Raw genomic sequence first — 50,475 nt, 5'->3', positions numbered from 1 at the left:
CCCGGTCGACCCGCGGCGCGCTGCCGCCGACCGGGACTGGCCGGGCGGCGCGCGCCAGCCGGCGCGGACCCCCGAGCGCGGCTACGGCGACCCGGGTCGCCGCGCGGAAGGCCGCGAAGGCCGGTACGGCGGCGAGCGCCCGGAATTCCGCGGCCAGCACCGGATGGGCTGGTACGGCGGCGAGCGCGACCCCGGTGATCCGCGCCATGGCGGCAGCGCGCCTGACCTGTCGCGCTTCGGCCGGGACACCGAACGCGAAGCGCTGCGTCATCGCCGCGGGCCGAAGGGCTATACGCGCTCGGACGAACGGATTCGCGAGGACGTCTGCGAGCGGCTCGCGCATGCGCTCGAGATCGACGTGAGCGACGTGACCGTGCAGGTACGCGACGGTCGCGTCGAACTGGACGGCACGGTGCCGGCCCGCTGGATGAAGCACGACATCGAGGATCTGGCCGACGGCTGCATGGGCGTGCAGGACGTCGAGAATCGCGTGCGCGTGCGCCGCGAAGGCGAACACGATACGGGCATGGTGCTGCATCCGGACCAGCGGACGGTGACGCCGACCCAGCCCGCCGCGCGCGACCCCGAGCCCGGCACCGTGGTACGCGGCCGCGAGCGTGAACCGCGCCACTGAGCGCCGATGCGTGACACGGCGCGCCCCCGACCGCGAGCACTGCGTGCATGACGACCGGACTCGACGAAACGCCAACCAAGGACCGTGACGTAGCGGCAGGCCGCGCGCGCCAGGGCCGCCGCCGCGACGAACGCGGCCTGCGGGTGCGGATCGCGGTCGAACTCTGGCGCGCGATCTGGCATTACCGTGCGCGCGTGCTGGCGGCGATCGTGCTGCTGGTGCTCGCGAAAGCGGCGGCCGTGTCGGTGCCGCTGCTGCTCAAGGACATCGTCGACGGCTTCGGCCGCGCGGCCGGCCAGCCCGTCGCGTGGCCGGTACTGCTGCTGTTCGCGTACGCGGTGGTGCGCTTCGCGTCGAACGCGCTGAACGAAGTGCGCGACATGACGTTCGTGCAGGTCACGCAGCACACGGTCGCGTCGTTTACCGTGCGCACGTTCGGCCACCTGCATCGGCTCGGCGCGCGCTTTCATGCGCAGCGCGAGACGGGCGCCGTCGTGCGCGACCTCGAGAAAGGCACGGCCGGCATCGGCTATCTGCTCGGCGTCGCGGTGTTCACGGTCGTGCCGACGGCCATCGAGATCGGCTCGGTGCTCGTGATCGTCGTCGGCAAGTACGGCGGCGGCTTCACGGCGATCATTTTCGTCACGTTCGCCGTCTACGCGGCGTATACGGGGGTGTTCACGCGTCGGCGCATGCGTTACCAGCGGCGCGTGAACGCGCTCGAGGCCGAGTCGAATGCGCGCGTGGTCGACAGCCTGCTGAACGTCGACACGGTCAAGTACTTCGCGCGCGAGGACGTCGAGCGCGACCGGCTCGACCGCGTGCTGGACGAATGGCGCGAAGCCGGCGTGGACAACCAGTACGCGCTGTCGACGCTGCATATCGGGCAGAGCGCGTGCATCGGCGCGGGGATCGCGGCCGTGATGCTGCTGGCTGGGCAACATGTCGCGCGCGGCACGATGACGGTGGGCGATCTCGTGCTGATCAACGCGTACATCATCCAGATCAGCCTGCCGCTGAATGCGCTCGGCTTCGTGTTCCGCGAAGCGAACGACGCGATGACGAACATCGAGCGCCTGTTCGGGCTGCTCGATGCGCGCGGCAAGCCGGGCGAGGACGGCGACGCGCCCGGCGCGCAGCCGCTCGTCGTACGTGGCGGCACGATCGAGTTCGAGCATGTCGACTTCGGCTACGAGCCGAGCCGGCAGATTCTGTTCGACGTGTCGTTCCGTATCGAGGCCGGGCAGACGGTCGCGGTGGTCGGCGGCAGCGGCTCGGGCAAGTCGACGCTCGCGCGCCTGCTGTTCCGGCTGTACCAGCCCGACGCGGGCACGATCCGGATCGACGGCCAGGACTTGCGGCTCGTCACCGAGCGCAGCCTGCGCGATGCGCTCGGCATCGTCCCGCAGGACACCATCCTGTTCAACGACACGCTCGCGTACAACATCGCGTACGGCAAGCGCGACGCGACGCGTGGCGAGGTGATCGCGGCCGCGCGCGGCGCGCAGCTCGACGCGTTCATCGAGCGGCTGCCCGACGCGTACGACACGCGCGTCGGCGAGCGCGGCGTACGGCTGTCGGGCGGCGAACGGCAGCGGGTCGCGATCGCGCGCGCGTTGCTGAAGGCGCCGCCGATCGTCGTGTTCGACGAGGCGACATCGGCGCTCGACACGCGCTCGGAGCGCGCGATCCAGCAGGAACTGATGCGCGTCGCGCAGCATCGCACCAGCCTCATCATCGCGCACCGGCTGTCGACGATCGTCGATGCCGATCGCATCCTGGTGATGGAGCACGGCCGGCTCGTCGAGCACGGTACCCACGACGAGCTGCTCGAAAGCGGCGGCGTGTATGCGCAGATGTGGGCGCTGCAGGCGAAGCAGCGCGAACTGGAACGCACGGAGGCGAAGTTCGCGCGGCAGCCGGTGCGCATCAACCCGCTCGTGTCGCAGGTGCTCGATTCGCTGGCGGAGGCGGCCGCGCAGCGCGGCGTGCCGGTGTTTCGCCATCTGTCGGACGAGGATCTGGTCGTCAAGGCCGATCCGGCCGCGCTGCGGCGCTTCGTGTGGGAACTGTGCCGCGGCGCGGTCGACGCGAGCAGCGGCGGGCAGCTGGAGGTGCGCACCGCGCGCCACGACCCGGAAGCGCGGATCACGATCGCATGCGCGGGCGTCGACGCCACCGAACTGTCGTTGATCGATCTCGAACGCTTGCAGGACGCGATCGAGGAGGCCGGCGGCTATGTCGTGCGCGAACGCGACGATACCGGCGTGACGCTGCACCTGTCGCTGCCGATGTGTGCGGTGGCGCCCGCGTCGATGCAACCCGACGGCGCCGTGGCGAATCCGGATGCCGGCGCGGCGCCCGCGGCGAAGCCGCTCGACGGCCTGCGCATCGCGTGCGTGGACGATCACGACGAGGCGCGCGAGGCGCTCACCGCGCTGCTGAAGGTCGCCGGCGCCGACGTGCACGCGTATGCGTCGGGCCAGGCATTGCTGGACGACCTGTGGCGCGCGCGCCGGGCCGACTGGCCGGCGCTGCTCGTCTGCGACATCGACCTCGGCGACGACGAGGAGGACGGCTACGCGGTGATGTCGCGGGTGCGCCAGCTCGACGCCGCGCGCGATCGCGATCGTGACGGCCGCGCGCCGCTCGAGGCGCTGGCCTTGTCCGGCCATGCGCGCGACCGCGATCGCACGCGGGCGGTCGAAGCCGGTTTCCATGCGTACCTGACCAAGCCCGCGGTAGCGGCCGACCTGATCGCGGCGTTGCGTGCGCTCGCGTTTTCCTCCGGAGAAATCCATGCCGAACCTTCTGAATCCGACGCCACCCGAAACCCTGAACGCGCGTCGCGGCGGTAGTGCGTTCGCCGACCGCCAGGCCGCGGTGGCGGCCGTCGAGCTGCTGTTGCCGAGCCTGTCCGCCGCGCTGCAGAGCGACTTCGTCGGCGACAGCGGCTGCCTGCACATCGTGATCATGGACCCGGCGCTCGGGCCGCACGACGCGGCGTTCGAGGACGCGATCCTGTATGAGTTTTCGCTGCCCGACCCGAAGGACTGGGACGCCGACTATCGCGCTTACGCGCGGGCCAAGGCGCGGCTGTCGTGGGAAACGGGCCGCGACGGCCACGTCGTGCAGGCGCTGGAGCCGTACCGGCTGCGCGCCGGCGACACGAACCTGTGGGGCGGCGTCGCGCTCGGCGGCATCGTGGTCGGCGTGTCGGGTGCGCAGCCGTGGTTCGACGAGGCGTTCGCGGGCTGCATCGCGCACTGCCTGCGCGCGCTCGCGAAGCACCGCGCGCAAGCCACGCCCGACGGGCTCGCGATCTGAGGGGCCGCCCAGCCGCGGCGGCCCGGACCCGTTTTTACAGCCGGTTATAAAAAAGCCAGCGGGCGCGCGGCACAGCCCGATACGGCACGGGTACACGCAGGCCGGCACGGTTTTCGCTGTACCTCATGCACGGACGGTTGTCGCGACAAGTGTCGCCGTCAGCCGGATGGTTTTCCGACATCGACAGGAGGTGCAGGTGAACGCGACTCACGATCCAGCCAAACCGCCGCTCGCCGGCCGGACCGCACTCGTGACCGGGGGCGGCCGCGGTCTTGGCGAAGCCATTTGCGAAGAGCTTGCGCAGCACGGCGCGCACGTCGTCGTCGCCGATCTCGACGGCGACCGCGCGGCGGCCGTCGCGCAGCGCCTCGAGCGGCACGGCGGACAGGCGGTGGGCCGCCCGCTCGACGTGCGCGACGAGGCATCGGTGCTGCAGGTCGTGCACGACGCGCGCGAATCGCTCGGCGAGCTCGACGTGATCGTCAACAACGCGGCGATCGACGTGACCGCGCCGATCGACGACGTGAGCGTCGACGCGTGGCAGCAGGTGCTGATGACGAACCTGTTCGGCCCGTACCTGATGTGTCACGCGGCCGTGCCGATGATGAAGGCGCGCGGCAACGGGCATATCGTCAACATCGCGTCGACCGCGTCCAAGCGCGCGTGGCCGAATGCGTCCGCGTATCACGCGACGAAGTGGGGGCTGCTCGGGCTGTCGCACGCGCTGCACGCCGAACTGCGGCCGAGCGGCGTGCGCGTGTCGGCGATCGTCGCGGGCGGGATGCGCACGCCATTCCTGCTCGACCGTTTCCCGGACATCGACGAGGACACGCTGCAGCCGCCCGAGCACGTCGCGGCCGCCGTGCGCTTCGTGCTGACCCAGCCGCCGGGCACCGTGGTGCCGGAGCTGATGGTGCTGCCGATGAAGGAGACGTCATGGCCCTGAAGCGCGAACGGCGGCTGCCCGGCGCGGTGCTGCTCGACAAGGACGGCACGCTGCTCGACGACGTGCCGTACAACGTCGACCCCGCGCGCATGCGCCTCGCGCCGGGCGCCGCGCGCGCGCTGCGCACGCTCGGCGCGACCGGCATGCCGCTGGCGGTCGTGTCGAACCAGCCGGGCGTCGCGCTCGGCCGCTTTACCGAAAACGAGCTTGGCGCGGTCCGCCAGCGTCTCGCCGAACTGTTCGAAGCAAATGGCGCGACGCTGGCGGATTTTTTTTACTGCCCGCATCACCCGCGGGGCAGCGTGCCGCGCTACACCTGTGACTGCATCTGCCGCAAGCCGCGCCCCGGCATGCTGCGCCGCGCGCTGAGCGCGCTCGGTGCCGTGCCCGAATGGAGCTGGATGATCGGCGACATCCTCGACGACGTCGAGGCCGGCCGCACCGCGCGCTGCGGCACGATCCTGGTCGACTGCGGCAACGAGACCGAGTGGCAGCTCAACGCCGCGCGCACGCCGCACCACGTCGTCGATCGCGTCGACCTGGCCGCCGACATCGTGGTGCGCGAAGCCGTGCGCCGGCACGGCTCGTGGGTGCGGCGATGAGCACGGCCTGGAGCCGCGCCCGCCGCATCCTGTGCGTGCGGCTCGACAGCATCGGCGACGTGCTGATGACCACGCCCGCGCTGCGCGCGCTGAAGGAGAGCGGCGCCGATCGCCGGCTGACGCTGCTGACGTCGCGCACGGGCGCCGCGCTCGCGAAGCATCTGCCGATGGTCGACGACGTGTGGAGCTACGACGCGCCGTGGGTCAAGCATCCCGACGTGCGCGGCGATCCGGTGGCCGATCTCGACATGATCGACCGGCTGCTGGCCGGCCGCTTCGACGCGGCCGTGATCTTCACCGTCTACAGCCAGAATCCGTTGCCCGCCGCGACGATGTGCTGGCTCGCCGGCATTCCGCTGCGGCTCGCGCATTGCCGCGAGAACCCGTACGAACTGCTGACCGACCGCGTGCCGGAAACCGAGCCGGAATCGCACGTGCGCCACGAGGTCGCGCGGCAGCTCGCGCTGGTGCGTGCGATCGGCGCGAAGACGTCCGACTGGCGGATGGCGTTCGAGCCGGGCGACGCGGCGCGGCGTGCGGTGCACGCGCGCCTGCAGGCCGCGTTGCAGCGCGTCGGCGGTGCGCGTGAGCCGGGAGCGACGCGCGCGCGCTGGCTGGTCGTCCATCCGGGCGCGACCGCCGCGTCGCGGCGCTGGCCGGCCGAGCGTTTCGGCGAAGCGGCCGCCGCGGTCGCGCCGCTGTTCGACGGCATCGCGGTGACGGGCAGCGCGGACGAACGCGCGCTGGTCGACGCGGTGTGCGAACGGGCGGGGCCGCGCGCGGTGCCGCTCGCTGGTGTGTTGCCGCTCGGCGAACTCGGCGCGCTGATCGAGACGGCCGACCTGCTGCTGTCGAACAACAGCGGCCCCGTGCATCTCGCGGCCGCGCTCGGCACGCCGGTGGTCGACCTGTACGCGCTGACCAATCCGCAGCACACGCCGTGGCGGGTGCCGCACCGTGTGCTGAACGTCGACGTGCCGTGCCGCAACTGCTATCGCAGCGTGTGCAATCAGCCCGGCCATCCGTGCCTGCGCGGCGTGAGCGTCGACGACGTCGCCGCCGCCGTGCACGCATTGCTGCGCGGCCGCGCGCGCCATGCGCAACGCGCGGCCGAGCGGGCTGCCGCCCACGACGAAGGCGAGCCGATCGCGGCGCACGCATCGAACGTGATTCCGTTCGCGCACGTCATCACGAGGAACTGACGCATGCCTGAATCGACCTATACGCTCGGCATCAACGCCGCCTTCCACGACAGCGCCGCGTGCATCGTGCGCGACGGCGTCGTGATCGCGGCGGCCGAGGACGAACGCTTCACGCACGTGAAGCACGCGAAGCGCCCGGTGCCGTTCTCGACCTGGGAGCTGCCTTTCCACGCGATCGACTATTGCCTCGCGGAAGCCGGCATCACGCTCGCGGATGTCGACCACGTCGCGTATTCGTACGACCCGTGGTTCGAACTCGACCGCGAAGGCACGGCGCCGGCACTGACCTTGCCGCTGTCGCCGTCCGCGCATGCGCCGCGCGAGGATGGCGCGTCGCCGTGGCATCCGCTGTTCCTGTCGTCGATCGTCAACGCGCCGCGCCAGCTCGCGGGCGGCGTGCCGCATCATCTGCAGCGGCGCTTTCGCGGCGTCACGCACGACGGGCCGTTCCGCTGGCATTTCATCGAGCACCATCTCGCGCACGAGGCGAGCGCATTTCTCGCGGCGCCGTTCGAGCGCTGCGCGGTGATGACGATGGACGGGCGCGGCGAGCGCGCGACGACGAGCTACGGCGTGTTCGACGGCCGCGCGTACCGGCGGCTCGGGCAGGTCAACCTGCCGCATTCGCTCGGGCTGCTGTACGAGCGTGTGACCCGCTATCTCGGCTTCCTGCACTCGTCCGACGAATACAAGGTGATGGCGCTCGCGTCGTACGGCAAGCCGGTGTTCGCCGACGAGATGCGCAAGCTGGTGCGGTATCGCGGCGAAGGGCGCTACGACGTGGTCGACGACGATCTGGCCGCGCGATTCGGCCCGCCGCGCGAACGCGGCGGCCCGATCGAGCCGCATCACTGCGACATCGCGCATGCGCTGCAACTGGTGCTCGAGGAGACGACGCTGCAGGCGGTCGACTGGCTGGCCGCCGAGACCGGCGAGCGGCAGCTCGCGATGGCGGGCGGCGTCGCGCTGAACTGCGTGATGAACGCGAAGATCCGCGATCGCGGCCCGTTCGACGACGTGTGGGTGCAACCGGCCGCCGGCGACGCGGGCACGGCGCTCGGCGCCGCGCTATGGACCGACTTCCGGATGCGCGGCGAGCGCGGCGGCTGGCGCATGGACCATGCGTATCTCGGCCCGGCCTACGACGACGATGCGATCGAGGCGTTCCTGAAGGAAGCGCAACTGCCGTACCGGCGGCTCGCCGACGTCGCCGCGCAGACGGCCGCGCTGCTCGCCGCGAACCGCGTGATCGGCTGGTTCCAGGGGCGCATGGAATTCGGGCCGCGCGCGCTCGGTGCGCGGTCGATCCTCGCGTCGCCGATCGATCCGGACATGCAGCGCAAGCTGAACCGGATCAAGGATCGCGAGGATTTCCGGCCGGTCGCGCCGGTCGTGCTCGAGGATCGTGCGCATCACTGGTTCAGCGGCGGCCGCGGCACGCCGCTGCGCGCGCCGTTCATGCTGTTCGTGTACGACGTCGTGCCCGAGCGCGCCGACAGGATTCCGGCCGTGCGCCACATCGACGGCACCGCGCGCGTGCAGACCGTCGACGAAAGCCAGCATCCGCTGCTGCATGCGCTGTTGACCGAGTTCGACGCGCTCACCGGCGTGCCGGTGCTTGTCAACACGTCGTTCAACACGCGCGGCGAACCGATCGTATGCTCGCCGCGCGACGCGATCGAATGCTTCTGGACGTCGCCGCTCGACGCGCTCGTGATCGGCCCGTTCCTGCTGGAGAAGCCGAGATGAACATGCGCGACACGCACCTGCCGCCGGTCGTGTCGGTCGTCGTGCCGACCTACCGGCGGCCCGATCTGCTCGAACGCTGCCTCGACGCGCTGTGCGTGCAGGTGTTCGATCCGACCACCTACGAGATCGTCGTCGTGGACGACGATCCGACCGGCAGTGCGCGCGCCGTCGTCGATGCGTGCCGCGCGCGCGTGACCGACGTGCCGGTGATCCGCTACATGACCGCGCCCGACACGCAGGGGCCGGCCGGTGCGCGCAACGTCGGCTGGCGCAGCGCGGGCGGCGCGCTGATCGCATTCACCGACGACGACACGATTCCCGATCCGACCTGGCTGCGCCACGGTGCCGCCGCGCTGCTGGCCGAGCCGTCGGCGGCGGCCGCGGCCGGCCGGATCGACGTGCCGTTGCGGCCGCGCCCGACCGACTACGAACGCGACGCGGCGGGGCTCGCGCACGCGGAATTCGCGACCGCGAACTGCTTCGTGCGGCGCGCGGCGCTCGAACGCGTCGGCGGCTTCGACGAGCGCTTCACGCGCGCGTGGCGCGAGGACGCCGACCTGATGTTCGCGCTGCGCGAGCATGCGGGGCCGATCGTCGACGCCGACGCCGCGCGCATCGTGCATCCGGTGCGTCCCGCACGCTGGGGATCGAGCATCGGCGCGCAGTCGAAGGTGTATTTCGATGCGCTGTTGTACAAGAAGCATCGCACGACCTATCGGCGCCATATCCGGCCGACGCCGCCGTGGCATTACTACGCGGCCGTGCTCGCCGCGCTCGGCGCGCTCGGCTGTTTCGCGGCCGGCTGGCCGGCGCCGGCCATCGTGTGTGCGGCGGTGTGGGCCGCGATTACGGCGGGGTTCTGCGCGAAACGGCTGCGCGGCACGCAGCTCACGCCGTCGCATGTGGCCGAGATGATCGTCACGTCCATCGCGATTCCGCCCGTGTCGCTGTACTGGCGCATGCGCGGTGCGCTTCACTTCAGAGTGCTCTTCCTTTGACGCCCTCATCTCCTTAAGGGGGAGGATTCCCACACCTGGCGATGCACGTCCGCATCGGAGAATGTTCAACGCAGCGTTGGTATCTCGATCATGTTCGACACCACAGTCACTACAGGCCCACTCTCTTATTCGCAGTCCCGCGATACCTTTCGGCCGCGCCGTGCTGTCTCTCGATCCGCACGACGAACAGGACTGGGTCGAACCGCTTTCGTCGACTTCCTCGAACATGGCTCCGTGCGCGATCGCTTTATAGCGGAGCTTGTTCCGGAAGGACGACCAGGATGCGTCGTAGACGCTCTTCGCCATCCTGGTTCTGGCGAGTTTTGCGGCCGACACGTTGCCGACCGCGATGTAATCGAAGCGCCGCACCAGATCGAGCGCGAGCTTGTGCTGGAAATCGGCACGGGCATTCGAGATCTTTGCGTGCAGCTTCGCGATATGTCGCTTGTGCTTTCGTGCTCGCTGCGCTTTCGTCAGCTTTTCTGCCGCGCATCGGCCGAACCGGTCATTCGGCAGTTTTTCTCCGGTCGAAAGCGTGGCGAAGTCTTTCAGGCCGAGATCGATGCCGACACCGGAGCGGACCGGGCGGACCTGCACATCGGGCATCTCGATCACGATGTTGAGAAACCAGTTGCCGCGCGCATCCTGCGCAAAATTGGTCCCGTCCTTGATCTTGCATTCGGGAAGCGGTCGACTGTTGAACACGCGGAAGGTGTTGCCGGCAAAGCGAAACGCTTCGCCTTCGCGCTTCAGGTCTCGGCCCTTCAGCGGCACCCAGCCCAGCGATTTCATGCCGCGATAGCGCAGGTAAGGCCGACGGTTCCGACTGCGCGACTTCGCGTATTGCTCGCACGTCGCGTTGATCGTGCCGGAATGGATGCCGAGCGCCTTGCTGCTGCCGGTCGTCAGCACGTTCAGATCAAAACCCGTCGGCCATTTCTTATTCCACTTGAGCGCGTGCTTCTGCGTGTCGTTGCAGAAGTTCCAGACGTAGTTCACCGCACGGCTCTGCTTGTTGAGCAGTCCATTGAGCGATTTCACGCGGTAGCGATAGACAAGGATCATGCCGGTGATCCTAACCCGTGGAAGAAGCAGCCTGTCGACAGCACGCCTTTCCTCTCCGTCCTGAAGGACGGGGTTTCTCGGAGCAAATGATGAAGCTCGATTCCAGCGTCGATTCCGACGGCCCGCGCGGCCCGAAGCGGATCGCGGTGTTCCGCGCGTTGCAGCTCGGCGACATGCTGTGCGCGGTGCCCGCGCTGCGTGCGCTGCGGCGTGGCGAACCCGACGCGCGCATCACGCTGATCGGGCTGCCGTGGGCGCGCGAGTTCGCGTCGCGCTTCTCGGACTACATCGACAGCTTCATCGCATTCCCCGGCGCGCCGGGGCTCGGCGAGCAGCCCGAACCCGACGCGGCCACGCGCGAAGCGTTCATCGCCGAATGTCGCTCGCGCGACTTCGACCTCGCGATCCAGCTGCACGGCAGCGGCGCGCACACGAACGCGATCGTCGCGTCGCTCGGCGCGACCCGCACGGCCGGCTTCGTGCCGGCCGACGGTGGCACGACCGCGCTCGACTGCGCGCTCGTGTGGCGCGACGACGAACCGGAAGTGACGCGCTATCTGGCGCTCACGCGCAAGCTCGGCTACGCGGACTGGGGCGACTACCTCGAATTCCCGCGCGGCGGCCTCGACTACGCGCTGTGGCACGTGCTCTGCGACGAGCACGCGCTCGATCCCGGCCGCTACGTGATCGTTCATCCCGGCGCGCGGATGGCGTCGCGGCGCTGGCCGGTCGAACGCTTCGCGCTCGCCGCGCGGCAACTCGCGGACGACGGCTGGCAGATCGTGCTGACCGGCACGCGCGCGGAACTGGCGTTGGCGAGCGCGTTCGCCGAACACCTCGGGCGGCCGTGCGTGAACCTGTGCGGCCGCACGCCGCTCGGCGCGCTCGCCGCGCTGATCGCCCGCGCGCGGCTGCTGTTGTGCAACGACACGGGCGTGTCGCACGTCGCGGCGGCGCTCGGCACGCCGAGCATCGTCATCGCGTGCGGCAGCGATACGGCCCGCTGGGCGCCGCTCGACGCCGAACGCCATCGCGTGCTCGCGAACTACCCGGCGTGCCGCCCGTGCATGTTCGAGTCGTGTCCGTACGGGCACGAGTGCGCGACGGCGATCGGCGTCGGCGAAGTGATCGACCGGGCGGGCGAACTGCTCGCGGAGGAGAGACGTCATGTCACGTAAGCGGTTGCGCGTGCTGACCTGGCACGTGCATGGCAATTACCTGTATTACCTGTCGCAGGCGCCGCACGATTTCTACATCGTGACGAAGCCGCAGCATCCGCCCGGCTACGCGGGCCGCGTCGGGCACCTGCCGTGGGGCGACAACGTCCATGAGGTGCCGGCCGAATGCGTGCGCGACACCGCATTCGACTGCGTGCTGTACCAGCACGTGAAGCATTATCAGCACGACCGCCTGCGGCTGCTGAGCGAAGCGCAGCGCGCGCTGCCGACGCTGTTCGTCGAGCATGATCCGCCGCGCGAGCATCCGACCGACACGCTGCATCCGGTGCAGGACCCGAACGTGTTGCTGGTGCACGTGACGCCGTTCAACGCGCTGATGTGGGACAACGGCGTGACGCCGACGCGCGTGATCGAGCACGGCGTGCTGATGCCGGAAGGCGTCGAGTATCACGGCACGCTGCCGAAGGGCGTGGCCGTCGTGAACAACCTTGCGCGCCGCGGCCGGCGCCTCGGCGCGGACCTGTTCGAGGTCGTGCGGCACAGCGTGCCGATCGACCTGGTCGGGATGGGCTCGACCGATCTCGGCGGGATCGGCGAAGTGCCGAACCCGGCGCTGCCGCAATTCCTGTCGCACTACCGGTTCTTCTTCAACCCGATCCGCTACACGAGTCTGGGGCTCGCGGTGATCGAGGCGATGATGATCGGGCTGCCGATCGTCGCGCTCGCGACGACCGAGATGGCGCAACTCGTGAAGACCGGCAGCAACGGCGTGGCCGATACGCGGCCGGCCGTGCTGATCGACGCGATGCGGATGTTGATTCGCGATCCGGACCTGGCGCGCGAATGGGGCGCCGCAGCCAAACGCGACGCGTGCGAGCGCTTCGGCATCGAACGGTTCGCGCGCGACTGGGACGCCGCCCTCCGCGATGTGACGACGTGACGACGTGAGCGCGGCGGCGTGCCGGCCGCGTTCACGGCGTCGTCGCGGGCGGCGAACCGGAGGCGTTTCCGCCGTTCGCGGCATTCGGCGCCGGCGGCGCGCCGCTGACCGCGTTGCGCTCGTTTTCCGGCAGCAGCGCGAGGCGGTTGTACAGCGTTTTCAGGCTGATGCCGAGCGCCTTCGCGGTGCGCGGCTTGTCGCCGTTGAAATGCCGTAGCGACGCGACGATGAAGCGCTGCTGCGTATGCGCGAGCGTCGTGCCGATATGCAGCGTCATCGCGTTGTGGCGCACTTCCTCGCGCGGCGGCTGGCGGCGCGGCAACTGCAGTTCGATCTGCTCGTCGGCGAGGATGAACGCGCGCTCCAGCGCGTTGCGCAATTCGCGCACGTTGCCGGGCCACGTGTACGCGCGCAGCGCCTTCATCGCCTGCGTCGACAGGCGCTTTCTCGTACGGTGCCGCGCGTTCAGCCGCTCGACGATCTGCAGCGCGATGTCGCCGACGTCGTCCTCGCGCTGCCTGAGCGCGGGCACGTGCAGCGCGATCGGCGCGATCCGGTAGAACAGGTCCTCGCGCAGCCGGCCGCTGCGCAACGCCTCGACCGGATCATGGTGGGTGGCCGCGACGATCCGCACGTCGAGCGGAATCGCCTCGTGGCCGCCCACGCGCACGATCGTGTTGGTTTCGAGCGTGCGCAGCAGCTTGACCTGCAATTCGAGCGGCATCTCGGCGATCTCGTCGAGAAACAGCGTGCCGCCGCGTGCGGCTTCGAACATGCCCACGTGTTGCGCGACGGCGCCCGTGAAGCTGCCTTTTTCGTGGCCGAACAACTGCGACTCCGCGATGTCCTTCGCAATCGCGCCGCAGTTGACGGGCACGAACGGGCCGCGCCGGCGCGGGCTCATGTCGTGAATGAGCCGGGCGACGATGTCCTTGCCCGCACCGCTTTCGCCGACCACCAGCACACTCACGCGGGTGGCGGCGACGCGCGACACTTTCAGCAGCAGTTCCTGAATTGTTCGCGAACGGCCGAACAGTCGCGTGCCGTCATCGTCGGATTTCGACATGGAGTATGACCGGGTTGGGAAGTTTTGACCGAATGTGTCGTGACCAGGTAAAAAATGACGTGGCACACGTCGTCTTTCACGTACGCAGGATACCTTTTATACCGATTCGCCGACATTGAATCTGGCAATGCGGCTTACGTCAGCAGATAGATTTATTCGATGGGTCGCGAATGGACGACATCGTTCTTCTATACTGCTAAGCACCTGTTTTCCCATGCGGGACAGCTTGTCTGTCCGTTCGTGTGCAGCGTTGAAGATGCCGTCTTGGGCCAGTGCACGTTCCCTTGTTTGGAAAAATGCATGCGTGGCGCTGGCCCCCCGGAAGGGCCGAGCGCCGCGTCATGCTCGTCGCGAATACGTCGCGTATTCGCTTCGTCGCCATCCTCGCGCTCGGCCCTTCCGGGGGCCGGCGCAAGCCCGTCATCAGCATGAACGGGCCCCATGACGTGCATTGCGCCGCACGTGTCGCGGTGCCGGCCGACGTACCTGCCGGGCCGCATTACAAGGAGTCTCGATGCCTTACGTCCTGATCGTCGAAGACGACGCCGATACGCGAACGATGCTGGCCACGCTCGCGCGCACGCAGCAACTGACGTGCGATACGGCGGCGACGGTTGAAGAAGCGCGCACGCTCGTCTCGACGCATACCCCCGATCTCGTGCTGTGCGACCTCGTGCTGCCCGACGGCAACGGGATGGATCTGTTCGACGCATTGCCCAAGCGCGGGCATTGCGAAATGGTGTTGACCACCGGCCACGCGAGCCTCGAAACCGCGATCGACGCATTGCGGCGCGGCGCGACCGATTACCTGGTGAAGCCGCTCAACATGCAGCGGCTGAACAGCATCTTCGCGCGCGTGCCGCGCACGACCGCGCTGCACGAGGAAATCGCCGAACTGCGCTCGGAACTGCAGCGCCTCGGCCGGTTCGGCCGCATGCTCGGCAGCTCGCCCGCGATGCAGGCCGTCTACGACGCGATCGGCCGCGTCGCGCGCACCGAAGCGTCGGTGCTGCTCACTGGCGAATCGGGCACCGGCAAGGAACTCGCGGCGCAGACCGTGCACGACCTGAGCCTGCGCCGCCGCGGGCCGTTTCTCGCGGTGAACTGCGGCGCGATCGCCGCGAATCTCGTCGAGAGCGAGATGTTCGGCCACGACCGCGGCAGCTTCACCGGCGCGGAACGTCAGCACAAGGGCTTCTTCGAACGCGCGGACGGCGGCACGCTGTTTCTCGACGAAATCACCGAGATGCCGCTCGAGTCGCAGGTCAAGCTGCTGCGCGTGCTGGAGACCGGACGCCTCACGCGGCTCGGCTCGACGCGCGAGATCGACGTCGACGTGCGCATCGTCGCCGCGACCAACCGCGACCCGGAAGCCGCGATGGCCGACGGCAAGCTGCGGCCCGACCTGTTCCACCGGATCAACGTGTTCCCGATTCCGCTGCCGTCGCTGCGTGAACGCGGCGACGACATTCCGATGCTCGCCGACGCGTTCCTGCAGCGCTACAACGAAGAGAGCGGCCGCAACCTGCGCTTCGCGCCGGCCGCGCGCGAAGCGCTGAAGACCTACGAATGGCCCGGCAACGTGCGCGAGCTGCGCAACTTCGTGCAGCGCGCGAGCATCTTCACCGACGCCGACGTGATCGACACGCTGCCGCCGCCGATCATGGACGAGCTGTCCAGCATGGTCGATTCGCATGAAGATCGCGTGACGGTGCCGTTCGGCACGCCGCTCGAGGAAGTCGACCGCAAGCTGATCCTCGGCACGATCGCGCAATGCGGCGGCGTGAAGGCGCAAGCGGCCGAGGTGCTCGACGTCAGCCTGAAGACGATCTACAACCGGCTCGCGCAACTGGAAGACGAAGCGGAGAAGCCGGATTCCTGATGCCGCTACGACCGCGTTCATGTTTCCGTTCCGGCCTCGCGGCGCGTATCGCGCTCGAGGCGGCGGCGCATGCGTTCGACGTGCGGCGGGATCGTGCGTCGTTCGCGCAGGATCCATGGCAGGCCGGCGAACGTGCGTACGATCGCGCGTTCGCGGCGCAGCAGCGGCAGCATGCGCAGGGTATGCCGCCACGCGGCCGGGGCCGGCCACCTGAGCCACGCGGTCCACACCGCGTTGCGGGCAGCGGTGCGCGCGCGCGTGGGCCGGTCGCGCTGCAGCGACGGGTAGTGATGGACGGTCAGGCGCGGTGCATACACGAGCCAGTGCCCCGCGCGATACAGGTCGAGCGCGAGCAGCGCTTCCTCGCCGCCGAGGAAGTAGTGCGGATGGTAGCCGCCCGCGCGCATGAACGCGTCGCGCCGGAACGCGGTCGCGCCGGCCAGCAGCCCGAGGATCGGCCGGCCCGGCAGCGCGACGGGCGCGTCGAGCGGGCTGTCGGCCATCAGCCGGCAGGTCGGGTCCTCGCGTTCGTCGGGGCCGACCAGCACGCGCGCGGTGACGGCCGCGACGTGCGGATACGCGTCGAGCAGGTTCGCGGCTTCGGCGATCGAGCCGGGCGCCCACCACGTGTCGTCGTCGCAGAACGCAACGTGGCGCGTGCGGGCGACGGCGACGCCGAGGTTGCGGCCGGCCGCGCCCAAGTTGCCCGGCGCATGCACCAGCGCGACATGCGGAAAGCGGTCGCGGATCAGCGTGGCCGTGTCGGCGTCCGCCGCGTTGTCGACGACGACGATCGCCGGCCGGTCGGGCAGCACGGACAGGTGTTCGAGCGTGCGCGCGAGTTCGGCGGCGCGCCGGCAGGTCAGCACGATCGCGGTCACGCGCGGCTCGCCCGGCGGCAGCGCGACGCGCGCGGGCGTTACGCGGACGTGACGTCGCATTCGAGCCGCCAGATCGTTTCGGGTTCGCGGAGAGCGGCACGCATATGAGGTTCCAGCAGCGTTACCTGGCTCGCGTACGCATCGACGGCGGCGGCTTTCGCGGCGACGCTGTTCGGGTCGCCGGCGGCCGGCGCCGCGACCGGATGCGCGGTCCAGCCGCGCTCGCGCCATTCGATCACGCGCCTGGCCATCAGCCCGTCGATGCGGCGATACGGCACGTCCTCGTAGAAGCGCCAGACGTGCGACGGATCGTCGGCACGCAGCAGCGACAGCATGGCCGCCTGCACTTGCAGATGATCGCGGTGGAACAGGCCGGCCGGCGCGAGCACGCCGAAGCCCGGGTGCGCGTCGAGCGCCGCGGCCACGCGTGTCGCGATCGCGGTCGACGTAGTCGGTACGCCGTACTGATCGTCGAGGAAATCGAGCCACACGGGGCGGGCGCCGAGCAGCGCGAGCGCGCGGCGGTCTTCGTCGCGGCGCGCGCGCACCGCTTCGTCGGCGTGGCGGAAGCCCGCACGCTGATCCCACGGGGGCGCGGGCGTGCCGTGCGGCGGGATGCCCGCGAACACGGTGACGACGATCGAGCCGGGCGCCTGCGCAAGCAGTTGCCCGCAACTGAAGACGGCATCGTCGAGATGCGGCGAGACGACGAGCCAGCGTGTCGGGTCGGGCATGGCGTGAAGTTCTCCATCGTGAGCGGCCGGGCCGCCGGTTCCGATCGGCCAGCATGCGTCGTGCCCGCGGGCGGCGCCCGCGCCGGCCGCTGTCGACTGTCCCCGCAGGAGCGTGTCCAATGACCGAAATTGCACGGCCGCAGGCCGGAAATTACGCAACGGCCGTGATGCTGGTCGCGATCGCGACCGTGTTGCAGACGCTCGCGATCCGGTTCGGCGGCGTGAATCTGCCGTTCGTGCTGTATTACCCGCTGCTCGCCGGCGCCGCGTGGGCGACGTCGTTCGTGTTCGGCATCGTGTCGACGGTGGTCAGCGGGCTGCTCGTCTGGACGCTGTTCCTGTCCGATCCTGCCGCCTATACGACGCCGCTGCCCGACCGGCTCGTGCAGCTCGGCACGTTCATCCTGATCGGCGCGCTGGTGTGCGCGGTCGCGTCGCTGCTGCATCACACGCGGCTGACGAACGATCGCGCGCGCCGACGCGAGGCGGCCGCGCGCCGGCAGTTCGAGGCCGTGCTGCGCGCCTTGCCGCACGGCGTGATCGCGACCGACCCGAACGGGCGGCTCACCTATCTCAACGCGGCCGCGGCCAAACTCGTCGGCTGCCGGCCGGACGAGGCGGTGGGGCGGCCGGTGCGCGACGTGCTGCGGATCGTCGATCACGAAGGCCGCCGCGTGCCGACCACGCCGCTCGACCATGCGCTCGGCGGCGCCGAGGCGACGTCCGACCGGCACTGGCTGCAGGCCGGCAGCGGCGAGCCGGTGCCGATCGTCGCGGTCGCGTCGCCGATCGGCGATGCGGAAGGCAACCTGGACGGCGCGGTGCTGCTGTTGCGCGATGCCGGCGCGGACCGCGCGCGCATCGATGCGTCGCGGCTCCAGCATGCGGTCGTCGAGGCGTCGCCGGACGCGATCGTCGGGATCGACGCCAGCGGCCGCATCGCGAGCTGGAACGCGGCTGCGCAGCGGCTCTTCGGCTACGACGAGGCCGACGCGCGCGGCCGCAGGTTCGACACGCTGATCGCGCGGCGCTGGCTGCGGCTCAATCCGCTCGCCGACGCGTTCGACGCGATGCAGGAACCGGTCGGGCCGCTCGAACTGTTGTGCGTGCGGCGCGACGGCCGGCGCTTTCGGGCGACGGTGTCGGCGTGCCCGGTGCAGGGCGACGCGCGGGCGTGCGTCGCGCTGTCGCTGACGCTGCGCGAGACTGGTGCGCAGCGTCGTCGCGACCTGCGGGCGCAGCGCTCGCTGCAGGGCGCGCGCGATGCGCGCGATCAGGCCGATACGTCGAACCGGCTGAAGGACGAGCTGCTGGCCACGGTGTCGCATGAATTGCGCACGCCGCTGAACGTGATCTACGGGTGGATCGAGGTGCTGCGCAACACGGGCGACCACGCGTTGCAGCATCAGGCGATCGACGCGATCGACCGCAGCGCGCGTTCGCTCACGCGGATGGTCGGCGACATCCTCGATGCGTCGTCGCTCGCGACCGGCAAGCTGCGGCTCGACGCGACGCCGGTCGACGTCGTGCGGTTGTTCTCCGATCAGGTCGGCACGTTCCAGACCGCCGCCTCGTCGGCCGGCATCATGCTCGAATTCGACTGCGACGCGTCCGCGTGCATCGTGTCGGGCGATGCCGAGCGGTTGCGGCAGATGCTGTCGAACCTCATCTCGAATGCGATGAAATTCACGCCGGCCGGGGGCAGCGTGACGGTCGGCCTCGCGCGCGACGGCACGCAGGTGGTGCTGACCGTGGCCGATACGGGGCAGGGCGTCGCGACCGAGTTCCTGCCGTACGTGTTCGACATGTTCCGCCGCGCGGACGATTCGCCCGCGTCGCCGCGACGAGGGCTCGGTCTCGGCCTGTCGATCGTGCGACATATCGCGCAACTGCACGGCGGCAGCGTGAGCGTCGCGAGTGCGGGCCGCGATCGCGGCACGACGTTCACGGTGACGCTGCCGGCCGGCTGGCAGCCGGCCGGCGCGATGGCGTGGAGCATCGCGCAGGCGCGCGGTCGGCGCGAGGCGCTCGTGCTCGACACGCAGCGCATCCTGATCGTCGACGACGACGCGACCACGCGGGCCAGTCTCACCGCCGCGCTGACCACGTTCGGCGCGGCGGTCGCGATCGCGTCGTCGGGCCGCGAGGCGCTCGCGATGGTGGCCGACATGCGGCCGACGGTCGTGCTGTCCGACCTCGCGATGCCCGACGGCGACGGCTTCTGGCTGCTGGAGGCGTTACGGCGCGGCGCGACGAACGGCGACAGCGGCCCGCTCGACGTGCGCGTGCTGGCCGTCACCGCGCACGCGGGCCTCGCCGACGAACGCCGCGCGCTGGAGGCCGGCTTCGACGGCTATCTGTGCAAGCCGGTCGACGTGCGCGAACTGGCGCACAAGATCGCACACATGACGAAGCGCGACGGCTGACGCACGTCGCGCGTACCGGCCGCGTCAGGTGGTCGGCGCCGGCCGGTTCTGCGTATGGACCTGCGCGAGCAGATGCGACGCGATTCGCGTGCTGCGCACGAGGTCGCCGGGCGTGTGGTGCGTGACCTGGCGCTGGATGAAGTAGCGCGCGGTGTGCGCGAGCCCGTTCGCGAACGTCGTCGTCGCGCGCCAGCCGAGCCGCTTCTGCGCGGCGGCGAGATTCGGCCGCCGCTGGCGCGGATCGTCCGACGGCAGCGGCCGGAACTCGATCGGCACGGTCGCGCCGACGATCCGCACGACTTCCCGCGCGACGTCGATCATCGCGATCTCGACGTCGCTGCCGAGATTGACCGGCTCGCTCGCGTCGCCCGGTTCGTCCATCAGCCGGATCAATGCGTCGACCATGTCGTCCACGTAGCAGAACGAGCGCGTCTGCTTGCCGTCGCCGTAGACGGTCAACGGCTGTTCCGCGAGCGCCTGCGTGACGAAGTTCGACACGACGCGCCCGTCGGCCGGGTGCATGCGCGGGCCGTACGTATTGAAGATCCGCGCGATCCGCACGTCGACCCCGTACTGGCGGTGATAGTCGGAGAACAGCGTTTCCGCGCAGCGCTTGCCTTCGTCGTAGCACGCGCGGATGCCGGTCGGATTGACGCGGCCGCAATAGTGCTCGTCCTGCGGATGCACGTCCGGGTCGCCGTACACCTCGCTCGTCGAGGCCTGCAGGATGCGCGCCTTCACGCGCTTGGCGAGGCCGAGCAGGTTGATCGCGCCGTGCACGCTGGTCTTCGTCGTCTGCACCGGGTCGCGCTGGTAGTGGACGGGCGATGCCGGGCACGCGAGGTTGTAGATTTCGTCGACTTCGACGTAGAGCGGAAACGTCACGTCGTGCCGCATCAGCTCGAAGTTCGGCGCATCGAGCAGGTGCGCGATGTTGTCCTTCGTGCCCGTGTAGAAATTGTCGACGCACAGCACGTCGTGGCCGGCGGTCACGAGGCGTTCGCACAGATGCGAACCGAGAAAGCCGGCGCCGCCGGTGACGAGGACGCGTTTTCGGTCGTAGCCCTTCATTACGTATTCTCCTTGCGGTGTGCGAGCACGCCTCGCGTGGTGGCGACCGGCGTGCGCCGGCCGGTGCCGGCCGACGTGCCGGCGCGCTGCGCGTGGGCGACGTCGCGATAGATGTCGACGAGCCGGTCGGCGACGCTTTGCCAGGTGTAGAAGCGATGCGCGCGCAGGTAGCCGGCGCGGCCGAGCGCCGCGCACAGGTCCGGTTGCGCGCGCAGTTGCACGAGGCGCGCGGCCAGCGCGGCCGGGTCGCGCGGCGGCACGAGATAGCCGGTCGTGCCGTCGTCGACCGTCGTGCGGATGCCGCCCACGTCGCTGCCGATCACCGCCGTCGCGCACGCCATCGCCTCGACCGGCGTGATGCCGAACGGCTCGTACCACGGCGTCGTCACGAACACGTCGGCCGCGCTGTAGTACAGGTGCAGCGCGTCGCGATCGCGCCGGCCGACGAAGGTCACGCGGTTCGCGATGCCGAGTTCGTGCGCGAACGCGGCGAGCCGCGCGAGTTCCGGGTCGCGCGCGGGGTCGGGCGTCGCCTGGCTGCCGCCGACCACGTACAGGTGGGTCGGCCGCTGCGGGTCGCGCGGCATGCGTGCGAGCGCGTCGATCACGGTGTCGATGCCCTTGCGCGGCACGAGGCGCCCCAGTTGCAGCACGACGAACGCGTCCTGCGGCCAGCCGAGCCGCGCGCGCGCATCGACGCGCGGCACCGGCCGGAATTCCCGCGCGTCGAAGCCGCACGGCACGATCTCGATGCGCGCGGTATCGGCGCGATAGTGCGTCGTCAGGTCCAGCGCATCCTGCGGGCATTCGGCGATCAGGCGGTCCGAGCGGCGCGCGAGCGTGTCCTCGATCGCGAAGCGCGCGTCGGGGAAGCCGTCGGCCGTGCCCTGGTGCAGCCGCCGCACGCGGCCGAGCGCATGGAACGTCGTGACGAGCGGGATGCCGAGCGCCTTTTTCACGCGCAGCGCGGCGTCGCCGGACATGAAGAAGTTCGCGTGCATCACGTCGACCGGATCGGGCTCGCGTCGCATTCGCGCGATCATGTACTGCGCGAACGGGCCCATGTACGGCAGCAACTGCTCCTTGGGCACGTCGGTCGGCGGTCCGGCCGGCACGTGGATCACGCGCATGCGCGGGCCGATCGGCACGACTTCCGGCAAATGCGGATTGTCGCAGCGGGTGTACACGTCGACGTCGAGGCCGCGCTCCGCGAGCTGCTTCGCGACGTTCGCGACGTAGATGTTCTGACCACCGGCATCGACGCCGCCGATCACCCCCAGCGGCGACGCATGTTCACTGATCAACGCGATTCTTTGCATGGTATTGCTCCCGGTATCGGGGCCGCGCACACGGGCCACCGTTGTCGGTGACCCGGCAATCGGCATGCCCGCTGCATTGCGGGGAAAACCGCTTCCCGGGGTGCCGAAAAATTTACAACGCGTTGGATGAAAGGGCGTCTGATCGCGGCATCCCGCTGGCATGCGGCGCATGCGGCGCGGCACGCGATTTGCGCGACCTCTGCTCACCCGCCGGCTCGCCCGGCCCGATGAAAAGGAGGTCACGATGAAGGTATTCCAGCTGCAAGCCCGCTCCCCGCGGATCCGCCATCAGCGCGCGATGCGCACCGGCATGGCGGTCGCGATCGCCGCGGCCACCGCATGCATGGTCGTCGCGCCGAACGCGGTCGCCGCCGGCGACGATGGCGCCGCATCGTCGTCGACGTCGTCGTCGTCGCATTCGAGCACCGGCACGAAGATCCGCGACGCGACGATCACGACCAAGGCGAAGGCCGAGCTGGTCGGCACGAGCGGCCTGTCGGCCGGCGACATCCACGTGAAGACGCGGCACGGCACCGTGACGCTCACCGGCAGCGTGCCCGACGAGCAGCAGCGCACGCAGGCCGTCAGCGTCGTGAAGCAGGTCGACGGCGTGCAGGACGTGCGCGACCAGTTGACCATCCGGCCCAAATAACCGCGACGCGACCGTAACAGGAGTCCAGTGATGAACTGCATGCTCAAACCGGTCGGCGAACAGACGATCGTGATTACCGGCGCGACGAGCGGCATCGGTCTCGTCACCGCGCGCAAGGCGGCCCGGCGCGGCGCGAAGCTCGTGCTGTTCGCGCGCAACGAGGAAGCGCTGAACACGCTGTGCGAGGAAATCCGCCAGCATGGCGGCCTCGCGGTGCCGGTCGCCGGCGACGTCGGCAACGTCGAGGATCTGCAGCGCGCGGCCGCGGCGGCGGCCGATACGTACGGCGGCTTCGACACCTGGATCAACAATGCGGGCGTATCGATCTTCGGCACGGCGGCCCAGGTGCCGCTCGAGGATCAGCGCCGGCTGTTCGACACCAACTACTGGGGCGTCGTGCACGGCTCGCTCGTCGCGGCCGACCATTTCCGGCGCAAGAGCGATTTCCACGGCGGCGCGATCATCAACATGGGCAGCGAGGCGTCCGACGCGCCGGTGCCGCTGCAAAGCGCGTACGTCGCGTCGAAGCACGCGGTGAAGGGCTTCACCGATTCGCTTCGGCTCGAGATGGAAGCCGATCACCTGCCGGTGTCCGTCACGCTGATCAAGCCGGCCGCGATCGACACGATGTTCGTGATGCACGCGAAGAACTACATGAACGTCGAGGCGAAGCTGCCGCCGCCGATCTACGACCCCGACCTGGTGGCCGACGCGATCCTGTTCGCGGCCGCGCATCCGCGCCGCACGCTGTTCGTCGGCGGCGCCGCCAAGTTCACGTCGGCGAGCGCGTACCACGCGCCGCGCCTGTTCGACCGCGTCGCGGCCACGCTGTTCTCGCGCGGCCAGCGCACGGTGCGCCCGGCGCGGCCGCGCGACGACAACGCGCTGTACGACTCGCGCCACGCGCTGCACGAGCGCGAAGGCATGGAGGGGCCGGTGCTGCGCAGCTGTGCGTACAACACGGTGGTGCAGCGGCCGAAGGTCGCCGGCGCGGTCGCGCTGGGCGCTGCGGCGCTGGTGTTTGCCGCGTTCGCGCGTGCGCGCCGGTCGTCCGCGTGATTTCGTTCATTTTCCAAGGAGGCGTTCATGACATCCCGACAACACACGGGCCACGAGTACAGCCACTCGCGCGCGCACGAAGGCGAGCGCACCCAGCAGGACCACGACAAGGGCGGGCACCAGACGGGGCACGGCAAGCCGCCGAGCCCGGTCGATGTGCAGAAGGCGCTGAAGGGAATGGACTATCCGGCCAGCAAGGCGGATGTCGTGCAGTGCGCGGAACGCTCGAACGCGGACCGCGCGGTGCTCGACATGCTGCGCAAGATTCCCGAGCGCGAGTACGACACGCCCGCATCGGTATCGAAGGAGCTCGGGCGGCTGATGTGAGCGTCGCCCATCGCGCCGCGTGCTCGCGCGCGCGGCGCATCCATCATGAGGAGCACGACCATGGCGATGATCGTCGCAGGCCGTTTCACGACGTTCGATGAAGCGGAAGGTGGGGCGCGTCACCTCTACGAGCGCGCGTTCGGGCCGGACGACGTGTCGATCTTCTTCCTGAACCCCGGCGGCCAGCACGCGCGCTTCCCGATCGGCGGCGACGTGTATGCCGACACCGCGGCGAAGCCCGGCGGGCGCGGCGCGATGGTCGGCGCGATCCGCGGGCTGCTGATCGGCGTCGTCATCGGGTTGATCGCCTATGCGCTCGGCCTGCGCTACTGGTTCGTGCCGGCCGCCGCCGCGCTCGCCGGCGCCTATCTCGGCGCATTCGGCGGCGCGCTCGGCCGCATGCGCGGCGAGCAGGCCGAAGGCAAGGGCACGCTCGCGCAGAGCGAAACGGGCGTGATTCTCGCCGCGCGCGTGACGCCCGACACCGCGACGACCGCCGAAGACGTGTTGCGCGCGACCGGCGCGAAGTCGATCGAGCGCGTCGAAGGCGACTGGCAGGACGGCGAATGGCGCGATTTCGATCCGGTGCGCCGGCCCGACGAAGCGCCGTCCGGCGGCCCCCGCTGACGACGCCGTTTTTCCAGACGCTTGCAACGTCAGCCCTGAAAACACGGCCGCCGTGCGCGGGCCGGCGTGCGCCGCGCGCGGCACGCCGTTTGCGCAGCATCGGCGGCACCCGTTCAAGGAGGAACCCCATGACCACTGCACAGACGCCGCCACCGCAGAAACAGACGCATCAGCCGGGCACCGAGCGCGACATGCATCCGAAGCCGCGCGACGAAGCGGCCGACTACGTGGGCAGCGGCAAGCTTGCCGGCAAGGTCGCGCTCGTGACGGGCGGCGACAGCGGGATCGGCCGCGCCGTGGCGATCGGTTTCGCGAAGGAGGGCGCGGACGTCGCGATCGTCTACCTGAAGGAATCCGACGAGGCCGCGCATACCCGGCAACTGATCGAGCAGACCGGCCGACGCTGCGAGGCGATCGCCTGCGACGTCGGCGATCGCCGGCAGGCGCGCGACGCGGTGGCCCGCACGGTCGAACGGCTCGGCCGGCTCGACGTGCTCGTGAACAACGCAGGCGAGCAGCATCCGCAGCCGGGCATCGAGGACGTGTCGGAGGAACAGCTCGAACGCACGTTCCGCACCAACGTGTACGGGATGTTCTTCTGCACGCAGGCCGCGCTGCCGCACATGAAGGCGGGCGGTCGCATCGTCAACACGGCGTCGGTCACCGCGTATCACGGCAGCCCGAAACTGCCCGACTACTCGGCGACCAAGGGCGCGATCGTCGCGTTCACACGGTCGCTGTCGATCGAGCTGGCCGAACGCGACATCCGCGTGAACGCGGTCGCGCCGGGGCCGATCTGGACGCCGCTGATTCCGTCGACGTTCACGCCCGAGCAGGTCGCGAAATTCGGCTCGAACGTGCCGCTCAAGCGGCCGGGGCAACCGGACGAACTGATCGACTGCTACGTGCTGCTCGCGTCGGCCGGCGCGAGCTACATGACCGGGCAGACGCTGCACCCGAACGGCGGCTCGATCGTCGGCGGTTGATGGCCGTTTCCATGCAAGCACCAGGAGAAAGCTGATGAGACAACCCAACTGGACGATCGCGGCGCTCGCCGCCGGCGTGCTCGCCGTGTCGGGGCTCGCCCGCGCGCAGATGCCGAGCGAGCCGCCCGCATCGAATTCGCACGTGCCGGGCGGCGTGATCAACCCGTCGTCGGGCGCGGGCGCCGCCGGCGACCCCGGCATCGCGAAAGCGCCGAAGGGCGCCGATGCGGAGTTCGTCGACAAGGCCGCGATGGCCGGCAAGGCGGAAGTGCAGGCCAGCCAGCTCGCGCTGAAGCAGGCGCAGTCGGCGGACGTGCGGGCATTCGCGAAACGGATGGTCGCGGATCATGGCAAGGCGAACGCGAAGCTCACCGAGCTCGCCGCGCGCAAGGGCATGAAGCCGCAGGTCGAACAGATCTCGGACCCTGACGTCGAGGCGCTGCGCGGCAAGAGCGGGCACGACTTCGACACCGCGTATCTCGCGGCGGCCGGCCCCGACGCGCACCAGAAGGCGGTCGCGTTGTTCGAGGACGAAGCGCGCGACGGCAAGGACGCGCAATTGCGCGCATTCGCCAAATCCACGCTGCCGACGCTCAAGCATCACCTGAGCATGGCGCAGACGCTCGCACGCAAGGTGGGCGCGCAATAACGCGCGCCCGGTTCCACCCCTGGGCCGCACGGGCGGCCCGCTTTTTCGGAGAAGCAGTCATGGCCCAACGGCAATCGAAGCACGAAGGTATCCTCGAACTGCTCTGCCAGGCATACGAGACCGAGCTTGGCGGCGCGCAGATCTACGAGGCCGCGCTCCAGTGCGCGACCGACGAGGACCTGCACAAGGAATGGGAGAAGTACCATCGCGAGACGCTGCACCACCAGGAGGTGCTGCGCAACGTGTTCGCCGCACTCGGCCTCGATCCCGATGCGCAATCGCCGGGGCGCGCCGCGGTGGCCGCCACCGGCAAGTCGCTGGTGCAGGTGATCGAGCAGGCGAAGAAGCAGGCCGACCCGGCGGTCGCGCAGGTGGTCGCGGCCGAGTGCGTGGTGCTCGCCGAAACCAAGGATCACCTGAACTGGGAGCTGATCGGCTATGCGGCCGACCAGCTGCCCGACAGCGACGCGGCGAAGGCGCTGAAGGCCGCGCACGACGAGGTGGAGGCCGACGAGGATCATCACCTGTATCACACGCGTGGCTGGGCGCGCGAGATGTGGATCGAGTCGATGGGCTTCAAGGCGGTACTGCCGCCGCCGGAGGAAGTGAAGAAGGTGGAGTCCGCCGCGGATGCGGCACGTGCCGAGCGCTCGCGCGGCAAGATGATGTAACGCCCCGGGCAGGCGGGCGGCGCGGCTGCCCGCCTGCCGGTCGAGCCGGTTGCGTCCGCAACGGCTTTCATCCCGCTGTTTCGATCCTCACGTCAGCATGTCGACGATCATCGTCACCACCGACGCCGCCATCAGTGCGACCGCCAGCCAGCCGAACAGTTTGGATACCGGGCCGCTGCCGGGCCGGCCGGCTGCGTCGCGCTTTCGCGCGAGCAGCATCACCAGCACGAGCATCGGCACCGCCGCGACGCCGTTGAGCACGGCGCTCCAGTACAACGCGCGGATCGGGTCGATCGGGCTGAAGCAGATCGCGATGCCGACGATCACGCACAGCGCCAGCACCGTGTAGAACGCGGGCGCCCGCCGCACCGGCTCGTTCAGCCCTTCGCGAAACCGCCACGCTTCCGCGCAACCGTAGGCGGCGCTGCCCGCGAACGCGGGAATCGCGAGCAGCCCGCAGCCGACGATGCCGAACGCGAACACCAGGAACGCGGCTTCGCCGGCGATCGGCCGCAATGCCTCGGCGGCCTGCGCGGTGCTGCCGATGTCGTGCCGGCCGTGCGCGAAGAACACGGCCGCGCCGATCACCATGATGCAGAACGACACCGCGTTGGTGACGACCATGCCGGTCCACGTATCGAACGTGATGCGCTGCTCGGTCTCGCGGCGCGCGCCCGGCGCGCACGACGTATCGCCGTTGCGGCGCTCGGCCTGGGTTTCCTCGACCTCGAGCGCGGCCTGCCACACGAACAGGTAGGGGCTCAGCGTCGTGCCGAGCACCGCGACCGCGGTCGTCGCGTAGTCGTGCGTGAACGAAATGTGCGGCAGCGCGATGGCATGCAGCAGGTTGCCCCAGTCGACGTGCACGAAGCCGAGTTCGATCACGTACGCGAGCAGCCCGAGCGTCATCCATTTGAGCCAGCGCGCGTAGCGCTCATAGGACATCAGCACCTGCAGCGCGAGCGACGCCAGGCCGTAGACCGGCGCATACCAGTAGCTGCGGCCGCCGACGACGAGCGCCGTTGCGTCGCCCATCGCCGCGAGATCCGCGCCGACGTTCACCACGTTGACGATCACGACCATCGCGATCAGTCCTTTCGCGAGGCGCTCGGAGAACATCTCGCGGATGCCGGCGACGAGGCCTTCGCGGTTGGTGCGCCCGATGAACGCCGACGCGAGCTGCACGGCGACCATCATCGGCAGCGTGACGACGATCATCCACAGCATGTTGAAGCCGAACTGGCTGCCGGCCTGCGCATAGACGGCGACGTTGCTCGGATCGGCGTCGGACGCGCCCGCGAGCAGCCCGGGGCCGAGCCGCCGATACCACGGTGTCGCGGCGGGCGGCGACGCCTCGGTCGCCGGCCGCGCGTCTTCGTCCAGTCCGCTCATCCGGCGTCCCCGTGCGACGGGCGTGCGCCGCCGTGGCGCCGCTCGCGCGCGAGCCGCGACGCGGTGCGCAGCGCGTCGACCAGCGTGCGGTACGCGTGTTCGCGGGAATCGGCGCCGCGCGTGCGCAGCACGTACGACGGGTGATAGGTCGCGACGACGATCCGGCCGTCCTCGGTGCGCACCGGTGCGCGCGTGCGCTCCAGCGTCGCGTCGTTGTCCTGCAGCACCGCGCGCAGCGCCGTCGCGCCGAGCGCGACCACCACGCGCGGCTGGACCGCTTGCAGCTCGCGTTCGAGCCAGTAGTGGCACGCGGCCACTTCGCGCTGCGCGGGCGTCTTGTGCAGCCGTCGCTTGCCGCGCGGCTCCCATTTGAAGTGCTTGACCGCGTTCGTCAGGTAGACGTGCGTGCGCTCGATCCCCGCTTCGTCGAGGGCGCGGTCGAGCATGCGGCCGGCCGCGCCGACGAACGGCAGGCCCATGCGGTCCTCCTGGTCGCCCGGCTGTTCGCCGACCAGCATGATCGGCGCGTCGACGGGCCCGGCGCCCGGCACCGGTTGCGTCGCGTGTTCCCACAGCGCGCAGCGGCGGCATGCGTCGAGCGTGGACGGCGCATCGTCGTCGGCCGGCGTCGGTGTCGGACGGTCGGGTGCTTTGCGGGTCATGCGACGCCTCCGGTGCAGGCCGAAACAGCGGCGCGCCGCGATCGCGCGGAACATGCCGGCGCGCACGTGGTCGCACGCGCAGAGGGACGCAAACCGGACGCTTGAAACCGCATCGCGCGCATGAAGGACTCCGGGGTAGACGATGCGAAACAGGCAGCAACCGGCATGCCGCATGCAGTCGGTATGGGCGCGCGCCTTGCGGCGCAAGCCGGTCCAACGACAGGAGAAGCACGATGCAACCCGATCCCGGCGACGATCCGGCCGCCGACGACGTGCTGCTGTGGCGCGCCCCCGACAGCGTGCCGCGCCGCCCGCGCCGCGTGCTGGTCGTCGACGATTATCGCGATGCGGCGGATGCGCTGCGCCTGCTGCTCGAGGCGCGCGGCTTCGAGTGCCGGGTCGCCGACGATCCGTTCGCCGTGTGCGACGTCGCGCGCGACTGGCAGCCGTTCGCGGTGGTGCTCGACATCGCGATGCCGGGCCTCGACGGGTTGCAGCTCGCGACGCTGCTGCGGCGCGATCCGCGAACGTCGGACATGCTGCTGGTCGCGTGCAGCGGGCTCGCATCGCGGCGCGATTGCGAACGGGCGAAGGAAGCCGGCTTCGACGCGCACTGCGCGAAGCCGTTGACGCCGCACCGGCTGCTGGGCTACCTCGAATCGGCGAGCGGCGGTGCTGCGAAGCCGGACGGGGACGTTACACGACCCTTGTAAAAAGGCGGGCGGTGCGCCGGGTGCGGCGCCGGCCACCGCGGCGCGAGGACAAAAAAACGCCCCGCGCGAGGCGGGGCTGTCGAACGGAGGCGCCGGCGAACCGGCGCGCGTCAGTGGGCGGTCAGTGACGGCCGCGCGTACGCGGATCGTCGAGGTCCTCGGTCGGGTCGGTCAGCCCGAGTTCGTCGCCGGCACTCCAGTACGGGGTGCTGCCGTAGAACTCGTGCAGCGGCTCGGCCCATTGCGGGTCGGCCATTGCCGGCCAGTGGTCCTTGTCGAACCCCGGCGCATTGCGAATCCGCTCGGACGATACCGACAGCAGGAAGCACTTGCGCTCGGTGTCGAGCGTCAGCGCGCTCCACGGAATCGCGTGCAGCTTGTCGCCGATGCCGAGAATGCCGCCGCTCGACAGCACCGCATACGCGATGCGGCCGGAGCGCACGTCGAGCATGATGTCCTTGATCTTGCCGACATCGTCGCCGTCGGTCGTATAAACCTTGTCGCCTTCCAGCGTATCGGCTGCCATCACGTCGGGGCCGGGGCCGGCCGCCGTCGCGGCGCCCTTGCCGATGATGCGGGTCTGACCTTGATCGGGAGTCTGCATGGTTTCCTCCTGGCTGCGTGGGGCGCGACCGTGCCCGGATGGGCCCAGCGGGTCGCGCGGGGTGGTCGGGCGAAGCGGAAAAAACGCTCCGTCACGTCTGCTTCGGTTGCGACACGCCTTCCAGCGTGTTCGCGACGTCGTCGCGCTCGGGGCTGGCCGTGCGCGTCGCGATGTCGGCCAGCGACAGCATGCCGACGAGCCGCTTGTCGTGATCGACGACGGGCAGCCGGCGCAGTTGCGCGTCGGCCATGTAGTGCTGGATCTCGTCCAGCGAATCGTCGTCGAAGCACCATTCGATCGGGCCGGACGCGACCTCGTGGATCCGCGTCTCCGGCGGCTTGCCGGCCGAGATCGCGCGCACCGCGAGATCGCGGTCCGTCACCATCCCGATCAGCCGGTTGTTGTCGCACACGGGCAGCGCGCCGATGTCGTAGCGCTCCATCAGTTGGGCGGCATGACGGATCGAGTCGGTCGGGGCGATCCGCACGACGTCCTGCGACATGATTTCGTTGACGCGATGCATGAAATTCTCCTTGCGGGTTGGGTGAAGCAATGTGCCGATGCGGGTGCTGCGATCCAGCAAACCGCATGCCGTGCGCGCGGCCGTCTCGTCACTCGGGGTCGCTTTCGCGCTTCTCCTGCCACGGCCCGTCGTCGTGCGTGCCGGGCGGCGTGTCGGGCTCGATGCGCGTGACGCCGCCGGTCGCGGGCGGGTCGCTGGCCGGAAACGTGTCCTCGAGCTGCTTGTCGATATGACGTTCCGAATGGCGCGTGCGCGTCTGGTCGTGCTCCTTCAGCGGCGGTTGCGGGTCGGGCTGCCGCTCGTGCGCCGGTGCGTCGTGGCCGTGCCGGGTCGAATCCTTCATGGCGGTGCTCCGTATCGGTGACGATGACCCGCCTGTGCCGCAACGGCCGTTCCCGGCGCGCATGGACGGCACGCGACTTGCCGCTGCGACCGCGACGACCATGACGACGATCACGACACGGCGCAACAGGAAGCCTGCTGCGCACATCGACGGGAGGCACGACGATGATTCCGAAACGACGACCAGGGGTGCGCTATGAGGTCAACGTATGCGGCGGCGGATTCGATTCGGTGAAGAGCCATTTCGATACGTGGAAGCACGAACCGCTGATCTACCGGCCCGAGCGCCGGATGTTCGAAGGCAAGGCCGACGTGCGGCCGCTCGGCGACGAGACGTTCGGCGCAACCGAGCCCGCCCGTTTCGCGTTGCAGCGGGCGTGCGAGCCGTCCGATCCGTACGCGCTCGCCGCGCGCGTGCGCGACGACGGCCGCGAGCTGTGGCTCGTGATGGCCGCGTACGACGCGTAGCGGCGTGCTTGCAAGATTTGCAGCGAACGGTGTAGCGAAGGCATGGCGCTTCGCGGCCAGCCGCGCGCCTGCGTGCCGATTCCCGCGCGCTCCCGCCGCGCGCACGACCGGCACGGAGGGCATGCGGCTTGCGAATCCACGGTGTGCGGCGCGCCGCGCCGATCCGTACCCGAACCCCGCAACGAGGGAACGCCGATGAAACACGACTCCGCGCAATGGCTGCAACGGCCCGAACCGCCGCTTCCCGACATCGAGCCGGACCCCGAGCCGCCCGATCCCGACGACGTGCCGCCGGACATGCCCGAACCGTATCGGGAACCGGAGGGCGATCCGCCCGGGCATGCGCCGCCGGAACGGGATCCGCCGTCGCGCGAGCCGCCCGTGCGGGCGCGGCCCGCCGGCGCGATGCCGCGGATGCGAACGGAGGGTCTGCAATGAGCATCCGCGTGAAACCCGGCCTGCTGCGCGACATCGCCGAGACGCTCGGCCGTCATTTCGAGGCGCGCGAGATTCCGTTCCACGTCGAGGAACAGCCGGCCGGCGCATTGCATATCGGCTTTCGGGTCGACGGGCATCCGGCGTCGCTGACCGTGACGTTCGACGCCGACGCATTCGCCGCGCTCGAACGGGCCGACGTCGACCGGCAACGCGGCACGCTCACGCGCGTCGCGGCCGAATTCGACACGATGATGGCGCGCCGCGCACCGACCGCGTACGCGGGCGATTTCCATTTCAACCGGCTCTGAGCGGCGCTCGATGCGCCGGCCTGGAGCCCTCGATGGAGGATTCGATGAACACGATCCAGACGATACGCGTGGGCGCCTGTGCGTTCGCCGCCGCGTGCGCGCTGGGCGCATGCACGCAACCGACCGGCGGCACCTACGGCACGCGGGCGGCGCCGCCCGCGCCGCCGGACGGCCGCGGCGCGCAGTCGACCACGACGATGCCGGACGCGAATACGCGTTACGACACGCGTCCGTCGCCGGGCAACACGATGCCGAAGGACGCGAACGTCGGCGAACCGGCCGACGTGCCGCCGCCGGGCCCGAACGGCGCGCAGGGCGACCCGCCGCTGCCGGGCACGCCGCCGCCGATGCAGTACTGATGGCACGCGTCGCGGCGACGCGTCACGGCATGCCGCACCGCGATGCGGCCGGAGGAATGCGATGGCGAACCAGCACGAGCACCTGGAGGACTGGCTGCGCGATGCGTACGCGATGGAGCGCCAGGCCGAGACGATGATCGACGCGCAGTTGAAGCGCGTCGGTCACTATCCGCAGTTGCAGGACCGGCTGCGGCTGCATCTCGACGACACACTCGGCCAGCAGGCGCTCGTCGAAGCGTGCCTGATGCGGCTCGGCACGTCGCCATCGGCGACCAAGGATCTCGCCGCGCGCGTCGCCGCATACGGGCAGATCGCGAGCGACATGCTGGCGGACGACGAAGTCGTGAAGACGGCGCTGGCCGGTTATGCGTTCGAGCAGCGCCGCGTACACCGCGCTCGTCGCGGCGGCGCACGCAGCCGGCGAAGAGGAAATCCGCGCGTGCTGCGAGCGAATCCTGCAGCAGGAGCGCGACATGGCCGCGTGGTTGCTGCGCCATCTGCCGGCGTTGACGACCGCGTTCCTCGACCGTTCGGCGGTCGATCGCATCGATGCGAAGCGGTGACGGCGGGGCCGCCGGGCGGCAGCCTCGGCATGCATTTTCCCGCGAGCGAAATGCGTGCCCCAAACTTGCCCCCGGCTTGTAAAAAAGCGGCCTTGACGCGTGGCGAAACGGGGTGCGAACCCGCGAGAGCCGCGACGGCTCGCGCTTCGCGCGGCTGGCACGGAAGCTGCGTGACGTCCGGTAGAAGAGGGTGAAAACATACCGCGAACCGAACCGTCAGGAGGCTTTCGATGCCCGTCTCGCTTGCGCTGCAGATGCGACAGCATCTGGCACTTACGCCGAGGCTTCAGCAGTCGCTGCGGCTGCTGCAGTTGTCCTCGCTCGAATTTCAACAGGAATTGCGCCAGGCGCTCGACATGAACCCGTTTCTCGAAGACGGCCAGGGCGACGATGACACCGCTGCCGGAACGCCCGAGCAGCCGACCGAAGCCGCCGCGCCCGAAGCGGCGCCCGAGCGCGACGAAATCCGCCCGCCGGATGGCGAGGTGCCGTTTACCGCCGCACCCGCGCCGCGCGGCACGAGCCGTCAGGGTGACGACACCGACGGCCTGTCGCCCGGCGAATGGATCGCCGCCGAGCCGTCGCTGCATCAGCAACTGCACGATGCGCTGCGGCTCTATCCGCTCAACAAGCGCGACCGCGAAGCCGCGCGCCTCGTGATCGATGCGCTGGATGACGACGGCTACCTGCGTCAGGAACTGCCTGAACTGCTGGTCGCCGCCGATCCGGCCTGGCTGCTGTCGGAGCAGGATCTCGCGGTCGCGCTGCGGCTCGTGCAGATGCTCGACCGGCCGGGCATCGCGGCCCGCTCGCTGTCCGAATGCCTGGTGTTGCAGCTCGATGCGATTCCCGCCGGCACGCCGGCGCTCGCGGAAGCGAAAGCGATCGCGCGCGAACATCTGGAGCGCCTCGCGCGCCGCGAGACGGCCGAGATCCAGCGACGCCTCGGCTGCAATCAGCAGACGCTGCACGCGGCGTGCGCGCTGGTGCGCGGGCTCGACCCGCGCCCCGGCAATCACTACGGCAGCACGCGCGGCGACTACGTGGTGCCCGACGTGATCGTGCGCCAGGTGCGCGACGAGTGGATCGTGACGATCAACCCGGCCGTGCTGCCGCGCGCCCGCTTGCACGAGCGCTACGCGACGCTGTTCGCGCAGTCGAGCGGCGAGCGCGATTCGCCGCTCGGCCAGCAACTGCAGGAAGCACGCTGGCTGATCCGCAACGTGCAGAAGCGCTTCGACACGATCCAGCGCGTGGGCGAGTGCATCGTCGCGCGGCAGCGCGATTTCTTCCGCTACGGCGAGATCGCGATGAAGCCGCTGGTGCTGCGCGACATCGCGGAAGAGCTCGACCTGCACGAATCGACGGTCTCGCGCGCGACCGGCAACAAGTACATGGCCACGCCGCACGGTACGTTCGAGTTCAAGCATTTCTTCCCGCGCAAGCTGGAAGCAGCCGGCAAGGGCGTGTGTTCGGCGTCGGCCGCGAAGGTGCTGATCCGCGACATGATCGCGGCCGAGCGGCAGACCGATCCGCTGTCCGATGTCGCGCTCGCGGAAAACCTCGCGGGCCGCGGCATTCTTCTTGCGCGTCGCACGGTGACCAAGTATCGCCAGGCGATGAAGATTCCGCCGGCCGATCTGCGGCGTCGCGACGCCGCGTGACGGCCCCACTGTTCCAACCACGCGCGTGCCGTCCGTCGCGTCGGCCCGCGCGCCAACGAGAGGAGCGCAATCATGCCAGCCAAATCCCAGGCCCAGCAGCGCGCCGCAGGCGCCGCGCTGTCGGCCAAGCGCGGTGACACGAAAATGAAGGACCTGAAACCGCCGTCGAAATCGATGGCCAAGTCGATGAGCGAGAAAGAGCTCGAGAAAATGGCTTCCACGCCCACGCACGGCAAACCGAAACACAAGCACGATGCGTGACCGGCGCCGACGTTTAGTGACGACCGCTGTCATCCAGGAGGGTTCCATGCTTCGATACGCCATCATCTTTTTCGTCATCGCGATCATTGCCGCCGTGTTCGGCTTCGGCGGCATCGCCGCCGGCGCGGCCGAAATCGCGAAGATCCTGTTCTACATCTTCGTCGTGATCTTCCTGGTCACGTTGCTGCTGGGCGTCGTGCGACGATGAGCGTGATGCCCGACCGGTCGCAGCGCGTCGCGGAACTCGAGCACGCGTTCGCGATCGGTTTTCCGTCGCAGTCGACCGTCGTCGTGCATGCGGACGACGCATCCGGGCGACTGACGATCCATGTGTCGTGGGTGCGCGTGCCGTCCGACGAGGACGCGCGCGAATGGCGCTGCACGGTCGACATGCGCTTCGATGCGGACGTAATCGAGCGTTACACGGTGCTCGACACGGCCGACCGGCTGCGCGTGCGTACGCAGCTGTGCGACCGCGCGCGGCGTGCGGTGGACGAGCACAAGCCGCGCGTCGAGGACGCCGCGATCGAATGCAGCGTGACGCTCGACGTGACGGCCGCCGAATTCGACGCGGCGCTGCGCGCGCCCTGACGTCGTCGCCGGCTCCGCCGCCGTTCGCGGCGCGTCGGGCCGGCTTTTCCCGCCGTCCGCACGCGCGTGCCGCGGCGCGCCGTGTCGGCGCGTGCTGCGGCGGCCCATCCGAATGCCACGAGGACCGATAGCGATGACGAATCCCCCATCCGCCGGCAAGACGCCACCCACGCAGCCGACGCAGCCGCCCGACAGCGCGAAATCCCGCCAGCTCGAGCAGAACCGGGCGCGGCCCGACGGCGAAGCGCTGCGCACCAACCAGGGCGTGCGGATCGCCGACAACCAGAACACGCTGCGCGGCGGCGCGCGCGGCCCGTCGCTGCTCGAAGACTTCATCATGCGCGAGAAGATCACGCACTTCGATCACGAGCGCATTCCGGAGCGGGTGGTGCACGCACGCGGCTCGGCCGCGCACGGCGTGTTCCGCGTGTACGAGCCGATGGCCGACTACACGAAGGCCGCGTTCCTGCAGGACCCGGCCGCCGAAACGCCGGTGTATGTGCGTTTCTCGACCGTGCAGGGGCCGCGCGGGTCGGCCGACACCGTGCGCGACGTGCGCGGCTTCGCGGTGAAGTTCTATACCGAGGAAGGCAACTACGATCTCGTCGGCAACAACATGCCGGTGTTCTTCATTCAGGACGCGATCAAGTTTCCCGACTTCGTGCACGCGGTGAAGCCGGAGGCGCCGAACGAGATGCCGACCGGCGCGTCCGCGCACGACACGTTCTGGGATTTCGTGTCGCTGGTGCCGGAAACCACGCACATGGTGCTGTGGCTGATGTCGGACCGCGCGCTGCCGGCGAGCTATCGCGCGATGGACGGCTTCGGCGTGCATACGTTCCGTTTCGTGAACGCGGCCGGCGTCGAGCGTTTCGTGAAATTCCACTGGCGGCCCGTGAGCGGCGCGTATTCGCTGCTGTGGGACGAGGCGCAGCGGATCGCCGGCCACGATCCGGATTTCAACCGGCGCGACCTGTGGAAGGCGATCGAACGCGGCGACTATCCGGAGTTCGAACTCGGCGTGCAGATGATCGATCCGGCCGATGCGGACACATTCGACTTCGACCTGCTGGATCCGACCAAGCTCGTGCCGGAAGAGCTCGTACCGGTGCGGCCGATCGGCCGGATGACGCTGAACCGTAACCCCGACAACTTCTTCGCGGAGACTGAACAAGTCGCGTTTCACCCGGGCCACGTGGTGCCGGGCATCGACTTCACGAACGATCCGCTGCTGCAGGGGCGGCTGTTCTCGTACACCGATACGCAGTTGAGCCGGCTCGGCGGCCCGAATTTCCACGAGATCCCGATCAATCGGCCGGTGTGCCCGTTCGCGAACAACCAGCGCGACGCGCTGCACCGGCAGACGATCAACGTCGGCCAGGCGTCGTACGAGCCGAACTCGACGAGCGGCGGCTGGCCGCGCGAGACGCCGCCCGCGCCTGCCGGCGGCGGGTTCGAGACCGTGCCCGAGCCGCTCGAAGGCCACAAGGTGCGCGTGCGCAGCGAATCGTTCGCCGACCATTTCTCGCAGGCCGCGCTGTTCTACCAGAGCATGACGGACATCGAGCAGCGGCATATCCGCGACGCGTACTGCTTCGAACTCGGCAAGGTGACGCAGCCGCACATTCGCGAGCGGGTGGTCAACGAGATCATCGCGCGCTTCGATGCGGGGCTCGCCGCGCAGGTCGCCGAACGGCTCGGGCTGCCCGCGCCGCAGGCGGCCGCGACGCCGGCCGTGCCGCAACGCTCGCCCGCGCTGAGCCTGATCGGCCGCGCGAAGCCCGGCATCCGCTCGCGCAAGATCGCGCTGATCGCGACGCCCGGCGTGAACCCGGTGCTGGTCGAACAGGTGCGCGACGCGCTGCGGGCCGCGCACGCGGTGCCGACGATCGTCGCACCGACACTCGCGCCGATCGGCGGCATCGTGCCGGAGGCGACGCTCGTCGGCATGCCGTCGGTGATGTTCGACGCGGTATTCGTGTGCGGCGGCGACGGCGATGGCCGCGATCTCGCGCACAGCGCCGACGCCCGCCATTTCGTGCGCGAGGCGTTCAAGCACCTGAAGCCGATCGCGGCCGTCGGGTCGGGCCGGCAACTGCTCAGCGCCGCGCATCTGCCGGACCCGGCCGAAGGCGTGTGCGTCGGCCAGCCCGTCGATCTCGACAAGGTGCTGAACACGCTGTCCGACCACCTCGGCCAGCATCGCGTGTGGGCGCGCGAGCAGCAGGCGGCGGAGCTGCCGGCATAGGGCCGACAGCGGCGCGCGCCGTACGGCGCGCCTGCCCGCGGGCGGGCGCGCATTCGGCAAGGAGGAACACGCATGGCACCGCGGATGATATGGAAAGGCGCGATCAGCTTCGGGCTCGTGCACGTGCCCGTGCAGCTGTTTCCGGCGACGCGCACCGTGAAGCCGTCGTTCCGGATGCTCGACAAGCGCTCGATGGACCCGATCGGCTATCGGCAGATCAACAAGCGCACCGGCAAGGAGGTCACGCGCGAGGACATCGTGCGCGGCTACGAGTACGAGAAGGAGCGCTACGTCGTGCTCACCGACGACGAAATCCGCGCGGCGAACCCGGAATCGACGCAGACCGTCGACATCCTGACCTTCGTCGACGAGGACGCCGTGTCGTTCCTCTATCTCGACACGCCGTACTACCTGGTGCCGGACCGCAAGGGCGAGAAGGTCTATGCGCTGCTGCGCGACGCGCTGAAGGACAGCGGCAAGATCGGCATCGCGCTCGTGGTGATGCGCGACCGCCAGCATCTGGGCGCGCTGATCCCTGTCGGGCCGATACTCGCGCTCGATACGCTGCGCTGGCAGGAGGAATTGCGGCCGCTCGACGAGCTGTCGGTGCCGGCCGACGACGCGAAGGGCGCGGGCGTCACCGCGCGCGAGCTGGGGATGGCGAAGAAGCTGATCGACGACATGTCGGGCAAATGGACCCCCGACGAATATCACGACACGTTCCGCGACGACATCCTCGAACTGGTCGAGCGCAAGGTGCGCGCCGGCAAGATCGAGGAGATCGAGGACCGGCCCGCGCAAACCGGCCGCGCGACGAGCAACGTGGTCGATCTCACCGAGCTGCTGAAGCGCAGCCTGAAGGGCGGCGCCGGCGCACGCGCGGCGGATCTGCGCGAGGCGCGCGACGAAGCGGAGGACGAGGCGTCGTCGTCGTCATCGCGGAGCGGCGCGCGCCGCAAGCCGGCGGCGAAGTCCGCATCGAAAGGCGCCGCGACGAAAACCGCGGCGAAGCGGACTGCAGCGAAACGCGGCGCGGCGAGCGACCCTGCGGCGAAGAAGACCGCCGCGCGCCGCAAGCACGCGGCATGACGCCGATGACGCCGACTCCGACTTCGACTCCGACGAGGTGACGCAATGGCCGGCAAGCTCGATCCGTATCGCCGCAAGCGCCGTTTCGGCGCGACGCCCGAGCCCGAAGGCGCGCACGGCAAGCGTCGCGCGAAGGCGCAGACGAAAGCGGGGACGCAGCCAAACGCGAAGCCTGCCGCACGCGCAGGCCATCCGCTGCGCTTCGTGATCCAGGAGCACCACGCGCGCCGGCTGCACTACGATTTCCGGCTCGAACTCGACGGCACGCTGAAGTCGTGGGCCGTGCCGAAGGGGCCGAGCTTCGATCCGCAGGTGAAGCGGCTCGCCGTGCACGTCGAGGATCATCCGCTCGAATACGCGTCGTTCGAAGGCGAGATTCCGGCCGGGCATTACGGTGCGGGGTCGGTCGTCGTGTGGGACGAAGGTACGTGGACGCCCGATGGCGGCATCGCGCATGCGCGCGAAGGCTATCGGGCCGGCAAGCTGACGTTCAGGCTCGACGGCGAAAAGCTGCACGGCGGCTGGGCGCTCGTGCGCAGCGGGCGGCAGGAGGGGCGTCAGGAGCAGTGGCTGCTGATCAAGGAGCGCGACGACGACGCGCGCAGCGCCGATGAATTCGACGTCGTCGGCGAGCGGCCGGGGAGTGTGCGTGACGATGCGTCCCACGGCGCGGCGCGCAAGCATGCTGCGCGGCGTCGCGGATCGAACAGCGCGGATGGCGCGAATGGCGATGCACGTGCCGCGCGACGCGAAAGCCCCGAAAGCCCCGAAAGCCCCGAAAGCCCCGAAAGCCCCGAAAGTCACGAAGGCCCGCGCCCCACCGAACCGTCGCAAGTCGAAGGCGCGGTGCGCGCGCCGCTGCCCGAGCGCGTCGCGCCGCAACTCGCGACGCTGGTCGATGCGCCGCCGACTCAGGGCGGCTGGTGCTACGAACTGAAGTTCGACGGCTATCGAATCCTCGCGCGCATTGCCGGGAAGGGCGCGCGCCGACGCGTCACGCTGATGACGCGCGAAGGCCGGGACTGGACCGCGAAGCTGCGCGCGCAGCGCGACGCGCTCGCGGCGCTCGACGTCGACGACGCGTGGCTCGACGGCGAGGCCGTCGTGCTCGGCGACAACGGCCTGCCGGATTTCCAGGCGCTGCAGAACGCGTTCGGCACGGACCGTTCGGACACGATCACTTTCTTCGTGTTCGATCTGCCTTATCTCGACGGCTACGACCTGCGCGACGCGCCGCTCACCGCCCGTCGCGCATTGCTCGAGCCGCTGCTCGCGAACTGCGACCCGGCGCGCGTGCGCTTTTCGCCCGATCTCGGCGAGGACATCACATCGCTGATCGCGAGCGCCTGCGACACCGGCCTCGAAGGGCTGATCGGCAAGCGCGCGGAGTCGCGCTACCGCGCCGGCCGTTCGCCCGCGTGGATCAAGCTCAAATGCCGGCGCCGGCAGGAGTTCGTGATCGGCGGCTTTACGGAGCCGTCGGGCAGCCGGCGCGGCTTCGGCGCGCTGCTGCTCGGCGTGCACGAACCGGCGCCGGCCGGCAAACGGCGACGCGGGCCGGGGCCGCTGCGCTACGTCGGCCGCGTCGGCACCGGCTTCGACGCGCGGATGCTCGACCGTCTCGCCGCGATCCTGCGCAAGCACGAGCGCGACACGATGCCGTTCGATGCGCCGCCGCGCGAACGCACGCGCACGCGCGTGCACTGGGTCGAGCCGACGCTCGTCGCCGAATGCGAATTCGCGGAATGGACCGGTGACGGCATCGTGCGGCAGGCCGCGTTCATCGCGTTGCGCGACGACAAGCCGGCGGAGCAGATCGTCCGCGAGATGCCGACACACACGGAAACGGAGGGGGCGATGGATCAGCGTTCGACTACGCAGGACAAGCCGCGGCGTGCGTCGCGCACCGATCGTCACGCGAGCACGGGCCAGGCGCGCGGCGCGCGCGCCGATGCCGATACCGGCGACGATACGATCGGCCGCGTGCGCATCACGCATCCCGAGCGCGTGCTCGATCCGCAAAGCGGCACGCGCAAGCTCGATCTCGCGCGGTACTGGCAATGGGTCGCGCCGTGGCTGTTGCCCGACCTGAAAGGCCGGCCCGTGTCGCTCGTGCGCGCACCCGGCGACATCGCCGGCGAACTGTTCTTCCAGAAGCACGCGGAACGCCGCGAGATTCCGTTCGTCACGCAGCACGAAGGACTCGACCCGGGCCACGGGCCGCTGCTGTCGATCGACAGCGTCGACGCGCTGCTCGGCGCCGCGCAGATGGGCACGGTCGAGCTGCATACGTGGAACGCGCACGCGTCGAACATCGAGCGGCCCGACCGCATCGTGTTCGACCTCGATCCCGACCCGGCGCTGCCGTGGCGCACGATGATCGACGCCGCGCAGCTCGTGCGCGGGCTGCTCGACGAACTCGGGCTCGTATCGTTCTGCAAGACGAGCGGCGGCAAGGGGCTGCACGTCGTCGTGCCGCTCACGCGGCATGCGGGCTGGGACGACGTGAAGGACTTTTCGCGCGCGGTCGCGCAGCACGTCGCCGGTACGCTGCCCGACCGTTTCACCGCGACGATGGGGCCGCGCCACCGGCGCGGCAAGATCTTCGTCGACTATCTGCGCAACGGCCGCGGCGCGAGCACGATCGCCGCGTATTCGGTGCGCGCGCGGCCCGGCATGGGCGTGTCGGTGCCGCTCGACTGGGACGAGGTGCCCGCGACGACCGGCGGCGCGCAATGGACGATCGACACGCTGCACGAACGGCTGGATACGCTGAAGCGCGACCCGTGGGAAGGTTATGCGAAGACGCGCCAGCGCATCACCGCGGCGATGCGTGCGCGGCTCGGCGCCGATGCGTGAGCCGTCAGCGCCGATGCTGCTGCAGCCGGTAATACCAGTTCATCAGCGGCGTCGCGGAAATCCCGTGCGCGACCACCGACGCGGACACCACCGCCAGCACCGGCGCCGCGAGCGGGCGCACGACGTCGGACGGTCCGTGCTCGAGCGCGAACAGCAGATAGTAGAACGAGCCGATCCCGCGAATGCCGAACCACGCCATCAGCCGCCGCTGCGCATGCGTCGCACGCGAGCCGGCCAGCGTGACCAGCACCGCGAGCGGGCGCACCGCGACGAACAGCACGGCGGCCAGCGCGACGGCGCCCCACGTGAGCAGCGGGCCGGGCAGCGTCGCGAGCACGCTGCCGACCATCGTCATCACGATCGCCTCGGCGATCCGTTCGAGCTCGATCGTGAAGCCGAGCACCGATTCGGCCATGAACGCATGCGCTTTCTCCGGATGCTTCTCGGTCGCGACGACGTCTTCCGAATCGATCTGGCCGATCACTTCGCGCGGCGGGCGGTCGCCGCTCGCGCGATGCTCGACGCGCCGCATCGCGACGCCGGCCGCGAACGTCGCGATGAAGCCGAACGTATGCGCGAGCTGCGCGGCGCCGAACGACAGCACGATCAGCGCGAGCGCGAAGAAACCTTCGAGGCCGAGCGCCTGCGCGTGCCGCGTGCGCAGCCAGCCGATCGTCTTCGTCGTGACCCAGCCGAGCCCGCCGCCGATCGCGGCCGCGCCCGCGATGCCCCACAGCGCGACCAGCGCGAACGTGCCGGACAGCGGCGGGATACCGTGCGTCGCGCCCGGTGCGCCGCACAGCGCGAGTCCCGCGAGCGCGAACGGCAGCGCGATGCCGTCGTTCATCCCGCCTTCGCCGGACAGCGCGAAGCGCACCAGGTCGCGATCGCCCGGATCGTGCACCTGCACGTCGTGCGCGAGCACGGGGTCGGTCGGCGCGAGGATCGCCGCGAGCAGCAGCGCGGGGCCCCAGCCCAGGCCCAGCGCGAGCACCGCGCAGACGGCGAGCAGCGGCACGGTGACGACCATCGCGAGCAGCCCGAGACGGCACGGCACGAGCCACAGCTTGTCGGACAGCGGCACGCGCAACCGCAGCCCGATCGCGAACAGCGACACGAGCAGCGCGACTTCGACGATCTCGCGCAGCAGGCGCCCGTCGCGTTCGAGGTCGAGATGCAGCAGGTCGGCGCCGGTCGGACCGAGCGCGACGCCGAGCACCAGATAGATCATGGCCGAGCTGCAGGGCAGGTGGCGCAGCGTGGACGTCACGACGCCCATGCCGAGCAGCACCGCGCCGATGATCAGATACCAGAGCGTTTCATGCATGCGTGTGATCGCAGCAGGGGGAGAGAGGCGGCGCGCCAGCCGTCAGGGCTTGCGGCCGAATGCCTCGCGCAGCTTCCGCTTCGCGCGTTCGAGCGTCGCGCGGCGTGTTTTCGGCAGGTTGCGGCCCGCGCGGTTCACGTAGAAGTTCAGCATCGACATCGCCGACTGGAACGGCGACGCCTTGCGGCGGCGGCTGTGTTCGGCCGAGCGCTTCAGCGACGCGGCGATCGCGGCCGGATCGTCGGATTTGAAGATGTCGGGCTCGATGTCGAGTGCATCGCTTTTTTGCGTGACTTCGCCGGACCAGCGCTTGCGGTGGGTCGGGTCGGCGCTGCGCGCGCGGCCGGGTCGGCGCGTGTGGCGTTTGCCGTGCGACTTGGCGTGCGCGTGGGAAGCAGAAGCGGAAGGCATAAGGCAAGGGGCTCCGTATGGAATCACAGGACGGTCGTGCGAACACGGCGGACGCAAACCGCGTGCCGGGTCGCGAACGTGCCGACGACGGCATGGGCCTTGCTGAAAGACCGGAGCAGGAATTTCCATCAAGCGATCACCCACAGGGAGAAAACGCCATGAAATCAGCATTCGAATCGAAGTGTGTCGCGCGGCACGTGCTGGCGTGCGCAGCCGTCGCGATCGTCGCGGCCGCACCGGCCGCATGGGCGCAGAACTCGCAGCGCTCGGACGAGGGCACCGGCGCGCCGAATCCGTCGATGGACATGTCGACGCCGGGCACCAACGGCAATACGACCGCGCCGCCCCCGCCGGCCGGCACGCAGCGGCATGGCGCGAAGCACGGCATGCGTTCGCACAGCGGGTCGGCCGGCCATGTGAAGCCGGGCGGTGGCCCGAACGGTGCGGGCGAAGGCGGTAGCGGCGCCACCGGCGGCGGGGTCGGCGGCGGGTCGGGCGGGGCCGGCGGCGCCGGCGGCTCGGGCGGCACCGGCAACGGCGGTTCGGCCGGCTCGACGGGCACGGGCGGCGGCGGGGCCGGCGGCACGGGCGGCGGTTCCAGCGGTTATTGACGGTGTCGTGCCGGCGCGGCCGGCACGGCGCGATGGCGGCGCGGTTTCCCGGGACGGGCGCGCCGCCGCCACGCAGGAGGACATCATGCAATCGAATTCCCGGATTTTTGTGGACAACGACGAGATCGACGGCGATGCGAGCGACACGGACGATCTCGACACGACGGTCCACGTGGACGTCGAAACGGGCAGGGTCATGTTCCATGCGGCGTGGGCGAACGCCGTCGAAGCGCCGCCCGAGGCGGCCCGCCATTCGGTCGTGCTCGCGCTCGAATGCTCGACGATGGAACGCTACGCGGATCTCGACGAAGGCGCGCGGATGCGCGTCCACGCGATGCTGCATGACGCCGTGCAGCAGACGCTGGAACAGTTGCCCGATACCGACGAGAACCTGACGCTGACGGTCGAGCTGACCGACGCGATGCTCGACGCCGTGCGTCATCTGCAGTAATCGCACGGGATCGGCGCACGGCGTCGCGTTACATCCCGTTGAAATCTTTGCAGTAGCACGGGGCCCGGCGGCCGGGCAGCCCGCCGATCGCATTCGATTGCGGGTCGTTCCCCGGTGGCCGGAACGCATGCGCATCCGCGCCGGCACGTCCGCGCCGGCGGCCGCAGTCTGCGCGGCCGGAACGGCGCTTGCTGGGCGACCGACACGGCACGACGCGTGCCTTGTTCCTATTCCTTTCCACGGACCTTTCCACGGAGGCATCCATGAGCGGCAGGCTGGATCATTGCAAGGTAGCGATTCTCGCGGTCGACGGTTTCGAGGAAGCCGAGCTCGTCGAACCGCAGCGCGCGCTCGCGGCCGAAGGCGCGCAGGTGGACGTGATCTCGCAGAAGCAGGGCGAGATCCAGGGTTTCCGGCACGTCGACAAGGGCGAGCGCGTGAAGGTCGACCGCACGTTCGACGACGCGCGTGAAGGCGACTACGACGCGGTCGTGCTGCCGGGCGGTGTCATCAACGGCGACGCGATCCGGATGGTGCCGGCCGCGCGCGAATTCGTGACGGCGGCCGTCGGCGCCGGCAAGCCGATCGCGGCGATCTGCCACGGCGGCTGGCTGCTCGTGTCGGCCGGGCTGGTGGAGGGCAAGACGATGACGAGCTGGCCGAGCCTGCAGGACGACATCCGTCATGCGGGCGGCAAGTGGGTGGACGAGGAAGTCGTGCGCGACGGCAACCTGATCACGAGCCGCAAGCCGGCCGACCTGCCCGCGTTCAACGGTGCGCTGGTCGAGCGCCTCGCGTCGCGGGGGGCATGAGCCGATGTCGTCCGATTCCCCGCGCCCCGTGACGCTGACCGACGAACCGCCGACCTTCGACGGCGCGGCGCTGCAGTTGCGCTTCGTGGTCGAGGTCGACGGGGTGCCGCACGCCTGCGCGATCACGGTCGAGGCGCTGGAAGATCATTTCGGTGCGAAGTCCGCGCTGGAGGCCGATCTGCGCGATGCGTTCGAAAACGGCCGCGCGCGTATCGAAGCCGCGTGCGCCGACGTGCTGGCGAGCGGCAACCACGACGTGGTGCTGCACAGCGGGTATTTCCGTGCGCCGGCCGGGCGGGCGCGGGCCGGGTTGTTTCGCTCGCGGCGGACGTGAGCGGAGAGCGTTTTCCGGCACGTTTTCCGGCACGTTCCTCGCACCTGGCGCCGGCCGTCGCCCGCCCTTACATGCCGTTGAAAACTTTGCAGCGGTTCACCCGCATTCCACGGTGCCACATCGCGCGGCGCGCGCACCGTACGGACGCCGGCCGCATGACGTCCCTTGGCACGGTCCCTGCATGCTCATACCGGCGCCGGCGCACGATTCGCGCCGCATGCCGATGCGACGCCGGTGTCGCATCGCGCGCAGCCGCCAACGGGGAAACGAGCATGCTGACCGCCCATGAATTCGCCGCGCTGTTCCTGGCGCATCACGCACCCGAACAGATCCAGATCGACCGCGACGACGTTCTCGCGCTCGTCGAACAACACCTGATCGTGCTGCAGCACGACGACGCGTCGGGCGCGCACCGACCCGCGTTGACCGCCGACGGACTGTCGGTCCTGCGGTGCGTGCAACGTCACGACGCCGCCGAATCCCATGGGATCGGCGTAAGCGACGCGGCCGACGCGTGACGCGCCGGCCCGCGCGCGCCGCTTACCGCGCGATCGCGACGGATGCGTTGACCTGCACGACCGGCGGCTCGCCGTCGAACGGCGGCGCGTACAGGAAGCGGTCGATCACGCCGGCCTCGAACAGCAGGCAGTAGGTCGAGCCGCCGAACTGGAAATAGCCGATCTCGTCGCCCTTGTCGACGCGCTGGCCCGGCACGACCTCGATCACGCACGACGACACGTCGCCCATCCCGACGAACACGGCCGCGACCGTCCCGATGCCGGGATCGTCGCAGGCGATCGCGACCACCGCGCGCGCGGCGACCGCCGTCATGTAGCCCTGCGAGTCGTTGAGGCCGGCCGGGTCGGGGCCTTCCGCTTCGGCGACCGAATAGTAGGCGCCGTCGACCCGATACGCATGCGTGACGACGCCGCGCACCGGCGCATGCCAGCGGTGATAGTTGTACGCACTGAGGTAGGCCTGGTAGACGTCGCCGCCGACGAAGCGCTCGGCGAGCGACAGCCATGCGGGCGTGAAGAGGTCGCGCAGCGAGTACGGTTGCGCCTTGATCCAGAACGTGTCGCGCAGCTTCACGTTGGTTTCGGTGTGATAGGGCGCGGCCTCGCACGCGCTGACGATCACGTGCGGATCGTCGGGCGCCGCCACCGGCCGCGCGCCGTCGCGAAAGCGCCGCGTGAAGAAGTCGTTCCACGAATCGAAGCCCCAGTGCGGCTGGTCCTCGCGATACTGGAACTGCGACAGCCCCAGGCGCTTGCGTGCCGCGTCGCAGAACCAGCCGTCGGGCGCCGCCGTGTCGAGATGCGCGCGCGAATGCGGGCCGCCGAGGAAATCGCACCATACGTTCAGCACGCGCTTCAACTGCGCGTTGACGGCCGCGTCGCGAAACACCGCGTGGCCCGACGGCATGCACATCGGCCAGTCGAAGAACGCGTTCAGCGGACACACGATCAGGCTTTCCTCGCTGAACGGCGGCGTGTAGGTCATCAGATGGTCGAGCACGGTCATCAGCTCGCCGATCGACGCATAGCCGAGCCGGTATCCCGCTTCGCGCGCCTCGTCGATCGCGCGGGTCAGGTTCATGCGCAGCACGGCGTTGTCGTCGAACAGCTGCGCGAGTTCCTGCACGGCGGGCGTACGCAGCCGGTCGCCGGCCTGTGCGCGCGCTTCGCTCGCGATTTTTTCGCGGAACGCGGCCATGTGCGCTTCCTCGCTGGCCATCCATCCGCCGAGGCGGCGGCGTGTGGCGGGCGGCGTGTTGCGATTCGTCGGCATCGTCACCTCCGGAACGGTTTCGGTCGAATCGGGGGAGCAAGACGCTTGCCCGGCGCCCGGCATCGAAATTGCTGCATGCGGGCGACCGGTTTCTTTCGATGACACAGGAGAAAAGCATGGCTACAGCTTCGAACGCACGACCGACGAACGACGCGGGATCGACGGACGAAGGCCGCCGCAGCGGCCAGCGAACCGTGACGCCGACGCGCACGCGGAAACGCCCGCAGGCTGCGGGGCCGCGCGACGACGCGCGGCGAGTTGGGCGCGGTGATGGTCGCGCGAGCGGAAACGGGCCGGTAACGCCGAGCCGCGGGGAAGAGGCGGGGAAACCGCTGTGGGAGGACGACCGCGGCGAGATGCCGCCGGAAGAATGGTCGTGAATTGCCGACGCCCATCGTCGGGTAGCACGAAATCGCTTGCGAGCAGGTGTTTCGGTTGTAATTCGATTGCGCGTGCGCACAATCGATTTCGGTGACTCGGGGCTGGCACGCAACGGGCGTTGGCTTCAATGTCCAGTCCGCGCAGCAACGAGCACCGCAACAGGCAGCTCGGCCAGACAGCGATCCAGCGCCAGCGTGCCGTCCGGCGCATCGATTGCTTGCGCCGCATTCAACCCGTCCGTCCACGGTCCTGCCACGCCGCGCGGCAGAGCGACCGCCGTATCGCGCCATTGCGCGGGCTCCACGCGCGGCAACCCCGGCGCTTCCCCCAGCAACCGGCACGCGAGCCGGGTCGCGACCACCACCACGGTCGCCGCCTCATCACATCGCGCGAACGCCACCGCGTGTCGCGCGAGCGGGCCGCGCACCCGCAGCGGAACGTACGCGCCGTCCGCGAACGTCGCCGGCCATCGTGCACGCAGCGCCAGCATCCGCTCGATCAGCGCGCGCTTCACGCGCGCATCGGGCCACGTCGGCAGATACGACGCGACGGGGCCGTCGACCGGTTCGGCCGCCAGCGTCGCAAATGGCACGTCGCGCCGGTTGTCCGGATCGACGAGCGAGTGATCCCATCGCTCGGTACCTTGATACAGATCGGGCACGCCGGGCGACGCGTTGCGCAGCGCCGTTTGCGTGAGGCTGTTGACGACGCCGGCCGGCGCGATCCGCGCGACGAACGCGTGCAGCCGATGCGGAAAATCGCCTGCGCCGCGCGGCGTCAGGATCGCGCGGACGAACGCTTCGCAGTTGCGCTCGTAATCCGGCTCGGGCGCGAGCCAGTCGGTGTTCTGCTTCGCTTCGCGCAGCGCCTTCGTCTGCCATTGCACGACGCGCGTCGCGAGCGCGTCGAGGCCGGCCGCATCGTCGGGCGCGAGCGCCGGCGGCCAGCAGCCGACCAGCGTCTGGTACAGCATCGCCTCGGCGGCCGGCCCGGGCGTCCACGCGAGGTCGCGGTGCGCGCCGCCGCGATGACGGAGATTCAGCGCCGACCAGTCGAGCGACACCGCGCGCCACGCATCGGGCACCTCGCTCAGCACCGCGAGCCGTGCACGCGCATCCTCGCCGCGCTTGTGGTCGTGCGTGGCCGTCGCGACGAGCCCATGCGGGACGGTGCGCGCGCGGCGCCGGTTGCGCGCATGGAAGGCGCCGCGCGACAGGCTGAAGTCGCCGGCATCGGCGCCGACTTCGTTGCGCGACAGCAGCCGGCCGTAGCGATAGTTGGCGGTATCCTCGACGCCCTTCGCGGCCAGCGGCGCGGTGAGCTGCGCGAACGCGACGCGCGCCGCGACGAGCGCAGCGGCGTCCGCGCGCGGCACGCGCACGACCGGCAAGCCGAGCCACGCGGCGACGCGCTCGAGCGCGAACCGGTCGGTCGGATCGACCGCCGCGTATGCAGCTTCATACGCGCGGGCGAGTACGCGCCGGTCTGCGTCGGCCGGCTCGTCGCCTGGCGCCGGATACATCCGGTACACCGGCAATCGCACCGCGAGTTCGCCGAGCACGCGCTGGATCGCGATCCGGCTCACGTCGCGCGTCGCGGGCGACGCTCGTGCGATCTCGTGCAGCAACCGCGCGACCCGCGCATGCTCGACGGCGAGCTGGCGCATCAGCACGCGCCGCTTGCCGTCGAGCGCTTCCTGCGCGAACGTGCGCGCCGAACCCGACACGGCCGCCCAGTGCGCGGCGAGCGGCTCGGCGCCGGCCGGGTCGTGCAGCAGCGCGCCGACGTCGTTCATGAAGTCGTAGCCGGTCGTGCCGGCGACGGCCCAGTCGGCGCGCAGCGCCTCGCCCGGCGCGAGGATCTTCTCGACCACGACGTACGGCCGCGCGTCGCGCTGCGCGGCGAGCCGCGCATGCAGCCTGCGGCAATATGCGCGCGGATCGGCGAGGCCGTCGACGTGATCGACGCGCACGCCGTCGACGAGCCCGGCGGCATGCAGGCGCAGCGGCAGCGCATGCACGGCGTCGAACACCGCGCCGTCTTCGACGCGCACGGCCGCGAGCGTCGCGATGTCGAAGAAGCGCCGCCAGTTCAGCTCGTCGGCGGCCGTGCGCCACCACGCGAGCCGGTAGTGCTGGCGTTCGAGCAACCGGTGCAGGCACGCGCGCGAGCGCGCGCGGCGCGGGTCGGCGCCGCGCAATACCGCGTCGAGCGCGTGCGGGCCGTGCGCGGCCGCATGATCGCGCAGCGCCGCATGGGCGGCGGCGAGCCGCGCGCTGTCG

Annotated in this window: 51 protein-coding genes and 2 pseudogenes; 38 read left to right on the top strand and 15 right to left on the bottom strand. The window is 70.0% G+C overall.

Translation table 11 applies throughout. From position 1 onward, the window contains the following. The 8 genes from MMB92_RS27800 to MMB92_RS27765 form a co-directional block, all read left to right on the top strand. The coding region (locus MMB92_RS27800; RefSeq protein ID WP_277563073.1) for a BON domain-containing protein at positions 1-634 on the top strand (634 nt) is incomplete at its 5' end. Positions 635-681: 47 nt separating this feature from the next. After that, complete coding sequence (locus MMB92_RS27795) at positions 682-3,492, top strand: ABC transporter transmembrane domain-containing protein (RefSeq protein WP_230391127.1); 2,811 nt, start codon at positions 682-684, stop codon at positions 3,490-3,492. Continuing rightward, positions 3,434-3,961, top strand: coding sequence for a hypothetical protein (locus MMB92_RS27790; protein ID WP_043205925.1), 528 nt, complete (start codon positions 3,434-3,436; stop codon positions 3,959-3,961). The genes MMB92_RS27795 and MMB92_RS27790 overlap by 59 nt, the downstream gene beginning before the upstream one ends. A gap of 196 nt (positions 3,962-4,157) precedes the next feature. Further along, a complete protein-coding gene (locus MMB92_RS27785; RefSeq protein WP_012336587.1) occupies positions 4,158-4,907 on the top strand; it encodes an SDR family oxidoreductase in 750 nt (249 codons plus the stop codon). Next, complete coding sequence (locus tag MMB92_RS27780; RefSeq protein ID WP_012336588.1) at positions 4,898-5,509, top strand: HAD-IIIA family hydrolase; 612 nt, start codon at positions 4,898-4,900, stop codon at positions 5,507-5,509. The genes MMB92_RS27785 and MMB92_RS27780 overlap by 10 nt, the downstream gene beginning before the upstream one ends. Continuing rightward, positions 5,506-6,711, top strand: a complete 1,206-nt coding sequence (locus tag MMB92_RS27775) for a glycosyltransferase family 9 protein (RefSeq protein ID WP_062886076.1) — start codon at positions 5,506-5,508, stop codon at positions 6,709-6,711. The genes MMB92_RS27780 and MMB92_RS27775 overlap by 4 nt, the downstream gene beginning before the upstream one ends. Positions 6,712-6,714: 3 nt before the next feature. Continuing rightward, entirely contained in the window at positions 6,715-8,460 is a 1,746-nt protein-coding gene (locus MMB92_RS27770; RefSeq protein ID WP_058903690.1) for a carbamoyltransferase C-terminal domain-containing protein, read from the top strand. Further along, complete coding sequence (locus MMB92_RS27765; protein ID WP_058903689.1) at positions 8,457-9,458, top strand: glycosyltransferase family A protein; 1,002 nt, start codon at positions 8,457-8,459, stop codon at positions 9,456-9,458. Before MMB92_RS27770 ends, MMB92_RS27765 begins: the two co-directional genes overlap by 4 nt. A gap of 15 nt (positions 9,459-9,473) precedes the next feature. Here MMB92_RS27765 and MMB92_RS27760 read toward each other — a convergent pair. Continuing rightward, positions 9,474-10,523 (bottom strand): annotated as a pseudogene (locus tag MMB92_RS27760) (transposase); the annotation flags it as partial. 89 nt (positions 10,524-10,612) lie between these two features. Here MMB92_RS27760 and MMB92_RS27755 point away from each other — a divergent pair. Both MMB92_RS27755 and MMB92_RS27750 read left to right on the top strand, forming a co-directional pair. Beyond that, a complete protein-coding gene (locus MMB92_RS27755) occupies positions 10,613-11,701 on the top strand; it encodes a glycosyltransferase family 9 protein (RefSeq protein WP_062886075.1) in 1,089 nt (362 codons plus the stop codon). After that, entirely contained in the window at positions 11,691-12,641 is a 951-nt protein-coding gene (locus tag MMB92_RS27750) for a glycosyltransferase family 4 protein (RefSeq protein WP_034203640.1), read from the top strand. The genes MMB92_RS27755 and MMB92_RS27750 overlap by 11 nt, the downstream gene beginning before the upstream one ends. Before the next feature lie 31 nt (positions 12,642-12,672). On the opposite strand, the gene MMB92_RS27745 is transcribed toward MMB92_RS27750, so the two are convergent. Further along, positions 12,673-13,707 carry a sigma-54 dependent transcriptional regulator gene (locus MMB92_RS27745; RefSeq protein ID WP_006498369.1) on the bottom strand — a complete coding sequence of 345 codons (1,035 nt, stop codon included), beginning with the start codon at positions 13,705-13,707 and terminating at the stop codon, positions 12,673-12,675. A 341-nt stretch (positions 13,708-14,048) separates the two neighbouring features. On the opposite strand from MMB92_RS27745, the gene MMB92_RS27740 reads away from it, so the two are divergent. Together MMB92_RS27740 and MMB92_RS27735 are read left to right on the top strand one after the other, a co-directional pair. Then, positions 14,049-14,237, top strand: a complete 189-nt coding sequence (locus MMB92_RS27740; protein WP_124550664.1) for a hypothetical protein — start codon at positions 14,049-14,051, stop codon at positions 14,235-14,237. Then, the gene (locus MMB92_RS27735) at positions 14,222-15,589 is read left to right on the top strand and encodes a sigma-54 dependent transcriptional regulator (protein ID WP_277563072.1); all 1,368 of its coding nucleotides are present in this window, start codon (positions 14,222-14,224) and stop codon (positions 15,587-15,589) included. The genes MMB92_RS27740 and MMB92_RS27735 overlap by 16 nt, the downstream gene beginning before the upstream one ends. A 17-nt stretch (positions 15,590-15,606) precedes the next feature. On the opposite strand, the gene MMB92_RS27730 is transcribed toward MMB92_RS27735, so the two are convergent. Then, positions 15,607-16,530, bottom strand: coding sequence for a glycosyltransferase family 2 protein (locus tag MMB92_RS27730; protein WP_058903687.1), 924 nt, complete (start codon positions 16,528-16,530; stop codon positions 15,607-15,609). Next, entirely contained in the window at positions 16,509-17,204 is a 696-nt protein-coding gene (locus MMB92_RS27725; protein WP_058903686.1) for a PIG-L family deacetylase, read from the bottom strand. The genes MMB92_RS27730 and MMB92_RS27725 overlap by 22 nt, the downstream gene beginning before the upstream one ends. A 119-nt stretch (positions 17,205-17,323) precedes the next feature. On the opposite strand from MMB92_RS27725, the gene MMB92_RS27720 reads away from it, so the two are divergent. Beyond that, on the top strand, positions 17,324-19,630 hold the full coding sequence (locus MMB92_RS27720; RefSeq protein ID WP_077057181.1) for a PAS domain-containing protein: 2,307 nt from the start codon (positions 17,324-17,326) through the stop codon (positions 19,628-19,630). A 24-nt stretch (positions 19,631-19,654) separates the two neighbouring features. Here the strand turns inward: MMB92_RS27720 and MMB92_RS27715 are convergent, their stop codons facing one another. Together MMB92_RS27715 and MMB92_RS27710 are read right to left on the bottom strand one after the other, a co-directional pair. Then, positions 19,655-20,701: a UDP-glucuronic acid decarboxylase family protein gene (locus tag MMB92_RS27715; RefSeq protein WP_006498363.1), complete on the bottom strand. Its 1,047-nt coding sequence runs from the start codon at positions 20,699-20,701 to the stop codon at positions 19,655-19,657. Then, a complete protein-coding gene (locus tag MMB92_RS27710) occupies positions 20,701-22,020 on the bottom strand; it encodes a glycosyltransferase family 1 protein (protein WP_058903684.1) in 1,320 nt (439 codons plus the stop codon). The genes MMB92_RS27715 and MMB92_RS27710 overlap by 1 nt, the downstream gene beginning before the upstream one ends. A gap of 244 nt (positions 22,021-22,264) precedes the next feature. On the opposite strand from MMB92_RS27710, the gene MMB92_RS27705 reads away from it, so the two are divergent. From MMB92_RS27705 to MMB92_RS27675, 7 genes are all read left to right on the top strand, one after another. Next, complete coding sequence (locus MMB92_RS27705; RefSeq protein WP_062886074.1) at positions 22,265-22,672, top strand: BON domain-containing protein; 408 nt, start codon at positions 22,265-22,267, stop codon at positions 22,670-22,672. Positions 22,673-22,702: 30 nt separating this feature from the next. Further along, positions 22,703-23,731: an SDR family oxidoreductase gene (locus tag MMB92_RS27700; protein ID WP_006498359.1), complete on the top strand. Its 1,029-nt coding sequence runs from the start codon at positions 22,703-22,705 to the stop codon at positions 23,729-23,731. Between the two features lie 27 nt (positions 23,732-23,758). Further along, complete coding sequence (locus tag MMB92_RS27695) at positions 23,759-24,058, top strand: DUF2795 domain-containing protein (RefSeq protein ID WP_006498358.1); 300 nt, start codon at positions 23,759-23,761, stop codon at positions 24,056-24,058. Between the two features lie 60 nt (positions 24,059-24,118). Beyond that, on the top strand, positions 24,119-24,685 hold the full coding sequence (locus MMB92_RS27690) for a hypothetical protein (RefSeq protein WP_006498352.1): 567 nt from the start codon (positions 24,119-24,121) through the stop codon (positions 24,683-24,685). 128 nt (positions 24,686-24,813) lie between these two features. Then, positions 24,814-25,671 carry an SDR family oxidoreductase gene (locus tag MMB92_RS27685; RefSeq protein ID WP_058903683.1) on the top strand — a complete coding sequence of 286 codons (858 nt, stop codon included), beginning with the start codon at positions 24,814-24,816 and terminating at the stop codon, positions 25,669-25,671. Positions 25,672-25,705: 34 nt separating this feature from the next. Next, complete coding sequence (locus MMB92_RS27680; RefSeq protein ID WP_034203636.1) at positions 25,706-26,320, top strand: DUF4142 domain-containing protein; 615 nt, start codon at positions 25,706-25,708, stop codon at positions 26,318-26,320. Positions 26,321-26,379: 59 nt separating this feature from the next. Beyond that, the gene (locus MMB92_RS27675; protein WP_006498349.1) at positions 26,380-26,991 is read left to right on the top strand and encodes a hypothetical protein; all 612 of its coding nucleotides are present in this window, start codon (positions 26,380-26,382) and stop codon (positions 26,989-26,991) included. A gap of 87 nt (positions 26,992-27,078) precedes the next feature. Here the strand turns inward: MMB92_RS27675 and MMB92_RS27670 are convergent, their stop codons facing one another. Continuing rightward, on the bottom strand, positions 27,079-28,383 hold the full coding sequence (locus MMB92_RS27670) for a divalent metal cation transporter (protein WP_006498348.1): 1,305 nt from the start codon (positions 28,381-28,383) through the stop codon (positions 27,079-27,081). After that, complete coding sequence (locus MMB92_RS27665; protein ID WP_034204039.1) at positions 28,380-29,045, bottom strand: UdgX family uracil-DNA binding protein; 666 nt, start codon at positions 29,043-29,045, stop codon at positions 28,380-28,382. Before MMB92_RS27665 ends, MMB92_RS27670 begins: the two co-directional genes overlap by 4 nt. A 233-nt stretch (positions 29,046-29,278) precedes the next feature. On the opposite strand from MMB92_RS27665, the gene MMB92_RS27660 reads away from it, so the two are divergent. Then, positions 29,279-29,758 (top strand): response regulator, encoded by a 480-nt coding sequence (locus MMB92_RS27660; RefSeq protein WP_058903682.1) that lies wholly within the window; start codon positions 29,279-29,281, stop codon positions 29,756-29,758. A 121-nt stretch (positions 29,759-29,879) separates the two neighbouring features. On the opposite strand, the gene MMB92_RS27655 is transcribed toward MMB92_RS27660, so the two are convergent. The 3 genes from MMB92_RS27655 to MMB92_RS27645 all read right to left on the bottom strand — a co-directional run bounded on the left by MMB92_RS27655 (position 29,880) and on the right by MMB92_RS27645 (position 31,228). Then, positions 29,880-30,362, bottom strand: coding sequence for a PRC-barrel domain-containing protein (locus tag MMB92_RS27655; protein WP_006498342.1), 483 nt, complete (start codon positions 30,360-30,362; stop codon positions 29,880-29,882). A 91-nt stretch (positions 30,363-30,453) separates the two neighbouring features. Further along, positions 30,454-30,885, bottom strand: a complete 432-nt coding sequence (locus tag MMB92_RS27650; RefSeq protein ID WP_058903681.1) for a CBS domain-containing protein — start codon at positions 30,883-30,885, stop codon at positions 30,454-30,456. 88 nt (positions 30,886-30,973) lie between these two features. Continuing rightward, positions 30,974-31,228, bottom strand: a complete 255-nt coding sequence (locus tag MMB92_RS27645; RefSeq protein ID WP_006498340.1) for a hypothetical protein — start codon at positions 31,226-31,228, stop codon at positions 30,974-30,976. 164 nt (positions 31,229-31,392) lie between these two features. On the opposite strand from MMB92_RS27645, the gene MMB92_RS27640 reads away from it, so the two are divergent. From MMB92_RS27640 to ligD, 12 genes and pseudogenes are all read left to right on the top strand, one after another. Further along, a complete protein-coding gene (locus MMB92_RS27640; RefSeq protein ID WP_034203633.1) occupies positions 31,393-31,695 on the top strand; it encodes a hypothetical protein in 303 nt (100 codons plus the stop codon). Positions 31,696-31,890: 195 nt separating this feature from the next. Further along, complete coding sequence (locus MMB92_RS27635) at positions 31,891-32,133, top strand: hypothetical protein (protein ID WP_006498338.1); 243 nt, start codon at positions 31,891-31,893, stop codon at positions 32,131-32,133. Then, entirely contained in the window at positions 32,130-32,441 is a 312-nt protein-coding gene (locus MMB92_RS27630) for a hypothetical protein (RefSeq protein ID WP_006498337.1), read from the top strand. The genes MMB92_RS27635 and MMB92_RS27630 overlap by 4 nt, the downstream gene beginning before the upstream one ends. Before the next feature lie 44 nt (positions 32,442-32,485). Continuing rightward, on the top strand, positions 32,486-32,800 hold the full coding sequence (locus MMB92_RS27625) for a hypothetical protein (RefSeq protein ID WP_034204037.1): 315 nt from the start codon (positions 32,486-32,488) through the stop codon (positions 32,798-32,800). A 61-nt stretch (positions 32,801-32,861) separates the two neighbouring features. Further along, a pseudogene (locus MMB92_RS35320) lies at positions 32,862-33,363 on the top strand (DUF892 family protein). Between the two features lie 230 nt (positions 33,364-33,593). Beyond that, positions 33,594-35,027, top strand: a complete 1,434-nt coding sequence (locus tag MMB92_RS27610; protein ID WP_006498334.1) for an RNA polymerase factor sigma-54 — start codon at positions 33,594-33,596, stop codon at positions 35,025-35,027. A gap of 72 nt (positions 35,028-35,099) precedes the next feature. Next, positions 35,100-35,288 (top strand): DUF3008 family protein, encoded by a 189-nt coding sequence (locus MMB92_RS27605; RefSeq protein WP_006498333.1) that lies wholly within the window; start codon positions 35,100-35,102, stop codon positions 35,286-35,288. A gap of 46 nt (positions 35,289-35,334) precedes the next feature. Next, the gene (locus tag MMB92_RS27600; protein ID WP_006498332.1) at positions 35,335-35,496 is read left to right on the top strand and encodes a DUF1328 family protein; all 162 of its coding nucleotides are present in this window, start codon (positions 35,335-35,337) and stop codon (positions 35,494-35,496) included. Continuing rightward, positions 35,493-35,879: a DUF3022 domain-containing protein gene (locus tag MMB92_RS27595; protein ID WP_043205924.1), complete on the top strand. Its 387-nt coding sequence runs from the start codon at positions 35,493-35,495 to the stop codon at positions 35,877-35,879. Before MMB92_RS27600 ends, MMB92_RS27595 begins: the two co-directional genes overlap by 4 nt. Before the next feature lie 133 nt (positions 35,880-36,012). Next, a complete protein-coding gene (gene katE, locus MMB92_RS27590; RefSeq protein ID WP_062885682.1) occupies positions 36,013-38,127 on the top strand; it encodes a catalase HPII in 2,115 nt (704 codons plus the stop codon). A gap of 72 nt (positions 38,128-38,199) precedes the next feature. After that, entirely contained in the window at positions 38,200-39,216 is a 1,017-nt protein-coding gene (locus MMB92_RS27585) for a Ku protein (protein WP_062885681.1), read from the top strand. Between the two features lie 45 nt (positions 39,217-39,261). Next, positions 39,262-42,075, top strand: coding sequence for a DNA ligase D (gene ligD / locus MMB92_RS27580; RefSeq protein ID WP_277563071.1), 2,814 nt, complete (start codon positions 39,262-39,264; stop codon positions 42,073-42,075). Between the two features lie 4 nt (positions 42,076-42,079). On the opposite strand, the gene MMB92_RS27575 is transcribed toward ligD, so the two are convergent. Then, a complete protein-coding gene (locus MMB92_RS27575; protein WP_006498327.1) occupies positions 42,080-43,402 on the bottom strand; it encodes a cation:proton antiporter in 1,323 nt (440 codons plus the stop codon). Positions 43,403-43,444: 42 nt separating this feature from the next. Beyond that, entirely contained in the window at positions 43,445-43,813 is a 369-nt protein-coding gene (locus tag MMB92_RS27570; protein ID WP_034203627.1) for a DUF3175 domain-containing protein, read from the bottom strand. A 158-nt stretch (positions 43,814-43,971) separates the two neighbouring features. On the opposite strand from MMB92_RS27570, the gene MMB92_RS27565 reads away from it, so the two are divergent. From MMB92_RS27565 to MMB92_RS27545, 5 genes are all read left to right on the top strand, one after another. After that, positions 43,972-44,424 (top strand): hypothetical protein, encoded by a 453-nt coding sequence (locus MMB92_RS27565; protein WP_058903677.1) that lies wholly within the window; start codon positions 43,972-43,974, stop codon positions 44,422-44,424. Between the two features lie 85 nt (positions 44,425-44,509). Continuing rightward, entirely contained in the window at positions 44,510-44,875 is a 366-nt protein-coding gene (locus tag MMB92_RS27560; protein WP_006498323.1) for a DUF3022 domain-containing protein, read from the top strand. A gap of 263 nt (positions 44,876-45,138) precedes the next feature. After that, positions 45,139-45,687, top strand: coding sequence for a type 1 glutamine amidotransferase domain-containing protein (locus MMB92_RS27555; protein ID WP_034203625.1), 549 nt, complete (start codon positions 45,139-45,141; stop codon positions 45,685-45,687). Between the two features lie 4 nt (positions 45,688-45,691). Next, entirely contained in the window at positions 45,692-46,021 is a 330-nt protein-coding gene (locus tag MMB92_RS27550; RefSeq protein ID WP_006498321.1) for a DUF1488 domain-containing protein, read from the top strand. Positions 46,022-46,293: 272 nt separating this feature from the next. After that, positions 46,294-46,539 (top strand): hypothetical protein, encoded by a 246-nt coding sequence (locus MMB92_RS27545; RefSeq protein WP_006498320.1) that lies wholly within the window; start codon positions 46,294-46,296, stop codon positions 46,537-46,539. 22 nt (positions 46,540-46,561) lie between these two features. Here the strand turns inward: MMB92_RS27545 and MMB92_RS27540 are convergent, their stop codons facing one another. Together MMB92_RS27540 and treY are read right to left on the bottom strand one after the other, a co-directional pair. Then, positions 46,562-47,812 (bottom strand): phosphatidylserine decarboxylase family protein, encoded by a 1,251-nt coding sequence (locus tag MMB92_RS27540; RefSeq protein ID WP_058903961.1) that lies wholly within the window; start codon positions 47,810-47,812, stop codon positions 46,562-46,564. A gap of 505 nt (positions 47,813-48,317) precedes the next feature. Continuing rightward, a partial coding sequence (treY, locus tag MMB92_RS27535; protein WP_277563070.1) for a malto-oligosyltrehalose synthase occupies positions 48,318-50,475 on the bottom strand: 2,158 nt, incomplete at its 5' end.

The sequence above is a fragment of the Burkholderia sp. IO2 genome (assembly GCF_029522185.1).
GTDB classification, from domain to species: domain Bacteria; phylum Pseudomonadota; class Gammaproteobacteria; order Burkholderiales; family Burkholderiaceae; genus Burkholderia; species Burkholderia cenocepacia.
The sequence above is the reverse complement of the archived record's forward strand: the minus strand, read 5'-3'. Positions and strand labels throughout refer to the sequence as shown.

Bases quoted from the DNA above. Each gene is read 5' to 3' on its own strand.
- MMB92_RS27550 (WP_006498321.1), top strand. From the start codon at position 45,692: ATGTCGTCCGATTCCCCGCGCCCCGTGACGCTGACCGACGAACCGCCG.
- MMB92_RS27750 (WP_034203640.1), top strand. From the start codon at position 11,691: ATGTCACGTAAGCGGTTGCGCGTGCTGACCTGGCACGTGCATGGCAAT.
- MMB92_RS27555 (WP_034203625.1), top strand. From the start codon at position 45,139: ATGAGCGGCAGGCTGGATCATTGCAAGGTAGCGATTCTCGCGGTCGAC.
- MMB92_RS27635 (WP_006498338.1), top strand. From the start codon at position 31,891: ATGAAACACGACTCCGCGCAATGGCTGCAACGGCCCGAACCGCCGCTT.
- MMB92_RS27675 (WP_006498349.1), top strand. From the start codon at position 26,380: ATGGCCCAACGGCAATCGAAGCACGAAGGTATCCTCGAACTGCTCTGC.
- MMB92_RS27740 (WP_124550664.1), top strand. From the start codon at position 14,049: ATGCTCGTCGCGAATACGTCGCGTATTCGCTTCGTCGCCATCCTCGCG.
- MMB92_RS27665 (WP_034204039.1), bottom strand. From the start codon at position 29,045: ATGACCCGCAAAGCACCCGACCGTCCGACACCGACGCCGGCCGACGAC.
- MMB92_RS27705 (WP_062886074.1), top strand. From the start codon at position 22,265: ATGAAGGTATTCCAGCTGCAAGCCCGCTCCCCGCGGATCCGCCATCAG.
- katE (WP_062885682.1), top strand. From the start codon at position 36,013: ATGACGAATCCCCCATCCGCCGGCAAGACGCCACCCACGCAGCCGACG.
- MMB92_RS27560 (WP_006498323.1), top strand. From the start codon at position 44,510: ATGCAATCGAATTCCCGGATTTTTGTGGACAACGACGAGATCGACGGC.
- MMB92_RS27730 (WP_058903687.1), bottom strand. From the start codon at position 16,530: ATGCGACGTCACGTCCGCGTAACGCCCGCGCGCGTCGCGCTGCCGCCG.
- MMB92_RS27775 (WP_062886076.1), top strand. From the start codon at position 5,506: ATGAGCACGGCCTGGAGCCGCGCCCGCCGCATCCTGTGCGTGCGGCTC.
- MMB92_RS27690 (WP_006498352.1), top strand. From the start codon at position 24,119: ATGGCGATGATCGTCGCAGGCCGTTTCACGACGTTCGATGAAGCGGAA.
- MMB92_RS27795 (WP_230391127.1), top strand. From the start codon at position 682: ATGACGACCGGACTCGACGAAACGCCAACCAAGGACCGTGACGTAGCG.
- MMB92_RS27735 (WP_277563072.1), top strand. From the start codon at position 14,222: ATGCCTTACGTCCTGATCGTCGAAGACGACGCCGATACGCGAACGATG.
- MMB92_RS27695 (WP_006498358.1), top strand. From the start codon at position 23,759: ATGACATCCCGACAACACACGGGCCACGAGTACAGCCACTCGCGCGCG.
- MMB92_RS27600 (WP_006498332.1), top strand. From the start codon at position 35,335: ATGCTTCGATACGCCATCATCTTTTTCGTCATCGCGATCATTGCCGCC.
- MMB92_RS27720 (WP_077057181.1), top strand. From the start codon at position 17,324: ATGACCGAAATTGCACGGCCGCAGGCCGGAAATTACGCAACGGCCGTG.
- MMB92_RS27780 (WP_012336588.1), top strand. From the start codon at position 4,898: ATGGCCCTGAAGCGCGAACGGCGGCTGCCCGGCGCGGTGCTGCTCGAC.
- MMB92_RS27630 (WP_006498337.1), top strand. From the start codon at position 32,130: ATGAGCATCCGCGTGAAACCCGGCCTGCTGCGCGACATCGCCGAGACG.
- MMB92_RS27765 (WP_058903689.1), top strand. From the start codon at position 8,457: ATGAACATGCGCGACACGCACCTGCCGCCGGTCGTGTCGGTCGTCGTG.
- MMB92_RS27545 (WP_006498320.1), top strand. From the start codon at position 46,294: ATGCTGACCGCCCATGAATTCGCCGCGCTGTTCCTGGCGCATCACGCA.
- MMB92_RS27625 (WP_034204037.1), top strand. From the start codon at position 32,486: ATGAACACGATCCAGACGATACGCGTGGGCGCCTGTGCGTTCGCCGCC.
- MMB92_RS27685 (WP_058903683.1), top strand. From the start codon at position 24,814: ATGACCACTGCACAGACGCCGCCACCGCAGAAACAGACGCATCAGCCG.
- MMB92_RS27700 (WP_006498359.1), top strand. From the start codon at position 22,703: ATGAACTGCATGCTCAAACCGGTCGGCGAACAGACGATCGTGATTACC.
- MMB92_RS27710 (WP_058903684.1), bottom strand. From the start codon at position 22,020: ATGCAAAGAATCGCGTTGATCAGTGAACATGCGTCGCCGCTGGGGGTG.
- MMB92_RS27670 (WP_006498348.1), bottom strand. From the start codon at position 28,383: ATGAGCGGACTGGACGAAGACGCGCGGCCGGCGACCGAGGCGTCGCCG.
- MMB92_RS27790 (WP_043205925.1), top strand. From the start codon at position 3,434: ATGCCGAACCTTCTGAATCCGACGCCACCCGAAACCCTGAACGCGCGT.
- MMB92_RS27610 (WP_006498334.1), top strand. From the start codon at position 33,594: ATGCCCGTCTCGCTTGCGCTGCAGATGCGACAGCATCTGGCACTTACG.
- MMB92_RS27680 (WP_034203636.1), top strand. From the start codon at position 25,706: ATGAGACAACCCAACTGGACGATCGCGGCGCTCGCCGCCGGCGTGCTC.
- MMB92_RS27725 (WP_058903686.1), bottom strand. From the start codon at position 17,204: ATGCCCGACCCGACACGCTGGCTCGTCGTCTCGCCGCATCTCGACGAT.
- MMB92_RS27660 (WP_058903682.1), top strand. From the start codon at position 29,279: ATGCAACCCGATCCCGGCGACGATCCGGCCGCCGACGACGTGCTGCTG.
- MMB92_RS27575 (WP_006498327.1), bottom strand. From the start codon at position 43,402: ATGCATGAAACGCTCTGGTATCTGATCATCGGCGCGGTGCTGCTCGGC.
- MMB92_RS27645 (WP_006498340.1), bottom strand. From the start codon at position 31,228: ATGAAGGATTCGACCCGGCACGGCCACGACGCACCGGCGCACGAGCGG.
- MMB92_RS27540 (WP_058903961.1), bottom strand. From the start codon at position 47,812: ATGCCGACGAATCGCAACACGCCGCCCGCCACACGCCGCCGCCTCGGC.
- MMB92_RS27655 (WP_006498342.1), bottom strand. From the start codon at position 30,362: ATGCAGACTCCCGATCAAGGTCAGACCCGCATCATCGGCAAGGGCGCC.
- MMB92_RS27595 (WP_043205924.1), top strand. From the start codon at position 35,493: ATGAGCGTGATGCCCGACCGGTCGCAGCGCGTCGCGGAACTCGAGCAC.
- ligD (WP_277563071.1), top strand. From the start codon at position 39,262: ATGGCCGGCAAGCTCGATCCGTATCGCCGCAAGCGCCGTTTCGGCGCG.
- MMB92_RS27570 (WP_034203627.1), bottom strand. From the start codon at position 43,813: ATGCCTTCCGCTTCTGCTTCCCACGCGCACGCCAAGTCGCACGGCAAA.
- MMB92_RS27640 (WP_034203633.1), top strand. From the start codon at position 31,393: ATGATTCCGAAACGACGACCAGGGGTGCGCTATGAGGTCAACGTATGC.
- MMB92_RS27715 (WP_006498363.1), bottom strand. From the start codon at position 20,701: ATGAAGGGCTACGACCGAAAACGCGTCCTCGTCACCGGCGGCGCCGGC.
- MMB92_RS27745 (WP_006498369.1), bottom strand. From the start codon at position 13,707: ATGTCGAAATCCGACGATGACGGCACGCGACTGTTCGGCCGTTCGCGA.
- MMB92_RS27755 (WP_062886075.1), top strand. From the start codon at position 10,613: ATGAAGCTCGATTCCAGCGTCGATTCCGACGGCCCGCGCGGCCCGAAG.
- MMB92_RS27650 (WP_058903681.1), bottom strand. From the start codon at position 30,885: ATGCATCGCGTCAACGAAATCATGTCGCAGGACGTCGTGCGGATCGCC.
- MMB92_RS27770 (WP_058903690.1), top strand. From the start codon at position 6,715: ATGCCTGAATCGACCTATACGCTCGGCATCAACGCCGCCTTCCACGAC.
- MMB92_RS27585 (WP_062885681.1), top strand. From the start codon at position 38,200: ATGGCACCGCGGATGATATGGAAAGGCGCGATCAGCTTCGGGCTCGTG.
- MMB92_RS27565 (WP_058903677.1), top strand. From the start codon at position 43,972: ATGAAATCAGCATTCGAATCGAAGTGTGTCGCGCGGCACGTGCTGGCG.
- MMB92_RS27605 (WP_006498333.1), top strand. From the start codon at position 35,100: ATGCCAGCCAAATCCCAGGCCCAGCAGCGCGCCGCAGGCGCCGCGCTG.